Source organism: Amycolatopsis sp. NPDC102522 (assembly GCF_055584485.1).
On sequence record NZ_JBVJLY010000004.1, the window covers coordinates 230,274 to 287,944 of the forward strand.

The 57,671-nt window shown below is 69.6% G+C and carries 44 protein-coding genes (2 of these 44 cut by a window edge); 30 read left to right on the forward strand and 14 right to left on the reverse strand.

The genetic code is table 11. From position 1 onward, the window contains the following. On the forward strand, positions 1–222 hold the final stretch of the coding sequence (locus tag ACZ6YV_RS13905; protein ID WP_465510187.1) for an RrF2 family transcriptional regulator. The gene continues 252 nt to the left of window position 1, outside the view; 222 of the gene's 474 nt are visible here — the last part of the coding sequence; its start codon lies beyond the left edge, outside the window; the stop codon is at positions 220–222. Positions 223–410: 188 nt separating this feature from the next. Here ACZ6YV_RS13905 and ACZ6YV_RS13910 read toward each other — a convergent pair whose 3' ends face one another. Next, entirely contained in the window at positions 411–1,214 is an 804-nt protein-coding gene (locus tag ACZ6YV_RS13910) for an NmrA family NAD(P)-binding protein (RefSeq protein WP_465509920.1), read from the reverse strand. A 141-nt stretch (positions 1,215–1,355) separates the two neighbouring features. Here ACZ6YV_RS13910 and ACZ6YV_RS13915 point away from each other — a divergent pair, with 141 nt between their 5' ends. Together ACZ6YV_RS13915 and ACZ6YV_RS13920 are read left to right on the forward strand one after the other, a co-directional pair. Beyond that, a complete protein-coding gene (locus ACZ6YV_RS13915) occupies positions 1,356–1,571 on the forward strand; it encodes a hypothetical protein (protein ID WP_465509921.1) in 216 nt (71 codons plus the stop codon). A 167-nt stretch (positions 1,572–1,738) separates the two neighbouring features. Beyond that, positions 1,739–4,315 carry a glycoside hydrolase family 3 protein gene (locus ACZ6YV_RS13920; RefSeq protein WP_465510188.1) on the forward strand — a complete coding sequence of 859 codons (2,577 nt, stop codon included), beginning with the start codon at positions 1,739–1,741 and terminating at the stop codon, positions 4,313–4,315. Between the two features lie 78 nt (positions 4,316–4,393). Here ACZ6YV_RS13920 and ACZ6YV_RS13925 read toward each other — a convergent pair whose 3' ends face one another. Continuing rightward, positions 4,394–5,593 (reverse strand): oxygenase MpaB family protein, encoded by a 1,200-nt coding sequence (locus ACZ6YV_RS13925; protein WP_465509922.1) that lies wholly within the window; start codon positions 5,591–5,593, stop codon positions 4,394–4,396. Positions 5,594–5,708: 115 nt separating this feature from the next. On the opposite strand from ACZ6YV_RS13925, the gene ACZ6YV_RS13930 reads away from it, so the two are divergent. Next, positions 5,709–6,338, forward strand: coding sequence for a TetR/AcrR family transcriptional regulator (locus ACZ6YV_RS13930; protein ID WP_465509923.1), 630 nt, complete (start codon positions 5,709–5,711; stop codon positions 6,336–6,338). Here ACZ6YV_RS13930 and ACZ6YV_RS13935 read toward each other — a convergent pair. Continuing rightward, positions 6,238–6,957, reverse strand: a complete 720-nt coding sequence (locus tag ACZ6YV_RS13935; RefSeq protein WP_465509924.1) for a TetR family transcriptional regulator — start codon at positions 6,955–6,957, stop codon at positions 6,238–6,240. The two genes, ACZ6YV_RS13930 and ACZ6YV_RS13935, sit on opposite strands and share 101 nt — an antisense overlap. Positions 6,958–7,039: 82 nt before the next feature. Here ACZ6YV_RS13935 and ACZ6YV_RS13940 point away from each other — a divergent pair, with 82 nt between their 5' ends. The 3 genes from ACZ6YV_RS13940 (at position 7,040) to ACZ6YV_RS13950 (ending at position 10,203) form a co-directional block, all read left to right on the forward strand. Then, the gene (locus tag ACZ6YV_RS13940; RefSeq protein ID WP_465509925.1) at positions 7,040–8,419 is read left to right on the forward strand and encodes an FAD-dependent monooxygenase; all 1,380 of its coding nucleotides are present in this window, start codon (positions 7,040–7,042) and stop codon (positions 8,417–8,419) included. A 27-nt stretch (positions 8,420–8,446) separates the two neighbouring features. Next, complete coding sequence (locus ACZ6YV_RS13945) at positions 8,447–9,652, forward strand: MFS transporter (RefSeq protein WP_465509926.1); 1,206 nt, start codon at positions 8,447–8,449, stop codon at positions 9,650–9,652. A gap of 206 nt (positions 9,653–9,858) precedes the next feature. Next, entirely contained in the window at positions 9,859–10,203 is a 345-nt protein-coding gene (locus ACZ6YV_RS13950; RefSeq protein ID WP_465509927.1) for a TetR family transcriptional regulator C-terminal domain-containing protein, read from the forward strand. A 452-nt stretch (positions 10,204–10,655) separates the two neighbouring features. On the opposite strand, the gene ACZ6YV_RS13955 is transcribed toward ACZ6YV_RS13950, so the two are convergent. Continuing rightward, a complete protein-coding gene (locus ACZ6YV_RS13955; protein ID WP_465509928.1) occupies positions 10,656–11,621 on the reverse strand; it encodes an aldo/keto reductase in 966 nt (321 codons plus the stop codon). 2 nt (positions 11,622–11,623) lie between these two features. Beyond that, positions 11,624–12,424 (reverse strand): SDR family oxidoreductase, encoded by an 801-nt coding sequence (locus tag ACZ6YV_RS13960; protein ID WP_465509929.1) that lies wholly within the window; start codon positions 12,422–12,424, stop codon positions 11,624–11,626. A 300-nt stretch (positions 12,425–12,724) separates the two neighbouring features. On the opposite strand from ACZ6YV_RS13960, the gene ACZ6YV_RS13965 reads away from it, so the two are divergent. From ACZ6YV_RS13965 to ACZ6YV_RS13985, 5 genes are read left to right on the forward strand one after another with little or no spacing between them, the layout of a single operon-like run. Further along, positions 12,725–19,042 (forward strand): SDR family NAD(P)-dependent oxidoreductase, encoded by a 6,318-nt coding sequence (locus ACZ6YV_RS13965; RefSeq protein ID WP_465509930.1) that lies wholly within the window; start codon positions 12,725–12,727, stop codon positions 19,040–19,042. Then, positions 19,036–23,082 (forward strand): beta-ketoacyl synthase N-terminal-like domain-containing protein, encoded by a 4,047-nt coding sequence (locus ACZ6YV_RS13970; protein ID WP_465509931.1) that lies wholly within the window; start codon positions 19,036–19,038, stop codon positions 23,080–23,082. The genes ACZ6YV_RS13965 and ACZ6YV_RS13970 overlap by 7 nt, the downstream gene beginning before the upstream one ends. 15 nt (positions 23,083–23,097) lie before the next feature. Beyond that, the gene (locus ACZ6YV_RS13975; RefSeq protein ID WP_378241510.1) at positions 23,098–23,397 is read left to right on the forward strand and encodes an acyl carrier protein; all 300 of its coding nucleotides are present in this window, start codon (positions 23,098–23,100) and stop codon (positions 23,395–23,397) included. A gap of 4 nt (positions 23,398–23,401) precedes the next feature. After that, positions 23,402–24,187, forward strand: coding sequence for an alpha/beta fold hydrolase (locus ACZ6YV_RS13980; RefSeq protein ID WP_378241511.1), 786 nt, complete (start codon positions 23,402–23,404; stop codon positions 24,185–24,187). Beyond that, positions 24,184–25,317, forward strand: coding sequence for a glycosyltransferase (locus ACZ6YV_RS13985; protein WP_465509932.1), 1,134 nt, complete (start codon positions 24,184–24,186; stop codon positions 25,315–25,317). Before ACZ6YV_RS13980 ends, ACZ6YV_RS13985 begins: the two co-directional genes overlap by 4 nt. Positions 25,318–25,517: 200 nt before the next feature. On the opposite strand, the gene ACZ6YV_RS13990 is transcribed toward ACZ6YV_RS13985, so the two are convergent. Together ACZ6YV_RS13990 and ACZ6YV_RS13995 are read right to left on the reverse strand one after the other, a co-directional pair. Continuing rightward, positions 25,518–26,369 (reverse strand): ABC transporter permease, encoded by an 852-nt coding sequence (locus ACZ6YV_RS13990; protein ID WP_465509933.1) that lies wholly within the window; start codon positions 26,367–26,369, stop codon positions 25,518–25,520. Next, positions 26,369–27,310 carry an ATP-binding cassette domain-containing protein gene (locus ACZ6YV_RS13995; protein WP_465509934.1) on the reverse strand — a complete coding sequence of 314 codons (942 nt, stop codon included), beginning with the start codon at positions 27,308–27,310 and terminating at the stop codon, positions 26,369–26,371. Before ACZ6YV_RS13995 ends, ACZ6YV_RS13990 begins: the two co-directional genes overlap by 1 nt. A gap of 277 nt (positions 27,311–27,587) precedes the next feature. On the opposite strand from ACZ6YV_RS13995, the gene ACZ6YV_RS14000 reads away from it, so the two are divergent. From ACZ6YV_RS14000 to ACZ6YV_RS14055, 12 genes are all read left to right on the forward strand, one after another. Then, positions 27,588–29,177 carry a DUF6801 domain-containing protein gene (locus tag ACZ6YV_RS14000; protein WP_465509935.1) on the forward strand — a complete coding sequence of 530 codons (1,590 nt, stop codon included), beginning with the start codon at positions 27,588–27,590 and terminating at the stop codon, positions 29,175–29,177. 214 nt (positions 29,178–29,391) lie between these two features. Continuing rightward, positions 29,392–30,174 (forward strand): hypothetical protein, encoded by a 783-nt coding sequence (locus ACZ6YV_RS14005; RefSeq protein WP_465509936.1) that lies wholly within the window; start codon positions 29,392–29,394, stop codon positions 30,172–30,174. A gap of 2 nt (positions 30,175–30,176) precedes the next feature. Next, positions 30,177–30,980 (forward strand): MlaE family ABC transporter permease, encoded by an 804-nt coding sequence (locus ACZ6YV_RS14010; RefSeq protein ID WP_465509937.1) that lies wholly within the window; start codon positions 30,177–30,179, stop codon positions 30,978–30,980. 4 nt (positions 30,981–30,984) lie between these two features. Beyond that, positions 30,985–31,824 carry an MlaE family ABC transporter permease gene (locus ACZ6YV_RS14015; RefSeq protein ID WP_378241518.1) on the forward strand — a complete coding sequence of 280 codons (840 nt, stop codon included), beginning with the start codon at positions 30,985–30,987 and terminating at the stop codon, positions 31,822–31,824. Continuing rightward, positions 31,821–33,044, forward strand: coding sequence for an MCE family protein (locus ACZ6YV_RS14020; RefSeq protein WP_465509938.1), 1,224 nt, complete (start codon positions 31,821–31,823; stop codon positions 33,042–33,044). The genes ACZ6YV_RS14015 and ACZ6YV_RS14020 overlap by 4 nt, the downstream gene beginning before the upstream one ends. After that, on the forward strand, positions 33,041–34,054 hold the full coding sequence (locus ACZ6YV_RS14025) for an MCE family protein (protein ID WP_465509939.1): 1,014 nt from the start codon (positions 33,041–33,043) through the stop codon (positions 34,052–34,054). Before ACZ6YV_RS14020 ends, ACZ6YV_RS14025 begins: the two co-directional genes overlap by 4 nt. After that, positions 34,045–35,061, forward strand: a complete 1,017-nt coding sequence (locus tag ACZ6YV_RS14030) for an MCE family protein (protein ID WP_465509940.1) — start codon at positions 34,045–34,047, stop codon at positions 35,059–35,061. Before ACZ6YV_RS14025 ends, ACZ6YV_RS14030 begins: the two co-directional genes overlap by 10 nt. Next, on the forward strand, positions 35,061–36,065 hold the full coding sequence (locus ACZ6YV_RS14035; protein WP_465509941.1) for an MCE family protein: 1,005 nt from the start codon (positions 35,061–35,063) through the stop codon (positions 36,063–36,065). The genes ACZ6YV_RS14030 and ACZ6YV_RS14035 overlap by 1 nt, the downstream gene beginning before the upstream one ends. After that, the gene (locus tag ACZ6YV_RS14040; protein WP_465509942.1) at positions 36,062–37,045 is read left to right on the forward strand and encodes an MCE family protein; all 984 of its coding nucleotides are present in this window, start codon (positions 36,062–36,064) and stop codon (positions 37,043–37,045) included. The genes ACZ6YV_RS14035 and ACZ6YV_RS14040 overlap by 4 nt, the downstream gene beginning before the upstream one ends. Beyond that, positions 37,045–38,145, forward strand: coding sequence for an MCE family protein (locus tag ACZ6YV_RS14045; RefSeq protein WP_465509943.1), 1,101 nt, complete (start codon positions 37,045–37,047; stop codon positions 38,143–38,145). Before ACZ6YV_RS14040 ends, ACZ6YV_RS14045 begins: the two co-directional genes overlap by 1 nt. A 5-nt stretch (positions 38,146–38,150) precedes the next feature. Beyond that, positions 38,151–38,654 carry a hypothetical protein gene (locus ACZ6YV_RS14050; RefSeq protein ID WP_378241525.1) on the forward strand — a complete coding sequence of 168 codons (504 nt, stop codon included), beginning with the start codon at positions 38,151–38,153 and terminating at the stop codon, positions 38,652–38,654. Between the two features lie 12 nt (positions 38,655–38,666). Beyond that, complete coding sequence (locus ACZ6YV_RS14055) at positions 38,667–39,317, forward strand: hypothetical protein (RefSeq protein ID WP_465509944.1); 651 nt, start codon at positions 38,667–38,669, stop codon at positions 39,315–39,317. A gap of 205 nt (positions 39,318–39,522) precedes the next feature. Here the strand turns inward: ACZ6YV_RS14055 and ACZ6YV_RS14060 are convergent, their stop codons facing one another. From ACZ6YV_RS14060 to ACZ6YV_RS14075, 4 genes are all read right to left on the reverse strand, one after another. Continuing rightward, a complete protein-coding gene (locus ACZ6YV_RS14060) occupies positions 39,523–40,767 on the reverse strand; it encodes a PucR family transcriptional regulator (protein WP_465509945.1) in 1,245 nt (414 codons plus the stop codon). A gap of 32 nt (positions 40,768–40,799) precedes the next feature. Beyond that, positions 40,800–41,990 (reverse strand): PucR-like N-terminal domain-containing protein, encoded by a 1,191-nt coding sequence (locus ACZ6YV_RS14065; protein ID WP_465510189.1) that lies wholly within the window; start codon positions 41,988–41,990, stop codon positions 40,800–40,802. Positions 41,991–42,332: 342 nt separating this feature from the next. Beyond that, positions 42,333–43,322, reverse strand: a complete 990-nt coding sequence (locus tag ACZ6YV_RS14070; RefSeq protein ID WP_465509946.1) for an alpha/beta fold hydrolase — start codon at positions 43,320–43,322, stop codon at positions 42,333–42,335. A gap of 342 nt (positions 43,323–43,664) precedes the next feature. Continuing rightward, positions 43,665–44,885 carry a PucR-like N-terminal domain-containing protein gene (locus ACZ6YV_RS14075; protein ID WP_465509947.1) on the reverse strand — a complete coding sequence of 407 codons (1,221 nt, stop codon included), beginning with the start codon at positions 44,883–44,885 and terminating at the stop codon, positions 43,665–43,667. Positions 44,886–45,199: 314 nt separating this feature from the next. Here ACZ6YV_RS14075 and ACZ6YV_RS14080 point away from each other — a divergent pair, with 314 nt between their 5' ends. Then, positions 45,200–46,396 carry a PucR-like N-terminal domain-containing protein gene (locus ACZ6YV_RS14080; RefSeq protein WP_465509948.1) on the forward strand — a complete coding sequence of 399 codons (1,197 nt, stop codon included), beginning with the start codon at positions 45,200–45,202 and terminating at the stop codon, positions 46,394–46,396. On the opposite strand, the gene ACZ6YV_RS14085 is transcribed toward ACZ6YV_RS14080, so the two are convergent. The 3 genes from ACZ6YV_RS14085 to ACZ6YV_RS14095 form a co-directional block, all read right to left on the reverse strand. Next, on the reverse strand, positions 46,336–46,887 hold the full coding sequence (locus tag ACZ6YV_RS14085; RefSeq protein WP_465509949.1) for a GtrA family protein: 552 nt from the start codon (positions 46,885–46,887) through the stop codon (positions 46,336–46,338). The genes ACZ6YV_RS14080 and ACZ6YV_RS14085 overlap by 61 nt on opposite strands. 7 nt (positions 46,888–46,894) lie before the next feature. Continuing rightward, complete coding sequence (locus ACZ6YV_RS14090; RefSeq protein ID WP_465509950.1) at positions 46,895–48,109, reverse strand: lipase family protein; 1,215 nt, start codon at positions 48,107–48,109, stop codon at positions 46,895–46,897. Positions 48,110–48,581: 472 nt separating this feature from the next. Continuing rightward, positions 48,582–49,154: a hypothetical protein gene (locus tag ACZ6YV_RS14095; RefSeq protein WP_465509951.1), complete on the reverse strand. Its 573-nt coding sequence runs from the start codon at positions 49,152–49,154 to the stop codon at positions 48,582–48,584. A gap of 487 nt (positions 49,155–49,641) precedes the next feature. On the opposite strand from ACZ6YV_RS14095, the gene ACZ6YV_RS14100 reads away from it, so the two are divergent. The 5 genes from ACZ6YV_RS14100 to ACZ6YV_RS14120 form a co-directional block, all read left to right on the forward strand. Next, the gene (locus ACZ6YV_RS14100; protein WP_465509952.1) at positions 49,642–50,880 is read left to right on the forward strand and encodes a DUF6801 domain-containing protein; all 1,239 of its coding nucleotides are present in this window, start codon (positions 49,642–49,644) and stop codon (positions 50,878–50,880) included. A gap of 73 nt (positions 50,881–50,953) precedes the next feature. Beyond that, entirely contained in the window at positions 50,954–52,069 is a 1,116-nt protein-coding gene (locus ACZ6YV_RS14105; RefSeq protein ID WP_465509953.1) for a DUF6801 domain-containing protein, read from the forward strand. A gap of 156 nt (positions 52,070–52,225) precedes the next feature. Then, the gene (locus ACZ6YV_RS14110) at positions 52,226–54,472 is read left to right on the forward strand and encodes a heavy metal translocating P-type ATPase (RefSeq protein ID WP_465509954.1); all 2,247 of its coding nucleotides are present in this window, start codon (positions 52,226–52,228) and stop codon (positions 54,470–54,472) included. Positions 54,473–54,520: 48 nt separating this feature from the next. Continuing rightward, entirely contained in the window at positions 54,521–56,404 is a 1,884-nt protein-coding gene (locus ACZ6YV_RS14115) for a serine/threonine-protein kinase (protein ID WP_465509955.1), read from the forward strand. A 9-nt stretch (positions 56,405–56,413) separates the two neighbouring features. Beyond that, a protein-coding gene (locus ACZ6YV_RS14120; protein ID WP_465509956.1) for a serine/threonine-protein kinase crosses the window boundary here: on the forward strand, positions 56,414–57,671 show its 5' portion. The gene runs 590 nt beyond the window's last position; the window shows 1,258 of its 1,848 coding nt (coding positions 1–1,258); its start codon is at positions 56,414–56,416; the stop codon falls past the right edge of the window.

Here is a 57,671-nt window from a genome sequence, read left to right on the forward strand (position 1 = left end):
GCCTTCATCTGCACCGAGATCCGGCAGCGTGGGCCGATGGCGACACCGCCCGAGGCGTGCACCGCGCCGTGCGCGATCAGCCGTGCGATGGCCAACGCCGAAGTCCAGTGGCGGGCGGCGCTGCGCGCGGTCTCCATCGCGGATCTGGCCGACGACGTCAGGGGCGACTACGGTCCGGGCGCCCTGGCGGGGATCGGCGCCTGGTTCCGGGACGACTCGTGAGTGGCTAGGACGGTTAGAACCTTGGCGTCGGTGAAGCCCTCCCCAAGTACATGAAGGCCCCCTTCACAGCGCTAGGCGCAATGAAGGGGGCCTTCATGTACCGCGGGCGACCAGGACGCCGCACCGTGCTGGAGCCCAGGACCTCGTGAGTGGCTAGGCGAGTTATTAGTTAGAACCTGCCTGGCCACTCACGAGTCCTGGAACCGGTCCACGTGCTCGGCGACCCACTGCGCGAACGTCCGCGCCGGGCGCCCGAGCACCTGCTCGACGGTGTCGACCACGGTGCTCGCTTCCGCCGGCGGATCGCCGTGCCAGTCGACGACGTATTCGGCGTCCGCCACCGAGACTCCTTCGGTCAGCAGCCTGTCGATCGCCTGCTGCCTCGTGATCTGCTCCAGCACGATGTCGCGGCCGAGCGCGGCGCCGAGGATCGCGATCCGCTCGCGGGTGGTCAGCGCCTCCGGTCCGGTGAGGTTGTAGACCTTGCCCGAGTGCCCGTCCTCCACGAGCGCGGCGGCGGCGACGGCGCCGATGTCGGCCTCGTGCACCACAGCGCCCGGGAGGTCGAACGGCTCGCGGACCAGGTTTCCGGCGCGGACCGAATCAACCCAGGTCAGGGTGTTGGACATGAACTCCTGGGGCTCCAGCCGCGTCCATTCCACGCCGGACTCGGCCATGGCCTGTTCCGTCGGCCCGACGTAGCCGCCCCATACGATGGTCATCCGCCGGACGCCCGCGTCCACGGCGCGTTTGACCAGTTCGGCGCCGACGTCGGCGAGGCCCGCGGTCGCGGTGATGTGCAGCCGGGTGACTCCGTCGAAGGTCAGCGTTTCGGGTGCGGTGTGCGTGCCTTCCACCAGTTCGACACCCGCCGGAAGCCGGGCCTCGGCGGGGTTCCTGGTGAGTGCCCGGACGCGTTCCCCGCGGCGGACGAGTTCGGCCACCACGTGGCGGCCGGTGTTCCCGGTGGCCCCGGTTACCAAGACGGTCATGGGTGATTCCCTTCGTTCTCCGCGAAGATAAAAGCTCAAGTAATGTGGAGGTCAAGGGGACCGGTCAGGAATCGAGAAGCGCCGGTGCTCACGGAATCCCTAGCGTCTTCGCCACGGGCAAAACGACTCCAGGAGGTTCTCGTGAGCAAGCGGATCCGGACGTTCCACCGGTGGACGTCCCTCGTCTTCGTCGCCACCGTCATCGTCTGCTTCGTCGTCGTGGCGCTGGGCGGCTCGGCCCAATGGGTGCTCTACACGCCGCTGCCGCCGCTCTTCCTGCTGATGTTCAGCGGCCTCTACCTGTTCGCGCTGCCGTACACCGCCAAGCGGCGCAACCGGGGGCGCGTGGCCGGGTGACTCGCCGGGTCTTAGTTTATGGCAAAAATTAACACCCCTCGTACCGGCCGGAAACTCTTGACGCGGCCGTCCGGTCCGGTGAGGATCGGCCGGTCCCCGCCTCCCGCAGAATGGACCAGACCATGGCAAGACGTCCTCGCGCGCGCCGAAGTCCGCTCATCGCCTTGATGGGTCTCACGCTGCTCGGCGGCGCCCTGGTGGCCACGCCCGCCGCCGTCGCCGCCGAACAGCCGGTGATCGGGAAGCCGGCGCTCGACCGTGACGGCTGCGCCCGGATCGAGAAGAGCCTGCCGACGCTCGCCGACTGGCCGAAGGTCGAGAGCCGGTTCAAGGGCAAGGCCGGTGACGAGCAGCGGATCGCCGAGATCCTCAAGGGGATGACCCTGGAGGAGAAGGTCGGGCAGATGACGCAGCCCGAGATCGCCGCCATCACCCCCGACGAGGTCCGCCAGTACTCCATCGGCTCGGTCCTCAACGGCGGCGGTTCGTGGCCGAACCAGAACAAGCACGCGTCCCAGCAGGACTGGCTGAAGCTCGCAGACTCCTACTGGGACGCGGCCAAGACCAGCCGGACGAAGATCCCGGTGATCTGGGGCATCGACGCCGTGCACGGCAACAACAACGTGTACGGGGCCACCGTCTTCCCGCACAACATCGGTCTCGGCGCGGCACACGACCCGTGCCTGGTGCGCGACGTCTCCGCGGCGACGGCTCGCCAGATCCGCGCCACCGGCCAGGACTGGGCCTTCGCGCCGACGCTCGCCGTCGTGCAGGACGACCGCTGGGGCCGGACCTACGAAGGCTTCTCCGAGGACCCGCGGATCACCCGGGCCTACGGCTACGAGGCGATCAACGGCCTCCAGGACGGCTCGACCAAACGCATCGGCTACAACGGCGTGATCGGCACCGCCAAGCACTTCATCGGTGACGGCGGCACCCTCAAGGGGCAGGACCAGGGCGTCAACCCGTCGTCCGAGGCCGAGATGATCAACCTCCACGGCCAGGGCTACTACGGCGCGCTCGCGGCGGGCTCCCAGACCGTGATGGTGTCGTTCAACAGCTGGACCAACACCGAACTCGGGATCAACGAAGGCAAGCTGCACGGCAGCGACAAGGCGCTGAACCAGATCCTCAAGGGCAAGATGGGCTTCGACGGCCTCGTCGTGTCCGACTGGAACGGCATCGGCCAGGTTCCGGGCTGCACCAACGCCTCCTGCCCGCAGGCGATCAACGCCGGCATCGACATCGTGATGGTGCCGAACGACTGGAAGGCGTTCATCACCACCACCGTCGCCCAGGTCAACGGCGGCCAGATCCCGGTCTCGCGGATCGACGACGCGGTGACCCGCATCCTGCGCGTCAAGCTGCGCTCCGGTCTGTACGAGTCCCAGAAGCCGTCGGACCGTTCTTACGCGAACTCCGACGACGCGCTGAAGGAGACGTGGCTGGCGCGCGACGCGGCCCGTTCGTCGCAGACGCTGCTGAAGAACAACGGCAACGTGCTGCCTCTGAAGCCGAAGTCGAAGGTCCTGGTGGTCGGCAAGAGCGCGGACAGCATCCAGAACCAGACCGGCGGCTGGACGCTGAGCTGGCAGGGAACCGGCAACACCAACGCCGACTTCCCCAACGCCACGTCGATCCTGGCGGGGCTCAAACAGCAGCTCGGCGACGTCAACGTCACCTTCGACGAGAAGGGCGACGCCGACCCGAAGGGCTACGACGCCGTCATCGCCGTCATCGGTGAGACCCCGTACGCGGAAGGCGTCGGCGATCTGACCCGCAAGACGCTGGAAGCCTCGAAGCTCTACCCCGAGGACCTAGCCGTGCTGGACAAGGTCCGCGGCAAGGGCGCTCCCGTCGTCACGGTCTATGTCGGCGGCCGCCCGCTGTACATGAACAAGGAGATCAACCGCTCCGACGCGTTCGTGGCGGCCTGGCTGCCCGGCACCGAAGGCGGCGGCGTCGCCGACGTCCTCGTCAAGGGCGGTTTCAAGGGCACCCTGCCGTACTCGTGGCCGAAGAGCGCGTGCCAGACGCCGCTGAACCCGGGATCGGCCGGCTACGACCCGCTGTTCAAACTCGGCTACGGCCTCAAGACCGGTCAGCGTGTCACCATCGGGCAGCTGGACGAAACCGTCGGCCCGGTGGCCTGTGGTTCGACCGGTGGCGGCGGCACCGCGACCGAGGACCTCGAGGTGTTCAACCGCACCGATGTCGCGCCGTACAAGGGTTTCATCGGTTCCGCGCAGAACTGGGGCGGCACCGAGATCGGCCCGGACGGCACTGCCTCGCACGCCGAGATCAACGTCGTGCAGTCCGACGTCAATGTGCAGCAGGACGGCCTGAAGTCGACCTGGACCGGCACCGGCCCGGCGCAGCTCTACTTCCAGAACCCGGCCGGTACCAACGATCTGCGCGGGTACCTGAACGCCGACTCGGCACTGGAGTTCGACACGGTCGTGCACGAGGCGCCCGCCAACCGGACGGTGATCAGCATGCACTGCGTCTACCCGTGCTTCTCGGAGGTGAACGCGACCAAGCTGTTCACCGACCTCGCGGGTGCGCCGAAGTCGACGGTGAAGATCCCAGTGTCGTGCTTCGCGAACGGGCTCGATCTGGAGAACGTCAACACGCCGTTCCTGGTGTACACGGACGGCAAGTTCTCGGCTTCGTTCGCGAACGTGCGGTGGGTGCCCAAGGGGGCACAGGATCCCGATGCGAGGCCTTGCTCCAGTTTGGGCTGACCCCCTCGCGCGTGCTATGAAAGGTCCTTTCCTTGCAAATTTGGCAAGGAAAGGACCTTTCATGGCATCGGGGGAGGGTCAAGAGGGGCGGTTCATGTCCGGGATCTCGATGTTCACCGGCCTCCCCTCCGAAAGCCACAGCCGGATGTACTGCCGGATCGCCTCGTCCAGCACCCAGGCGGCCGCCGGCACCAGCGGCAGCGGGATGAGCTTTTCGTGGAACGCCACCAGCGCCGGGAAGGCGGTGCCGATCAGCGGGTCCCAGATCGGCTCGCGCGGGATCCCGTTCCACTCGGAGAACCGGTCGCCGATGATGTGGCGGGCCAGCGCGTTGACCATCGGCCGGTCGACGCGGCCGGGGCTGGTCTGCTCGGCGAGCATGTCGAGGAGGATGTCGGTGAGCTCGACGCCCTCGCGGGTCGGGCCCATCGCCGGGTCCAGCACCTGCTTGGACTGCGCGTAAGCGGCGTCCCAAGTGGACGGCAGGTACTCGTCGCGGATCCCGAGCATATGCCCGGTCACCTGCCAGATGTGCAGGTACGCGGCGGAATGGGCGGGGGAGACCCGGACGTGCCAGTCGGTCAGCTTGCGCATCGTGTACGTCGGCAGCGTGTGCCAGGTGACCAGCAAGTCGTTCTGGCTGATCGGGATTCCCTGCTGCCAGTGTGGCGATTGCGGCAGCAGATGCCGGACGGCGGCGTGCACCAGGCGGGTCTTCACCGCCGAGACGATCATCTGGCCGTCGGGCCGGTAGGCGTTGAGCGAGCCGACGTCGTAGCCGAGTTTGGCCGTCTTCGCGACGCGGTCCTTCATGTCCGCGCCGCCCTTGGAGTAGTAGACCGCCCTGGCCTCGTTCGGGATGGCGGTGCTCAGCATCCCGCCGCCGAGGCCGTTCAGCAGGTTGACGAACCGTCCGCTGACCTTCATGAAATCCGCCGCCGCGGCCAATTCGGACTGGTTCGCCCACGACGGGAGCTGTCGTGCTTGCTCGACGAACTCCCGCAGGTCCGGCGGGAGCCCGGACGGCGTCGGCTGGTCGTTCCTGGTCCAGGTCCGCAGCGCCTGGTTGACCTCCGCGACCTGTCCCCGGTCGAAGATCGCGGCGACCACCGGATCGGCTTCGGCGTCCCACACCCATTTCGGATCGGTGCCCGCCCCCACACCGGCCACCGAACCGCTCGGACTCCACGCCCAGGCGGGCTGGGCCATCCCCATGGCCCCCAAGAGGGTCGCTCCGCCACTGACGATCAGCATCTTGCGTCGATTGAGTTCGGTCATGCGCCAGTACTCCTCCTTGAGTCCCGGACCTGCGGGTTGGTACTGTGATACAAGTAGTGCAACCGCGTATCTCAAGGAGAGCACAATCATCGCGAAGACGCCAGACCCGGATTCTTTGCTGGAGCGCGCGCTCGCCGACGCGCTCGAACGCGCCGAGGAAAGCGACGAGATCGCGCTTCGGCTGCTCGACGCCGCCTACGAACAGTTCTGCCGGATGGGGATCCGGCGCTCCACCATGGAGGACGTCGCGCGCCGGGCCGGCGTCTCGCGGATCACCGCGTATCGTCGGTTCGCGACCAAGGATGCCCTGGTCGAGCAGGTGGTGCGCCGCGAGTTCCGGCGCTACTTCGACCAGTTCCTGCTCGACATCCAGCAGGCCGAAACCGCTGCGGACCGGGTCGTGCTGGGCTTCGCCAGCGCGCTGCGGGCGATCCGGTGCAACCCGCTGATCGGCGGGCTGATGGCCGTCGAGCCCGAGGTCCTCGTCCCGTCGATGGTCAGCGACGGCGGCAACACCCTGGCGGCGGTCCAGCGGTTCGTCGCGGGTCAGCTCCGTCGTGAGCAGCAGGCGGGCAACGTCTCGGAGGACGTCGACGTCGAACTCGTCGCCGAGCTGATGACCAGGGTCTCCGCTTCGTTCCTGATCACGCCGAGTCAGGTCGTCGATCTCGACGACGACGAGCAGGTCCGCGAGGTGGCCAGGCGGTTCCTGGCCCCGATGCTGCGGCCGCGACAAGGCCGCTGATCAGCAGTTCCAGCGCCCGGGTGAAGTCCGGTTCGGGGTCGTGCGCCTGCAACGCGGGGATCGCGCGGCTGAAGTTCGGCAGGACCGCCGGGTCGATGCGCCGGAGGAACTGCTCGTCCATCTCCCGTTCGGCTTCGCCCTTGCGAGCCTTGGTGAAGCCGACGGTCGTCAGTAGTAGCGAGCCGAAGACGAGGCTGTTCAGGGCGCCGAGCGTCTGACGGATCCCGTCGTCGTCGAAACCGGCTTCGTAGAGCGCGCCGACGAGGTCGTCGAGCGGCAGCAGGGCTTGCAGTGAGTTCGGATTGGCCTCGTCGGTGGCCAGCGCCATCGGCACGACCGGATGCGCGGCGAGCGCACGGTAGGTGTTGAGCACGGTGACCCGCACCCGTTCCGGCCATGGTGAGCCGGGGTCCGCGCGCTCGATGCCGCTGTAGACGCGCTCCGCGATGCCGTCGAGGATGTCGGTCTTGTTCTGGACGTGGTTGTAGAGCGCCATCGCTTCGACGTCGAGTGTCTTGGCGAGCTTGCGCATCGACAGGCCCTTGAGACCCTCTTCGGCGGCCAAGGCGAGCGCCGCGTCCAGGACCTTCTCCCGGTTCAACGGTTCTCTCCGCGTCATCTCCACGTCCTTCGCTTGACAGGTCTACGGTGTATCTATCATATTTACGGTGTAAATATACGCTGTAAATACGGGGGTTGCCGTGAACGACGTGATCATCGTGGGCGGGGGGCCGGTCGGCTTGCTGCTGGCGGGTGAGCTCCGGCTGGCCGGAGCCGATCCGCTCGTCCTGGAGTCGGCAGACGGGTCCGTCCGCCGGAACCGGAGTTTCGGGTTGCGCGGGATCAACGGCCGGACCGCGCAGTCGTTGCGGCTGCGCGGGCTGACGGAGGCGTTCTCGAAGGCGCAGGGTGAGATGCCCGAGCTCGTGCGGAGGCTGAAGGGAAGTCGCTTCAGGGGGCATTTCGCCGGGCTGCCGCTCGCCGAGGACGAGGCCGCGCCGGACGCGGTCGGTGGGTTCATTCTCAAGCAGCATGTGCTGGAACGGATCCTCGCCGAGTGGGCGACGGGGCTCGGCGTCCGGATCCGCACGGGTCATGAAGTGGTCGACATCGTGCAGGAGGATTCGGCGGTCCGCGCCGTGCTCGCCGACGGCCGTTCCGAGCGGGCCGCGTACCTGGTGGGTTGCGACGGCGGCCGCAGCACCGTGCGGAAGCGGACCGGGATCGCGTTCCCCGGGACGGGCCCGACGATGACCGGGCGTATCGCGCGGGCGGAACTCGCCGATCCCGGTGCCGTGACGTCGTCCATGCACGGTCCTGGCGGGATGGTGAACCACTCGTGGGTGCCGGGGGAGATCTCCACCATGGAGTTCGACGGCGGGCCAGGGGACCGGGACGCGCCGCTGACGGCCGAGGAGATGCAGGCGAGCATCGGTCGCGTCAGCGGAATCGAAGTGACGATCGCCCGGCTGGACGGTGGAATCCGGTTCAGTGACAACAGTCGTCAGGCGGCGACCTATCGACAGGGGCGCGTGCTCCTGGCGGGCGACGCCGCTCACGTGCATTCGCCGATCGGTGGCCAGGGACTGAACCTCGGCCTCCAGGACGCGATGAACCTCGGCTGGAAACTGGGCCTGGTGGCGCGGGGCGGGGCGCCGGAGTCCTTATTGGACACTTACGGCGCGGAACGGCGTCCGGTAGGGGAGCGTGTCCTGCGCAACAGCCGGGCCCAGGTCGCGCTGATGCGGCCCGGTCCGCAGGTCGCCGCGCTTCGGGAGGTGCTGGAGGAGGCCCTGGGGATCCCGGCGGCCAAACGGCATTTCATCGCGATGGGCAACGGGTCCGACATCGACTACGCGCCGGACTCCGTCCCTCCGCTCGTCGGCCGGTTCGCTCCGGTGCCGTTGGTGTCCGAAGACGGTCGCGCGCTTCTGGTGGCGGACGCCGGTTCGACCTTCCTCGTGAGGCCGGACGGCTACGTCGCCTGGGCCGCGTCGGACGGCGAGACGGCCGGATTGGACGAGGCGCTCGCGCTTGTCACGGGTCACGTGTATAAAGTGAAACGAGTGTTCAAAATGTAACGACTGTTCAAGTTGAAGGAGTGTGCTGTGGCAGGCCAGTACCGAGAGCTGTTCTCCGCGAAGGGCTCGTTCGCCTTCTCCGCCGCAGGGCTGGTCGCCAGGATCCCGGTCCCCATGATGGGGATCGGGATCATCACCATGCTGGCGCAGAGACGCGGCGACTACGGCCTCGCCGGACTGGTCTCGGCGGCGTTCACACTGTCCATGGCGCTGCTCGGACCGCAGGTCTCGCGTTTGGTGGATCGCCGGGGACAGGGCCGGATCCTGCTGCCGGTGACGGGGATCAGCGTGCTGGCGCTCGGCGCGCTCCTGCTGTGCGCCCGATTCGAGGCGCCGGCGTGGACGCTGTTCGTGTGCGCGATCCTCGCCGGGTTCATGCCCAGCATGGCGGCGATGGTCCGGGCGCGCTGGTCGGGGCTCTACCGCGACTCGCCGCGGCTGCACACGGCGTTCGCGCTGGAATCGGTGGTCGACGAACTGACCTTCGTCATCGGGCCCGCGCTGTCGGTGGCGTTGTGCACCACAATTTTCTCCGAAGCGGGACCGCTGGTCGCGCTGGTGCTCCTCGTCGTCGGGGTGCTGTCGTTCGTCTCGCAGCGCGCGACGGAACCACGCGTCCTGCCGTCGAGCGGATCGGCCGGGAGTTCGGCGATCCGCCTTGGCGCGGTGCGGGTGCTGGTGCTGACGCTGGTGGCGGGCGGTGTCATCGTCGGCACGGTCGACGTCGTCAGCGTGGCGTTCGCGGGGCAGGTGGGGGCGCCGTCGGCGGCGGGCATCGTCGTTTCGGTCTACGCGGTGGGTTCCGCGATCTCCGGACTGGTTTTCGGGACGCTCAAGCTGACCATGGCACCGCCTCGGCTGCTCCTGATCGGTACCGCGGGCACGGCCGCGAGCGCGGTACCGCTGCTGGTCGTGGACAGCGTCGCCGGCCTGTGCGCGGTGGTCTTCGTCGCCGGATTGTTCTTCTCTCCCACGATGATCGTCGTCATGGGGATGATCGAGAAGGTCGTCCCGGCGGAGAAGCTCACCGAAGGGATGACGTGGGCGATCACCGGACTCAGCATCGGAGTCGCCCTCGGCGCCGCGGTGTCGGGGGAGGCCGTCGACCGCTTCGGGCCGGACGGCGGATTCACCGTCGCTGTCGTCGCCGGTGGCTCGATCATCCTGATCGCGCTGCTCTCGTATCCTCTGCTGAACAGGAAGATCGCGATCCGCGAGGAGGCGGCACACTGAACGAGCCGATCGCCGACGGCCGTCTCGCCAAGGGTGAGCAACGCAAACGGGAGCTGATCGAGGCCACCCTGCGCATCGTCGCCAGGGACGGGGTTTCGGGGGTCAGTCACCGCACGGTCGCCCGTGAGGCGGGGCTGCCCGCGACGGCGGCCGCGTACCACTTCCAGGGGATCGAAGACCTGCTGACCGCCGCTCTCACCCGGTGCATGGACGAAGACACCGAGCGGATGCGCGTCCTCACCGCGGAAACCGGCGGAGACGCCCTGCCGAAATTCGCGGCCCTGATGGCCCGCGTGGTCAGAGAACCCGGACATCTGCTGGCGGAGTACGAGCTGTACCTGCTCGCCGCGCGGGAGCCGAGGCTCCGTGAGTCGACCGATCGCTGGATGGCGGCCCTGGCGGACTTCGCGCGACGGCACACCGACGATCCGGTGCGGGTCGAGATGCTGGTCGGGCTGGTGGACGGCTTGCTGCTGCAGGGGCTGCTGCGCGACGACCCGCCGACGGCGGACCGGTTCGAAGCCATCCTGCGGACCGCGCTGGGCTCGTGAGTGGCAAGGACGGTTCTAACCCCATGTCGTTAGAACGGCACTTACCACTCACGAGGTCCTGGGCCGGTCCCCTGCGGGAGTCGCCGCCCGGTCCGCTGCGGAGCACGGGCTGGCGGGTGTCGCGAAAGCCACTTTCGGGACGTCAGATGTCGCGAAAGTGGCTTTCGCGACGCCTGATGCGGTGGTGAGGCGTCGGGGCCGGTACCTACCGGATTCCGGCTGCGGTCGACCGCGGGTCCGGTCCGTGAAGGCCTCCGTGCCTACCCTGAAGGTAGGGAAGGAGGCCTTCCCCAAGTACGTGAAGGACCCCTTCATTGCGCCTAGCGCAATGAAGGGGTCCTTCACGTACTTGCAGGAGACCAGGGTGCCGCACCGTGCCGGAGCCCAGGACCTCGTGAGTGGCAAGAGCGGTTAGAACCTGCCGTACCACTCACGAGACCGGAAGCGGCAAGTCAGCCACTCGCGGGTGGCGACCAGGTCAGCCGCGGGTCCGTCTGCACGAAACTCCCCAGCAGCTGATCGATCCGCGTCAGCGCGTCGAGGTCCAGCACCACCCCGGACGCCTTCGCGTTCTCGGTGACCTGTGCGGCGGTGCTTGCCCCGGTCACCACCGAAGCGACGGTGTTGTGCTGCAACGTCCACGCGAGCGCCAGCTGCGCCATGGTCAGCCCCGCCTCGTCGGCGACACCGCGCAGCATGCTGACGCGTTCGAGGAGGTCCGGCAGGAGCAGCGGCCGGGCGTCGCCCGCCTTCGCGGCCCGCGAGTCCGGCGGGATCTCGCCCGGCCGGTACTTGCCGGTCAGGACGCCCTGCGCGAGCGGGACCGAGGCGAACTGGCCGATCCCGGCGCGTTCGCAGACCGGCATCACCTGGGCTTCGGCGACCCGCCACAGCATCGAGTAGTGCGGCTGGTTCGCGACGAGCGGGACGCCGTGCCGGTCGGCGATCGGCCGGGCCTCCAGCAACTGCTCCGCCGTCCATTCCGCGGTCCCCGCGTAGAGGATCTTCCCCTGTCGCACCAGATCCGACAGCGCGAGGAATGTCTCCTCCAGCGGGGTGCGGTAGTCGAACCGCAGCAACTGGTAGACGTCGATGTAGTCGGTGCGCAGGCGTCGCAGCGATCCGTGCAGGGACGTGGTCAGGTGCTTGCGGCTGAGGCCCGCGTCGTTGACACCGGGGCCTTCGGGCCAGAAGACGCCGGTGCACAGGACGAGATCGTCGCGGCGCGCGTGGCTCAGTGCCGAGGCGAGGTTCTCTTCGGCGGCGCCGCCGTCCCAGGCGGCGGCGGTGTGGAAGGTCGTGATGCCCGCGTCGAGCGCGGCCTGGACGCATTCCGCGCCGTCGGGATGCGTGAGCCAGTTGCCGTAGGAGATCTCGCTGACGGACAGCCCGCTCGCGCCGAGCCTGCGGTAGTCCATGCTCACCTCTTCCGCGCGCCGGTTTCGAGGATGGTGCGGTCGATCCATTCGTCGAGACCGGCGGCCTTCCGGGCATAGGTCTCCCGCACCGATTCGTGCGGCAGGATCAGGAACTCCTCCGACGCCAGGCCGTGGATGACGCATTCCGCGACGTCCTCCGGTTCCAGCAGGGGCGCCAGAGCCGCGATGGCGAGCGCGGCGGGATGGCCGGCGGCGATCCCCGGTTCCAGCAACGCGGTCCGCACGCCGAGCGGGCACAGCGCGCTGACCCGCACCCCGCGCGGGCGGTAGGTGATGGCCAGCCATTCGGCGAGCCCGACGGCCGCGTGTTTGGTCACCGAGTACGGCGCGTCGCCGGGGGTGCCCAGCAAGCCGGCGCCCGAGGCCGTGATCAGCAGATAGCCGTTTCCCCGGCTCAACATCTCGGGGAGCGCGACCTGCGCGGCGTGCACATGCTGCATGACGTTGATCGACCACGACCGTGACCATTGTTCGTCGGCGGCGTGCACGCCTGTCCCGAAAGCGGCACCGGCGTTGGAGCAGAACAGGTCCACCGGACCGAACTCCGCGCGCGCCTCGGCCACCAGCATCTTCAAGTCCTCTTTGGACGACGCGTCGGCGTGCCGCGCGATCGCTGCACCGCCCGAGGCCGTGATCCCGGCGACGACCTTCTCCGCGCCCTCGAGATCGAGGTCGGAGACCACCACTCCGGCGGCGCCCTCGGCGGCGAACCGCCGGGCCATGGCGGCGCCGATACCGTGTGCCGCGCCGGTCAGCACGACGACTCGTCCTGTCACTTCCACATGCGCTCCATGGTTATTCGTTCGGCTTTCGATGACAATTCTTCTGTTTTGTTACGCCGGTGAGCAGTGCTTTGTCGAAATCTGGAATGCGGATGATAAAAATGCAGGTCAGCGGCCCGTTCTGGCCATGTCGACATATTTGTTTCCGGCGCCGGACTTTAGCATGTGTTCCCTTGTTTTCCGAGTTTTCGCGCAAGAGTATTGCGCTCTCTGCGGCAAGTAGGTTATTTCTTGGGAATCCCGCTGAAGATCGCCGAACCCGGCGAGGTTCGATCAGCCCAGCCGACAGGAGGTCCGCCGGTGAGTCATGCGACGGCGCGCACGCGGGTACTCGGTGTCAACCCGCTCGGACGTCCGGATCCGGGGCTGGCGGCCGCCGTCGCCAGGGGCGGTGGCCTCGGCGTTCTGGACCTCGCGCGCACCGGGTCCATAGTGGACGGAGGATTCCCGTTCGGGATCCGGATCCCGGCGGGCCGCGACGTGCGGGCCGACGAGGTGCGGGAAAGCGGTGCGGGGCTCGTCCTGCTGGCCGAAGGGGCAGTTTGGCGGGGCAAGGACGATCTCCCCGTGCTGGCCGAGGTGACCGGCGTCGAGCAGGCCGTCCGGATGCTCGACGCCGGCGCCTCCGGTCTGATGGCGAAGGGCGCCGAGGCGGGCGGCTCCGACCTCACCACGTTCGTCCTGTTGCAGCGGCTGCTGGAGCGGTTCGGCGAAGACGTCCCGGTGTGGGCGTACGGAGGCATCGGGCCGCGGACGGCGGTGGCCGCGCTCGCCGGAGGCGCCGCGGGCGTGGTCCTCGACGGACTCGGCCTCTTTCCTGAGACTGACGTGCCCGAGGTGGCACGAAAAGAACTGCTCAGGGCCGACGACGGGCTCGCCGCACTGTTCGCGAACCGCTTCGAGGACGCGGAAAGCGCTGTCCGATCCGTCGTGCGCTCCCTCGCCGCGCCGCGGTCGGCGAACCCCTCGGACCAAGGCGTACGGCTGTGCCGCACGTTGGGGACTCGCCTGCCGGTCGTGCAGGGACCGATGACGCGGGTGAGCGACCAGCCCGGTTTCGCCGCCGCCGTCGCCGCGCACGACGGATTCCCGTTCGTCGCGGTGGCGACCGCGAACGGCGCCAAGACCGCCGAACTGCTCGGCCGTACCGCCGAAGCGCTCGGCGAACGGCCTTGGGGCGCGGGCATCCTCGGCTTCGTCCCGGAGGACCTGCGTGCCGAGCAGCTCGCTGCCGTCCGGGCGGCCCGCCCGCGCTGCGTGCTCATCGCGGGCGGGAAACCCGCGCAGGCCAAGGCGCTGGAAGCCGACGGGATCGCGACCTTCCTTCACGTGCCGTCGCCGATCCTCCTGCGGCAGTTCCTCGACGCCGGTGTCCGCCGGTTCGTCTTCGAGGGCGCCGAATGCGGCGGGCACATCGGCCCGCGGTCGAGTTTCGTGCTGTGGGAGCAGCAGCTGGACGTCCTGCGCGAGCATGGCGCCGAGGACGTCGAGGTGCTGTTCGCGGGCGGGATCCACGACGCCCGGTCCGCCGCGATGGTCTCGGCGATGGCGGAGCCGCTCACGGGAATCGGTGTCCTCATGGGCACCGCGTACCTGTTCACCGAGGAAGCCGTGGCCCACGGCGCCATCACCGAGGTCTTCCAGGACCGGGTGCTCGACGCCGGGGCCACGGTCACCCTGGAGACCGCGCCCGGGCACCTCACCCGCTGCCTGCCCAGCCCGTACACCGACGAGTTCGCCGCGCTGAAGGCCGGGCTCCGCGCGGACGGGGTCCCGCCGCAGGAGAGCTGGCAGCGGCTGGAGGAGCTCAACACCGGACGGCTGCGGATCGCGAGCAAGGGCATCCGGCGGGAAGGTGACGCACTCGTCGAGGTCGACACCCTCGGCCAGCTCGCCGAGGGGATGTACATGGCGGGCCAGGTGACGGTGCTGCGCGAGCGGCGCACCGACATCGCGGCCCTGCACCGGGAAGTCACCGACGGCGCGGCGGAACTGCTCGCCGCTCGCACGCCGCCCGAAGAGTCCGTTGTGGACGGTGAGGTCGCCATCGTCGGCATGGCGTGCGTGTTCCCCGGAGCGCCCGACCTCCCGGCCTTCTGGTCCAACGTCCTGCGCGGCGCGGACGCCGTCACCGAGGTGCCGGACCGACGCTGGGACAAGGAGGTCTACGCGGACCAGTCGACGTCCAAATGGGGCGGCTTCCTGCCCCCGGTGGACTTCGATCCGCTCGCGTACGGCATCCCGCCGAAGTCGATGGGCAGTATCGACCCGGCCCAGCTCGTGTCGCTGCAGACGGCGCGGCGCGCCCTGGAAGACGCGGGCTACGGCGATGGCGGCTTCGACCGCGAGCGCACCAGCGTCATCTTCGGCGCCGAAGCCGGGGGAGACCTGGCGAACGCCGGTGTCCTGCGGGCGCTGCTGCCCAGCTATCTCGAAGAAGTCCCGGAAGAGCTGCTCGCGCAGTTGCCGGAACTGACCGAAGACTCGTTCCCCGGCACGCTCGCCAACGTCATCTCCGGCCGGATCGCCAACCGGCTCGACCTCGGCGGCACGAACTACACGGTGGACGCCGCGTGTGGTTCCTCGCTGGCGGCACTGGACCTCGCGGTGAAGGAACTGCGGGCGGGCACGAGCTCGATGGTCCTGTGCGGCGCGGTCGACCTGCACAACGGCGTCAACGACTACCTCATGTTCACCTCCGCGGGTGCCTTGTCGCCGACCGGCCGGTGCCGCCCGTTCGACTCGGCGGCGGACGGGATCGCGCTCGGCGAGGGCGTCGCGTGTCTCGTGCTCAAGCGGCGGGCCGACGCCGAACGCGACGGCGACCGGGTCTACGCCGTGGTCAAGGGCGTCGGCGCCGCCAGTGACGGCAAGGCGCTCGGCCTCACCGCCCCGCGCCCCGAGGGCCAGCGGCGAGCGCTGGAGCGGGCCTACCGCGACGCGGGCGTGTCCCCGGCGGACGTCTCGCTGGTGGAGGCACACGGCACCGGCACGGTCGTCGGCGACGCCACCGAGCTGACCACGCTCACCGAGTTCTTCCTCGACGCGGGCGCCGACCCGGGCGCGTGCGCGCTGGGCTCGGTGAAAAGCCAGATCGGGCACACGAAATGCGCCGCGGGGCTCGCGGGCCTGATGAAGGCGGCGCTGGCGCTGTGGCACGAGGTCGTGCCGCCCACGCTGCATCTGAGCAGGCCGAACCCCGCCTGGGACGCCGAGAGCAGTCCCTTCACCTTCTCCGCCGGTGCCCGGCCGACGCCGGTTCCGCGCGGACGCGAGTTCGCCGGCGTGAGCGCGTTCGGGTTCGGTGGGACCAACTTCCACGCGGTGCTGGCCGCACCGGGAGTCCCGCCGGGGCGGCGGCACGGGCCGCGCGACTGGGACGCGGAGCTGATCCTGCTCCGTGGTCCCGATGTGGACGGCGCCCGCGCCGCGCTGCGTGACCTGCTGGCGGCGAACGAAGGCCGCCCGCTGCGGGAGATCGCCGCCCTCGCCGCCGAACGGGGTGGGTCCGGGCCGGTGCGGCTCGCCGTCGTCGCGAGTGACCTCGCGGAACTGCGGGACGCGGCCGAGGGCCGGAGCGGGCTCACCGCGAAGGACACCGAAGCCGGTGCGGTCGCGTTCCTGTTCCCCGGTCAGGGCAGCCAGCGAACCGGAATGCTGGCGGATCTGTTCGTGCACTTCCCCGAACTGGCCGACGTCCTGCGGCTCGCCCCCGACGTCGCCGCGACCACGTTCCCGCCGCACGCCTTCGCCGAGGAAACGCGGGTGGCGCAGGACGAGGCGCTCAAGGACACGCGGGTCGCGCAGCCCGCGCTCGGGCTCGTCGAGTCGGCCGTGTGCCGGTTGCTCGCCGACCTCGGTGTCCGGCCGGATCTACTGGCGGGGCACAGCTATGGCGAACTGTCCGCGCTGTCGGTCGCCGGCGCGTTCGACACCCCGACGCTGGTGGCGCTCAGCCGGGCCAGGGCCCGCTCGATCGCCGAAGTCGCGGGCGCCGACCCCGGCGCGATGGCCGCGGTGAAGGCGTCCCGTGAGGAACTGGCCGCCGCCCTCGACCGGCCGGACGTCGTGCTGGCCAACCACAACGCGCCGGGACAGACCGTCCTTTCCGGACCGACGGCCGCCGTGGAGGAGGCCGTCCGGGTCCTGCGGGGCCAGGGGATCGGGGCCAAACGGATCCCCGTCGCCTGCGCCTTCCACAGTCCGCTGGTGGCCGGGGCGAGCGACGTGTTCGCCGTCGATCTCGACAACGCCGAGGTCGGCGAACCCGGCCCGCCGGTGTGGTCGAACCGCACCGCCCGGCCGTACGAGCCGGGGAAGGTGCGTGCCGAACTGTCCGCGCAGATCGGCTCGCCGGTGCGCTTCGTCGAGCTGATCGAGGACATGTACGCGGCGGGCGCGCGCACGTTCGTCGAGGTCGGCCCGGGACAGGTGCTTTCCCGGCTGGCCAAGGACATCCTCGGCGACCGGCCGTACACCGCGATCGCCTGCGACCCCGGCGGCCCCGGGCTGCGCGGATTCCTCACGGCGCTCGCCCGCCTGGCGCTCACCGGCGTCGAGGTACGCACCGAACGGCTCTTCCGCGGCCGCGTCCACGTCGGCCCGCTTCCGAAGCCCGCCTGGACCGTGGACGGCCAGACCGTCCGCGCGCCCGGCGGCGAGGTCCCCGCCCATGGGCTCGTGCCCGCCCGACGAATCCCGAGGACGACCATGAACCAGCCCGCGCCCGGTCGTGACCAGGCCGTCGTCGAATTCCTCCGCACGAGCCGAGAACTGCTGGCGGCGCAACGGGACGTGATGCTCGGCTACCTCGGCACCGCGCCGCTCGCCCCGGCCCCGGTGGTGCGGGCTCCTGTCGTGCCGGCGCTGCTGCCGCCGATCGAGGTGCCTGTCGTACCAGCCGTCCAGCCGGAACCGGTCGCGGAGGCCGTCGTCACGGACGTGCTGGCCACCGTGATCGGCGCGATCAGCGAACGCACCGGCTATCCGGCCGAGATGATCGACGCCGATCTCGACCTCGAAGCGGATCTTTCCATCGACTCGATCAAACGCACCGAGATCGCGGGCTCGCTGCTCGCGAAGCTCGGGCTCTCCGGGCGGGTGCACGACGATGCCCAGGACCAGCTCAGCCGGGACCGGACGGCGAGCGCGCTGGCCGCCCGGCTGCGGAAGTGGCTCGAACCGGCGGCTCCGGTCGCCGTGACACCGGCCCCCGCCGAAGCGGCGGTGGGGATCGCGCCCGGTCGCTACCTGATCGGCCGGGTGCCCGCGCCGCTCGGAACGCCCGACCTCGCCAAGGTGGGCGGCAAAACGGTCGCGGTGAGCTTCGAACCCGGCCAGGAGGGGCTGGCCGAGTCGGTCCGCGCGGTGTTCACCGAGGCGGGCGCCGTCCCGGGGGAGCGCGATGACGCAGACATCGTCCTCGTGCTGAATCCGTTGTCGGACGCCGAAGAACCGGTCGCGGCGCAGGTGTTCGCCCTCATCAAAGCTGCCAAGGGCGCGGTGGTCGTGGTGGCGAAGCCGGGTTCCGGGCACGTCGCCGGGCTGCGCGGTCTAGTCCGCGCCGCGGCGCGGGAACGGGGCGAGCCGACCAGGCTGGTCGAACTGGAGTCCACAGTGGACCTCGCGCGGATAGTGCTGGAGGAAGTGATCGCCGACGGGCCCGCCGCCGTGCGGTACGACACCGCCGGTCGTGCGGCTTTCGAGCCGTCCGCGGGCTCTCTCGGCTCGATCGCCTACGCGGGCGCTGGTCCCGGCGGAGGCGAGGTCAAGGCACTCGGTCTCGACGCGGATTCGGTGCTGTTGCTGATCGGCGGCGCCCGCGGGATCACCGCGCGGGCGGCGGTCGCGCTGGCGGCGAGCGGATGCCGGATCGAACTGGCCGGGCGCACCCCGTGGCCCGCCGAACCCGGCGACGAGGACCTGCCCGGCGACGCGCCGGGGATGCGTTCGGTCCTGGCCGCGCGGGGCGGCTCGCTGGTGGACATCGAACGCCGGGTGCGCACCGTGCTGGCCCAGCGTGAGATCGCCAGGACGCTCGACCAGGTCGGCGCGGCCGGTGGTACCGCGGCGTACCGGTCGCTCGACGTGCGCGACGGCGCCGCCGTCCGGCAGCTGGTCAAGGACCTGCACACCCGCTACGGCCGGATCGACGGCGTCGTCCACGCGGCCGGGGTGATCGACGACAAACTCATGGCGGACAAGGACGAAAACTCGTTCCGCACGGTGTTTGGGACCAAAGTGGACGGTGCGCGGGCGTTGCTCGACGCCCTGGAGCATTTCGGTGTGCGGCCGGGGTTCGTGACCTTCTTCGGCAGCATCGCCGCCGTACTGGGCAACCGGGGCCAGACCGACTACGCGGCGGCGAACGACGCGCTGGAAACCCTCGGCGAGCAGTGGGCCGACCGCACCGGCTGCCGGGCGCTGACCGTCCATTGGGGACCGTGGGCGCCCTCGGACGACCACGCCGGAATGGTGTCGCCGGAACTGGCGCGCGAGTACGAACGCCGCGAGGTCGCGCTGATCGATCCGGACGAAGGCACGGCCGCGCTCCTGCGTGAGCTGGCCTACGGCCCGGCAGACGTCCGCTCGGTGCTGTACACGGCCTCGCTGTGGTGAGCCAAGAGGCCGTCGCGATCGTCGGCATGGGCGTGTTCCTGCCCGGAGCGTCCACTGTGGACGAATATTGGCAGAACATCGTTTCCGGTACCGACGCGATCACCGAGATCCCACCGCACCGCTGGGATCCGAGTTTCCACGACGGCGACGGCCGCACCCCCGACCGCACCTACGGGCGGCGCGGCGGGTTCGTCGCCGACAGCCTGGACTTCGACGCGACCGCGCTCGGCATCGCCCCGAGCACCATCGCCGGGATGGAGCCGGATCAGCTGGTCGCACTGGCTGTCGCCGCTTCCGCGGTCGACGACGCCGGTGGCCTGCGACGGCTGGGCGACCTCGAACGCGTGGGCGTGATCCTCGGCAGGGGCGGCTACCTCTCGCCCGGGCTCCAGCGGTTCGACCAGCGCGTCCGCTCGGTCCGCCAGATCACCGCCGCCGTCCGGGAACTCCTCCCGTCGGCACGTCCGGAGATGCTCGACAGGCTCCGGGAAGCGCTGCTGAAACCGCTCGGGGAGTTCCGGCCGGACACCGCGATCGGGCTGGTGCCGAACCTCGCCGCGTCACGCGTGGCCAACCGCCTGGACCTCGGCGGCCCCGCGTACACCGTGGACGCCGCCTGCGCGTCCTCGCTGCTCGCGGTGGACCAGGCGATCGGCGAACTCGCCCGTCGCCGCTGCGACGTCGTGCTGGCCGGCGGCGTGCACCACTGCCATGACGACACGCTCTGGTCGATGTTCACCCAGCTCGGCGCCCTGTCGCCGAGCCAGCGGATCAGCCCGTTCTCGCGGGACGCGGACGGCCTGCTGATCGGGGAGGGCACCGCGATCGTCGTGCTGAAACGGTTCTACGACGCGCGCCGCGACGGCGACCGGGTCTACGCGGTGCTGCGCGGGTCCGGGACGTCGAGCGACGGCAAGGGTGCGAGCCTGCTCAGCCCGGCCGTGGCGGGCCAGACCCTGGCGCTGCGCCGCGCGTGGGCGTCGGCGGGGCTCGATCCCACCGCGCCCGGAGCGCTCGGCCTGCTGGAGGCGCACGGGACCGCGACCCCGGCCGGGGACGCGGCCGAACTGGCCACCCTCGCCGAGGTGTTCGGCCCGCCGGACGGACCCCGCGCCGCGATCGGCGCGGTGAAGGCGATGATCGGGCACACCATGCCGACAGCCGGGGCCGCCGGGCTGGTCAAGGCGGCGCTCGCGCTGCACCACGCCGTCCTGCCGCCGGCCATGAACTGCGCCGATCCGAGCCCCCTACTGGACAAGACCCGGTTCCGGACCTTGAGTCACGCCGAGCCGTGGGCGGCAGGCGACGTGCCGCGCCGGGCCGCGGTCAACGCGTTCGGTTTCGGCGGTGTCAACGCGCACGTGGTGCTGGAGGAGGCCGACCCGGCGCCCGCACGGCCGCGCCGAGCCAAGGTGGCCGGGGAACCCGAGCGGATCCTGCGGCTCGCGGCGTCCACCCCGGACGAACTGCGCGTCCTGCTCGACCATCCGGACCCGGAATCCGGAGGACACGGACCGTGCCGGATCGGCATCGTCGGGCCGACCGGGAAGCGGCTGGAAGTCGCGCGGCGGGTGCTCGCCAAGGTCACGGCCGAGGGGAAGGCCTGGCACGGGCCCAACGACATCTGGTGCGGCACGGCGCCACTGCTGGCGCGGGGCGGGGCGAAGACCGCGTTCATCTACCCGGGGCTGGAGGCCGACGCGGAACCGCGCTGCGCCGACGTCGCCCGGCATTTCGGCCTGGAGCGGCCCGAGTGGTCGACGACGAGCGTGCTTTCACGCGCGTCTAGCGTGTCCCAGGTCGGGTTGCTGCTCGACACCGCGCTGCGGCGGCTCGCCATCGCGCCGGATCTGCTCGCTGGGCACAGCGTCGGCGAGTGGACCGCGATGCAGGCGGCCGGGATGTATCCGGGACAGTCCACAGAGGACATGCTGGACCGGTACTGGCCGCAGGGATTCACCTTGCCGGACGCCGAATTCCTGGTGCTCGGCTGCTCCGCCGAGCGTGCGGAGATACTGCTCGCCGCCGAACCGGAACTGATGATCTCCCACGAGAACGCGCCGCGGCAGACGATCGTGTGCGGCGACCCGGCGGCCGCGGCCCGGCTCGCCAAGCTGTGCACGCAGCACGGCGTCGTCGCCAGGACACTGCCGTTCCGGTCCGGGTTCCACACCCCGCTGATGCGCTCGCGGCTCGGCCCGTTCACGCGGCTCGCGGCGGAACTGGACCTGAAGGCGCCGCGGATCCCGGTCTGGTCGGCGACCACGGCGCGGCCGTATCCCGCGGATCCGGTGGAGGTCCGCGAGCTGTACCTGGCCCATCTCGTGCGCAAGGTCCGGTTCCGGGAACTCGTCGACGCGCTCTACGCCGACGGCGCCCGCGTCTTCGTACAGGCAGGCGCCGGTCAGGTCGGCTCGTTCGTGGCGGACACGCTGGGGGACCGGCCGCATCTGGTCATCCCGGCGTCCTCCGGTACGAGGCCCGGCCTCGCCCAGTTGCGCCGGGTGGCCACCGCCGTCTGGGTGGAGGGCGGACGGCCCGCGTTCGACGCGCTGGAGCCGCGCCGGACCCGGATCGACACGGCGGGCACGTTGCTCTCGGTCGACGGTGACGTCAAGGGCATGTTCGACGGCGCCGCCGCGGTTCCCGAACTGGCGGACGGGGTGCCGGACGCGATCGTCGCGGAGTTCACCGCGCTGCTCGCCGAGACCAGGCAGGCGGCGGCGAGCGTGGCCAACGCGGCGGCGCGGCGCACCGAGAAGCCCACAGCATCCACAGTGGACGTCTCGCTCGCCACGATGCCCTACCTGGTGGATCACCGGTTCTTCCGGCAGCGCGAGGATTGGCCGGACGATGCGGACTTCCGTCCCACCGTCCCCGCGACGACCCTGATCGACCTGGCCTGCCGGGCGGCGGAACGGACCTGGCCGGGCACGATCGCGACCGGGGTGAGCAACGCGGCGTTCTCCCGGTGGCTGATCGCCGCCCCGGCTGTGCGCGTGCCGCTTTCGATGACCCGCGAGGGCGACCGGATCAGCGTCCAAATAGGACCGCACGCCAGTATGGACGTCCACCTGGCACAGCGATATCCCACCGCTCCCAGGCCATCTCCGCCGCCTGGGCCGGAAACCGCGCCGCCGCTGAGCGCCGCCGAGATCTACTCGCGCCGCGAGATGTTCCACGGCCCCGCCTACCAAGGGCTCGCCAGGCTCATCGGGCTCGGCGAACGGCACATCCGCGGCGACCTCGTCGTGCCGTCGGCGCCCGGTGCGCTGCTGGACAACGTCGGCCAGTTGCTGGGCTGCTGGCTGATGGCCACCAAGGCGGACGCGCTGCTGGCGTTCCCCACCTCGATGGGCCGGATCACCTGGTACGGCCCGGAACCGGCGCCGGGAACCGTGCTCCGGTGCGTGGTGCGGGTCCGGCTGCCGCGGCCGGACGTGCTGGAGATGGACGCCGAACTGGTGCGGGACGGCGCGGTGCTGGCCCGGATCGAACAGTGGCGGGACATCCGGTTCCCGTGTGACCGGCCTACCCACCGGGTCTACGCCTTCCCGGACGGCCACCGGCTTGCCGAGGATCATCCCGGTGGCTGGACGGTGGTCACCGACCGGTGGCCGAGCCCTGCCGCGCGGGACATCTACGCCGGTGTCTACCTCGGTTCGGAGGAACGCGCCGAGTTCGCCGCGTGCGCGCCCCGGCGGCAGCGCGGGTGGCTGCTGGAACGGATCGCGATCAAGGACGCGGTCCGCGCGCGGCTCGCCGAGGACGGCGTCGAAGGGATTTACCCGGCGGAGCTCCGCGTGAGCGCCGACGGCACCAGGGTGACCGGACTCCACGGCCGGACGGTGCCGCCGCTGGCGGTCGCCGTGGCGACGGCCGGAGAGGTCGCGGTCGCCCTCGTCCGGGACGAGACCGCGACATCGCCCCGGATCGCGGTCCGTGCCGAAGGGGAGTCGGCGGGGCTGGGCGAAGAGATCGGCACCGGGGTGGAGTTCGCGGGAATCGCCGGGTACGTGGTGGCCTGGAATCGCGGGTAGGAACAGGAGCAGAGCATGACGATCGAACAGCAGAGCCCGGCGTCGGTCTTCGGGACGGTGGCCGAATTGCTGAGAGAACTGGTCGGGGACGTCGATGTCCTCGGCATCGAGATCACCCCGCAGACCACCTTCCACGAGGATCTCGGGCTGGAGAGCATCGACCTGGTGACCTTCGCGAGCATCCTCGCCGAGTTCTTCGGCGCGGACGTCAATCTCGCGGAGTTCCTGGCGGAGAAGGATCTCGACGACGTGATCGGGCTGCGGGTCGGCGACATCGCGGACTACGTGGCCGCCCGCATCGGCGAACGGGGCTGAGGCGGTGCCGACGATGACCGTCAACGGGCTGCGCACGAACGTGCAGCTCGTGCCCGGCGGGGGCACGGAGACCGTGGTGTTCCTGCACGGCATGGGCACTGACAGCCTGGCGAGTTTCTACCTCACGCTGGCCCCGCCGGTCGCCGCCGCCGGGGTGGACGTGATCAGCTACGACCTGCGCGGGCACGGCAAGACCGAACGACCCGAGCGCGGGTACACGATCGCGGACTTCGTCGCCGACCTCGACGACCTGCTGGACCAGCTCGACCTCGACCGGCCCGTTCACCTGGTGGGCAACAGTTTCGGCGGCACCCTCGCGTACAGCTACGCGGTGGCGAAACCGGAGCGGGTGCGCAGCATCGTGTGCATCGAGTCGGAGCCCGCGACCGAACTGTGGGCGGGCAAGATGGCGCAGATCCTCGAACACACCGTGCGCTTCCTGAAGGTCGAGGAGAGCTACGAGTGGATCGAGGCCAACTACAGCGCCCATCACCGGCGGCTCGCGAGAATGGCCGCCGAGCGGATCATGGCGACGTCGATGGCCGAGGAGGTCCCGCTCGGTCCGTTGCTGACCCTGGAGCAGGTGGCGGGGATCGACTGCCCCGTACTGTCCATTTTGGGCAGTCACGGCTATCAAGCCGACGATCTCGACGCGCTGACGTCCTTGTTGCCCCGCGGTGAGTTGCACGTGTTCGAGGGGCAGGGGCATTCGGTGCTCGTCGAGCAGCATCGTGAGGTGCGGCAGCTGCTGCTGAACTGGATCTCCCGGCACGGGAGGCCGCGCGGATGAGCCGGTTCCTGCTGGTCGTCCCGCCGCTCACCGGGCACGTGGCGCCGTTGCGCGCGGTGGCCGCCGAGCTGGTGGGGCGCGGTCACGACGTCGCCTGGTGCGGCCCGGAACCCACGACGTCGGAGCTGACGCGGGCGGGCCGGGTGTACGCGGCGGGGGACGCGCTGGAGTTCGCCGTGGAGCGCCGTCCCGAGGGGCTGCGCGGGTTCGCGGCGCTGAAGTTCCTGTGGGAGCAGTACCTGATCCCGCTCGCGGACGCGATGGTCCCCGGGGTCGAGAAAGCGGTGATGGCCTTCCGGCCCGACGTCGTGATCTCCGACCAGCAGGCCTTCGCGGGCGCCCTCGTGGCGAGCCGCCGGGGCCTGTCGTGGGCGACTTCGGCATCGACGTCGACTGAACTCGGCGATCCGCTGAGCGCCATGCCGAAGATCGCCGCCTGGGTGGGCAAACTGCAGGAAGACCTCCGTACGCGGCACAACGTGTCCGGTGGTGACCTGCGCTTCTCGCCGGAGCTGGTGCTGGCCTTCACCACCGTTTCCCTGACGGGGCCGATCGCCGACGCCGGCGCGGTCCGGTTCGTCGGCCCGGCGCTGGCCCCCGCGCCCCCTGTGGGGTTCTCGTGGGACAGGCTCGACGGGCGCCCGCTCGTCCTCGCCACCCTCGGCACCGCCAACGCCGCCCTCGGCCGCCGCTTCCTGTCCGAATGCGTCGACGCCCTCGCCGGGATGCCCGGGGTCCAAGGCCTGGTCGTCGACCCCACCGGCGAACTCTTCAGCGACGAAGTGCTGATCGCCAAAAGGATCCCGCAGGCGGAGGTGGTGCGGAAGGCGTCGGCGGTGATCTGCCACGGCGGGCACAACACCGTCAGCGAGACCCTCGCGTCCGGGCTGCCGCTGGTCATCGCGCCGATCCGGGACGACCAGTCGATGCTGGCCCAGCAGGTCGAGACGGCGGGCGCGGGGCTGCGGCTGCGCTTCGACCGCGTGAAGGCGCCGGACATCCGCGGCACGGTCACCGAAGTGCTCACCGAGCCCGCCTACGCCGCGGCGGCCGCGCGGGTGCGGGCCTCGTTCGCGGCGGCCGGGGGAGTCGTGGCCGCCGCGGACCACCTGGAGTCCTTGCCACGCTGAGCCTCCGTTCCGGCTTCGCCTCCCTCCGCACTCGCGTGATCAGGCACGTGACTCGCGTGATCAGAGCCGGAACTCGCGTGATTGAGCACGGAACTCGCGTGATCAGAGCCGTACATCCGAGTGCGGCGCCCAATCACGCGAGTCACGTGTCCAATCACGCGAGTCACGTGTCTGATCACGCGTGATCGTGGTTCGGGCACTCACCTCGGCGCGGCTTCCCGGGGTGACCGGAACGTCCGAGCCGCGATCCACCCGCCGGCCAGCGCCGCCACGGCCGCGATCGCGAGCGAGACGGGGATCGACCAGCCCGACGGCCGTCCCAACGCCAAAGCGCGGGTCGCGTCGATCGCGTAGGTCAGCGGGTTGAGCGCCGAAACCACCCGCAGCCAGGTCGGCATGGTTTCGAGCGGCATGTACGCGCTGGAGGAGAACATCAGCGGGAACATGACCACGAAGGACGCCATCTGCAGAGTCTCGGCTTTGCGCAGCCAAGTCGTGATCGCGACGAAGATCCAGCTCAGGCACCAACCGACGACGAGCGTGAGCAGAAGCGCCGCCGTGACCCCGAAAACGCCGCCGGTCGGCCGGAAACCGAGCAGCACCAAGCTGGCGAGCGTGGTCACCAGCAGTTGCACGCCGAGCCGGGCGGAGTCGGAGATGGTGCGGGCCACCAGGACGGCCGAAAGGCTGATGGGCATGCACCGGAGACGTCCGGTGAATCCACTGTAGATCTCCGCGAGCAGGCCGGCGCCCGAGCTCATCGCCGTGGTCATCGCGATGTTCACCAGCGTCGCCGGGACGAGGAAGTTCACGTATCCCTCGTAGGCCGCGACACCGGGCAGCGTGCTGACCCCGGTGAACACTTGACTGAACAGCAGAAGCAGCACGATCGGCTGCAGCAACCCGAAGAACACCAGCCCCCGGTCGCCGAACGCCGTCTTCAGCGACCGGACGGCGAGCACCCGGACCTGGGTGGTGAAGGTGCTCGGCGGCCAGGTCGCCGGATCGGTCAGCACCGGGGTGGACGGCGCGCGGTGCCGTGCCTCGGTCATCACGGCACCGCCGGATTCCGGTGCAGGGAAAGGTAGACGTCGTCGAGCGTCGGTTCCGCGACGGTGAGGTCCTTCATCGGCGCGCCCGCCGCGTCGAGCGCCCGGACCAGCACCGTGATGTCGGAGGGCCCGGACAGCGCGACGCCGATCACCAGCCCGGAGGCCGACGGCGTGCAGCTCATGCCGAGTCTGTGCACCGCGGCCAGCGCGCGGCGGGCGGCGAGGTCGGTGCCGAAGGTCAGGGTCGCGGTCCGTTCCCCGAGCCGGGCCTTCAGTTCCGACGGCCGCCCGGAAACCGTGACGTGCCCCAGTCCCAGCACGATGACGTGATCCGCCAGCCTGTCCGCCTCCTCGAGGTACTGCGTGGTAAGCACGACGGTGGTGCCGCGCGCGGCGAGCCGTTCGACGCCGTCCCAAAGGCCTGCGCGGCTCAGCGGGTCGAGGCCGGTCGTCGGTTCGTCGAGGAACAGGACGTCGGGGGAGCCGACGAGTCCGGCGGCGAGATCGAGCCGCCGCCGCATCCCGCCGGAGTACGTCCGCGCGGGCCTGTCCGCCGCGTCGTCGAGCCCGAACATGGCGAGCAGTTCGGCCGCGCGGGCCCTGGCCTGGCCCCGGTTCGCGCCCAGCAACCGGGCGACGAGTTCGAGGTTGCCGCGGCCGGAGAGCGCGTCGTCGACGGCCGCGAACTGGCCGGTGACCCCGATCCGCCGCCGGACGTGATGCCCGGCCCGGACGACGTCGAAACCACAGACCTTGGCGCTGCCGCCGCTCGGTTTGACGCGAGTACTGAGGATGTCGATCAGCGTCGTCTTGCCCGCGCCGTTGTGGCCCAGCACCGCGAGCACGGTGCCGCGGCCGACACGAAGACTGACGCCGGCGAGAGCCGTCACATCACCGTAGTGCTTGGCGAGGCCGGTCACCTCGATGGCAGCCTGCTCCATTCGCCGAACGTAGCGGGACTTTCGGTACGGCCGCAATGAACACACGGTGACTCCGGACGCGCGTGACAGTTTCGCGCCCACTGTTGTCGACGAGAGTGACAAAAGCGATTTCACGCGGAGCGTTCGTGCCAGTTAATCAGTCACCCGATCCCACCGGCATGACAAACGGATTCGGTGTCCTTGCCGGTGCGGAGAGGCGCAGGTAATTTACCGCTTCTGTGTCCGCGCTGTTTCAGCCGTGTCACGCAATTTCTCCGATTCCCCGGGAGTGACCGTTGTGAAGTTCCCACTGAAGAAACTGAAGTCGAAAAGATCCGTGCAGGCCTTGGCCGCCACCACGGTGGCCGCCGTCGCGGCCACCCTGGGCGTCGTCGGCGCGGGCTTGAGCGAAGCGGCGCCCGCGTCGCTGACGCTGAAATACACCTGTCCGTTCCCGCTGATCGGCGACCAGACCCTGGTCGTGAAGATCGACACCGTCCTGCCGGACGACGCCGTCGCCGGGAAGACCTCCACCCCGATCACGTTCGACGTCGACGTCACCGTCCCGGCCGACGCGACCTCGGGGCTTTCGCTCGTCGGCGCCACCACCGTCGAGGGCAGCGCCAAGGCGGGCGCGGTGCTGAAGTACCCGGTCGACAAGACGCTGAACCTCGGTCTTCCGCTGGTCATCCCGGTCACGCCGGTGCCGGAGTCGGGCGAGTTCCACGTCAAGACGAGCGGCAAGGCGCCCGCGGTCACGTTCCCCAGCCCGGGCACCGCTTCGGTGACTGTCGGGAACTTCAGCACCACCATGACGCCGAAGAACGCGCAGGGCCAGCCGACCGACCTCGGCACGTTCACTTCGGACTGCGTCGTCCAGCCGGGACAGAACCAGCAGCTGGGGACGTTCGAGGTCAAACCCGCCGGCGGTGGCACGACGACGCCGACCACTCCGACGACGACGCCCACCACCCCGACGACGCCGACCACACAGCCGACTCCCACGACGGAGCCGACGCCGACGACGGAGCCGACGCCGACGCCGACGACCCAGCCGACTCCGACCACGGAGCCGACGCCCACGACTCAGCCGACCCCGACGACGGAACCGACTCCCACCACGGAGCCGACTCCGACGACCGAGCCCACTCCGACGACCCAGCCGACGCCGACCACTGAGCCGACGCCGACAACGCAGCCGACGCCGACCACTGAGCCGACGCCCACGACTCAGCCGACGCCGACCACGGAACCGACTCCCACCACAGAGCCGTCTCCGACTCCGACCACCCAGCCGACTCCCACCACGGAGCCGACTCCGACGACCCGGCCGACGACCCCGACGACTGCGCCGACCACCACGACGACGCAGCCGCCGGGCGACACCCAGATCACCTACGGGGTCAAGGGCAAGACCACCATCGCGGGGCTGAACGCGAGGCTCCCGCTCGGTCCCGGTGAGTTCACCGCGAAGCTGAACGCGCAGTCCGGCAAGTTCACCGGCCAGCTTTCGCTGCCGCCGTCGAACGTGCAGTTCCGCTTCCTCGGGTTCTTCCCGGCCTCGGCGACGGTGAAGATCAACCAGGTCGGCGACGTGACGGGCACCGTCAACGCCGGCGCGGTGAAGGCCGACACGAAGGCAGACGTCAAACTCCTCGCGGTGCGGCTGTTCGGCTTCCCGATCGTGGCGAGTTCGACGTGCAAGACGGCACAGCCCTCCGACATCCCGCTGGTTTCGTCGCACGGCTTCAACCCGTTGAAGGGTGGCAAGCTGACGGCCGAATACAGGCTGCCGCAGTTCCGCGGCTGTGGCCTGCTGACGCCGTTGATCAGCGCGATGGCCTCCGGGGACGGGAACAGCCTGGAGATCAACCTCACCAAGAAGTAGACCCAGCCTGAAGTAGCGCAAGTCTCGTGAGTGGTAATGACGGTTAGAACCATCATTACCACTCACGAGACCCAAGGCGAAACAGTTACGTCCATAACAACATTTCCGCGTCTCAGACCCGCCATTCCCGAGTTACTTGTCTCTCGGTACCTCCGCAAGTAGCGTGCTCACGAGTTGGCCGTTCGGCCGGAGAAGTCGAAGTGAGGAAGCCCGAATGTCAGTGATGACCGGGCGCGTTCCGCGCGCCTTCCTGCTCCCGGCGGTGCTGGGGCTGGGGGCGCTTTCCTTGGCTTCCGCCTCCGCCGAGCCCGCGCCCACGAACGCCTCCACGCAGCAGGCCGAAGCCGCACCGGTGGCCGCCGCCGCGGCCGGTCTGCCGTTCGGTTTCCACGTCGGCGACGAGAAGCAGGCCACGACGAGCCACGTCGCCAAACTCGGCTCGGACATCACGTTCCCGCAGGGCCGGTTCGACGGCTCGCTCCTCGGCCTGTCGGGCAAGGTGCCGATCACCGGCAAGCTCGTCATCCCGTCGACGGAGAGCTACTTCGTGTCCTTCCGGTTCATGCCCGCCACCGGCACGGTCGAGCTGATCCCGGACGGCGACGCCACCGGGACGGTCGAGGTGAAGACCGGCGCCACCACCAACTGCAAGGCCGTCGGCACCAACCTGTGCGGCGATTCCGACGTCACCAACAAGGTTTTCATCAAGCTCTCGAACGTCAAAGTGGACGGCAAGGTCCTCGACGTCGGCCCGAACTGCCGGACGGCGGAGTCGGTCGCGGTGAACATCAAAGCGTTGATGCCGCTCGGATTCCCCGCCCCGTCGGTCAAGGCGACCAGCACCTTCTCGACACCGGGCTTCACCGGATGCGGTGTGCGTGAGGACCTGAGCCCGTTGCTCACCGGCCTGGTTTCCGGCCCTGGAAACACCTTGGTCACCAACCTCAAGCTGCGGTGCGTCGGCTCGGGCCCGCCCCCCAACGGATGCGGAGCCTGACGATGACCAATCCTGTCGCCCTGCTCGCCCGCGCGCCGGAGAGGGCCGCCGCGGGGCTGCGCGAATTCGGCCGCATGTGCGCCATGGGGCTCGACGTCATCCTCGCGATGTTCCGCCGCCCGGTGCAGATCCGCGAGTTCGTCCAGCAGTTCTGGTTCATCGCCAGCGTTTCGATCACGCCGGCGATCCTCGTGTCGATCCCGTTCGGCGCGGTCATCTCGCTGCAACTCGGTTCGCTCACGAGCCAGATCGGCGCGCAGCAGTTCAACGGCGCCGCGAGCGTTCTGGCTGTCGTGCAGCAGGCCAGCCCGATCGTGACGACGCTGATCATCGCGGGCGCGGGCGGTTCGGCGATCTGCGCGGACCTCGGCGCCCGCTCCATCCGCGAGGAGATCGACGCGATGGAGGTGCTCGGCGTCTCGCCGATCCACCGGCTGATCGTCCCCCGGGTGCAAGCCGCCATCGGGGTTTCGTTACTGCTCAACGGTTTGGTCAGCGTCGTCGGCGTGCTCGGCGGTTACTTCTTCAACGTCATCGTGCAGGGCGGCACACCCGGCGCGTATCTCGCGAGCTTCAACGCGCTGGCCCAGCTGCCCGACCTCGTCGTCAGCTCGATCAAGGCGTTCATCTTCGGTTTCCTCGCCGGTGTCGTCGCGGCCTACCGCGGGCTGAACCCCAGAGGCGGCCCCAAAGGCGTCGGCGACGTCGTCAACCAGTCGGTGGTGATCACGTTCCTGCTCCTGTTCTTCGTCAACACGATCCTGACCGCGCTGTACCTGCAGCTCGTCCCCGCGAAGGGAACCTGATCCCGTGACCAGCGTCCCCGAACGGGCCCGCGAGGCGTTCAAACGCCCCGGCAACAGTCTTTTCGAGCTGGGCGACCAGTTGCTGTTCTACGTCCGCGCGCTCGCGGCGATCCCGATGACCGTCACCCGCTACTTCCGCGAAGTGGTGCGCCTGCTCGCCGAGGTGACCTTCGGCAGCGGGGCGCTCGCGGTGATCGGCGGCACCGTCGGCGTGATGGTCGGCCTGTGCGTGTTCACCGGGATCACGGTGGGGCTGCAGGGTTTCAGCGCGCTGAACCAGATCAACATCTCCGCGATGACCGGTTTCCTCACCGCGTACTTCAACACCCGGGAGATCGCGCCGCTCTCGGCGGGGCTCGCGTTGTCCGCGACGGTCGGCGCCGGCTTCACCGCACAACTGGGTGCCATGCGGATCTCCGAGGAGATCGACGCGCTCGAAGTGATGGCCGTGCGCAGCATGCCGTACCTCGTCACCACCCGGATCGTGGCCGGGTTCATCGCGATCATCCCGCTCTACGTGATCGGCCTGCTGATCTCCTACCTCGGTTCGCGGGTGACCACGGTCGTCTTCTTCGGGCAGTCCGGTGGAACCTACGACCACTACTTCTCGCTGTTCTTGCCTCCGGAAGACGTTCTGTGGTCGTTCGGCAAGGTGCTCGTGTTCAGCGTCGGCGTCATCCTCACGCACTGCTTCTACGGCTACCGGGCCGCCGGCGGCCCGGCGGGCGTCGGGGTCGCGGTCGGCCGCGCCGTGCGGACGTCGATCGTGCTGATCAGCGTGCTCGACCTGTTCCTCAGCCTGGCGATCTGGGGCGCCACCACGACGGTGAAGGTCTCCGGATGACCGCGCGGGCGCGGACGCAGGCCGCCGGGGTGATCTTCCTCGTCATCCTGGTGCTGCTCGGCTGGGTCGCCGTCGCCATCTTCAACAAGGACTTCGACCGCGCGGAACTGGTCACGCTCAAGGCCGACCGGGTCGGCAACCAGCTGGCCCCGCCCGCCGAGGTCAAGGTCCGCGGTGTCCCGTTCGGCGAGGTCCGGGCGGTCCGGGGCAGCGCGGACGGCGCGGAGATCGACCTCGCGATCGACCCGGCGAAGATCGATCAGCTGCCGCGCAATGTTTCGGCCCGGCTCCTGCCGAAGACCGTGTTCGGCGAGCGCTACGTCAACCTCGTGCTCCCTGATCGGCCCGCCGGTGGCTCGCTTCGAGACGGTGACGTCATCGGCCAGGACCGGTCGGCCAACGCGATCGAACTGGAACGCGTCCTCGGCGATCTGCTGCCCCTGCTGCGGGCGGTGCAGCCGCAGAAGCTCAACAGTTCGCTCGGCGCGATCTCGCTCGCGCTCGACAATCGCGGGAAATCCCTGGGGGACAGCATCGTTCAGCTCAACGACCTCCTCGGCCAGGTGAATCCGCTGATGCCGCAGTTCAAGGCGGACATCAGCGGTCTCGCCGACGTGGCCGATCTCTACACCGGCGCGGCGCCGGACATCCTCAAGGCCCTCTCGGATCTCTCCACGACGGCGAAGACCATTGTGGACACTCGTGCGGACCTCGACAAGCTGTACGCCAGCGTCACCACAGCGAGCGGCGATCTGAACAAGTTCCTGGTGCAGAACAAGGACAACATCATCGGTGTCAGCGTGAAGAGCAGGCCGACGCTGGAACTGCTTTCGCGCTACTCGCCCGAGTTCCCGTGTCTGTTCGACGCGGTGAACCGGCTCAAACCGGTGATGGAGAAGGCCTTGGGCAAGGGCACCGGTGAACCGGGGCTGCACGTGACGTTGTCCGTCCACGACCCGCGCGACAAGTACGTGCCGGGCCGGGACGATCCGCGGTTCGACCAGAAGGGCGGTCCGCGGTGCTACGGCGGGGGTAACACTTCGGCGGCGGTCTCCTTCGCCCCCGATGGGGACCTCGGCCCGGCCAATTCGAAGGGGGAGCGGGGGCTGGTCGCCGAGCTGCTGGCGCCGTCGCTCGGGATGAAACCGGCCGAGGTCCCGGACTGGAGCAGCGTGCTCGTGGGCCCGGCCTTGCGCGGAACGGAGGTGACCGTCCGATGAGGAGTGTGCTGGGCCCGGCGATCAAGGGCCTGATCTTCTTCGTGATCACCGCGGTGGCGACCGGGATCCTGGCGATCACCATCGCCAACTCCGGGGTGGGCACGACGGTCGGCTACACCGCCAGATTCACCGACGCGACCTCGGTCAACCCCGGGGACGAGGTCCGGATGTCCGGTGTCCGGATCGGCCAGGTGGACTCCATCGGCGTGGTCGAGCGGCGCCTGGCGGACGTGCGGTTCTCGATCGAGAACAAGCGCCGTCTCACTTCCGGGGCCACGGTCACCATCAGGTACCGCAACCTCGTGGGCCAGCGGTATCTCTCCATCGACCCCGGTCCCGACGGCCCGGCGGCGCTGACCGAGGGCGCGCTGATCCCGCCGGAGCGCACGACCCCGGCACTGGATCTCACCGCCTTGTTCAACGGGTTCAAACCGCTGTTCCAGGCGCTGTCGCCGAACGACGTCAACCAGCTGTCGTTCGAGATCGTCCAGGTGCTGCAAGGGGAGGGGAGCACCATCGACAGCCTGCTGGAGCACACCGCGTCGCTCACGAAAACCTTGGCGGGCAAGGACGAGGTGATCGGCCAGGTGGTCGGGAACCTCAACACGGTGCTCGACACACTGAACTCCCAGGGCGATCAGTTCGACAAGCTCGTCGACGTCACCGCGCGGCTGGTCTCCGGGCTCGCCGGCGACGCGAAGCCCATCGGGCAGGCGATCGGCGGGCTCGGCGAGCTCACCACGTCCACCGCGGACCTGCTCCAGGACGGCCGGGCGCCGCTGAAGGCGAGCATCAACACCCTCGGGGACCTGTCGAAGAACCTCGCCGACAACACCCCGGTGTTCGAACAGTTCCTCACGAACCTCCCCAAGAAGCTGGACCGCATGGGCGCGATGGTCTCCTACGGTTCCTGGTTCAACTTCTACCTGTGCTCGGTCAAATCGGACGCGCCGCCCGCCCCGGGCGGCCCGCCGGTCGGCATCCCGCTGACCCAGGGACGGTGCCGGTGAAAGCGCCAAGGATCAAACCCTTCCGCAGCCGCAACCCGATCGTGGTGGGCACCATCACGGCCGTGCTGATGGCGGCGGGCGGTTCGGCGGTGTTCTTCTCCGACGATCTCCCGCTGGTCGGCGGCACCACCACCTACGCGGCGGAGTTCACCGAGGCCGCCGGGCTCAAACGCAACGACGAGGTCCGGGTCGCCGGGGTGAAGGTCGGCGAGGTCTCCGACGTCCTGCTGGACGGCGCCCGCGTCAAGGTCCTGTTCCGGGTCAAGGACACCTGGATCGGCAACCGCACCACCGCCGCGATCAAGATCAAAACCCTGCTGGGGCAGAAGAACCTGGTCATCGACCCGGTCGGCAACGCCGAACTGGATCCGGACCAGCCGATCCCGGTGGAGCGCACGAGCTCGCCCTACGACGTCACCGCGGTGTTCAACGACCTCGCGAACACGGTGGGCGCGATCGACACCGATCAGCTGGCGAAGGCGTTCGGAACGATGTCCGAAACGCTCGGTGCTTCCACACCGCAGGACGTCCGGACCGCCTTCGACGGCATCACCGCGCTGTCCAAGACGCTCGCCTCACGCGACGAGGAACTGGTGAAGCTCTTCCAGAACACGAACAAGGTGTCCCAGACGCTCGGTGACCGGTCGCAGCAGATCGAGGCGTTGATCCGCGACGGCAACACCCTGCTCACGGAGCTGAATGCGCGCAAGGACGCCATCGCGAAGCTGTTCAGTGGTGTGAAGAACCTGTCGGTGCAGCTCAAGGGACTCGTCGCGGACAACCAGAAGACACTCGGTCCCGCGCTCGACCAGCTCGATCGCGTCGCCACCGTGCTGCAGCGCAACCAGGACAAGCTCAACGAGAGCCTGCGGCTGGCGGGGCCCTTCTACCGGCTGCTCGGCAACGCTGTCGGCAACGGCCGCTGGATCGACACCTACATCTGCGGGCTCGTCCCGACCGGCGGCACGCCGGGCAGCTGCATGCCGTCGAGGAACGGGGGACGCTGATGGGGCGCCACTTCACGCTGTCCGATCTCGGTGCCACCGCACGGCGGCGGGCCTGGATACGGCGGCTCGCGCTCGCCGTCGTCGCGGGACTGCTCGTGACGGCGGCCTGGCCGCTGGTGACCAAGCAGGCCGACCGCGTCTTGACCGGGTATTTCACCGCGACCGTCGGGGTGTACCCGAACACCGAGGTCCGCGTGCTCGGGGTCCCGATCGGTTCGGTGACCAAGGTCGAGCCGAAGGCCACGAACGTCGAGGTGACCATGTCGGTGCGTCCGGACGTCAAACTGCCTGCCGACGTCGGCGCCGTCGTGATCACGCCGAGCCTGGTCGCCGACAGGTACGTGCAGCTCACCCCGGTGTACCTCGGCGGGCCGGAACTGGGGGGCGACGCCCGGATCCCGCCCGAGCGCACCGTCACCCCGGTCGAGGTCGACGAACTCCTCGGCAGCCTCAACCAGCTGATGACCGCGCTGGGACCGAAGGGCGCCAACAGGGACGGCGCTGTCAGCGACGTCCTGACCAAGGCCGCGGCCTACCTCGACGGCAACGGCGGCAAACTCGGCGACGCGATCAAGAACCTCGGCGAGTTCGCCAGGACGGCCAGTGATTCCAAGGACGACCTGTTCAACTCGGTCGACAACATCAGCAAGTTCACCGCGATGCTCGCCTCGAACGACGGCAAGGTGAAGGAGGCGATCCGGCAGATCTCCTCGATCAGCAAGATCCTGGCCGATCAGCGGGACCAGTTCTCCAGCGCGATGACCGAACTCACCGAGGCGCTCAGTGTGGTCCAGGGCTTCATCAAGGACAACCGGGGCAAGGTGAAGTCCGATGTGGACAAACTCGCCGAGATCACCAAGACGCTCAGTCAGCAGAAGGCGTCGCTGGGCGAGGCACTGGACGCCGCGCCGAACGCGCTGGCGAACGTCCTCGGCGCGTACAACCAGGGCGCCGGAACGCTGGACGGACGAGGGAACCTCACCGAATTCTCGGGGGCGAAATGAAGTCCCGGCTCAACTGCGCGGCCGTCCTGGTCCTCACGCTGGCCGTGACAGGCTGCGGCAACGGTGTCGACGTCTACGACATCCCGCTGCCCGGCGGTGCCGCGCTCGGTGAACGCCCGATCCATGTCACGGCGAGTTTCAGCAACGTGCTGGATCTCGTGCCGCAGTCCGGGGTGAAGGTCAACGACGTCCCGGTCGGCCAGGTGCGGACGGTCGAACTGGCGCCGGACGGCCGCAGCGCGGTGGTCGGGCTGCTGATCAACGGGGACGTGAACCTGCCGGCCAACGCGATCGCGCGGCTGCGGCAGGCGAGCATCCTCGGCGAGAAGTTCGTCGAGCTCGCGCCGCCCGCCGACGGGACCCCGAGCGGGCGGTTGGCCGACGGCGCGGTGATCCCACTGGCCAGTTCGTCGCTGACCCCGGAGATCGAGGAGGTCTTCGGCGCGCTTTCCTTGCTGCTCAATGGTGGAGGCGTCGCGCAGGTGCAGAACATCACCCGCGAACTGAACGACGCGCTCGGCGGCAAGGAAAGCGCGGCCCGCAGCCTGCTGTCCAATTTGGACACCTTCGTGCGCGGGCTCGACGAGCACAAGGCGGAGATCACCCGTGCCATCGAGAGCGTCAACAAGCTCGCGGCGACGCTGAACGCGAACACCGAGGAGATCAAGGCGACGCTGAACGGCCTCACCCCCGGGATCGAGGTGCTGAACGACCAGCGTCAGGCGCTGGTCGGGATGCTGAAGTCGCTGGACGGGCTCACCTCGGTCGCGGTCGACACGGTGAACCGCAGCAAGGACGACCTCGTCGCCGATCTCAAGGCGCTCGAACCGTTGCTGCGGCGGCTGGCCGACTCCGGGGACAAACTGCCGAAGGCGATGGAGATGATCTTCACCTTCCCGTTCCCCGACGCCGCTCTCGAGGCCATCCGCGGTGACTACCTGAACACGTTCCTGACCTTCAAGAACAGTGGTGGCCGCTGATGCTGACCAAGTTCGTCCGCGTCCAACTGGTGGTCTTCGTGGTCATCGCCGTCCTCGGCACCGCGTACGTCGGCGCGACGTACGCGGGGCTGGACAAGCTGGTACTCGATCGCGGGTACACCGTCAAAGTGCGGCTCGCCACCGGCGGCGGCATCTTCAGCAACGCCGAGGTCACCTACCGGGGCGTGCCGATCGGCCGCGTCGGCGAACTGCGGCTGACCGCCTCCGGGATGGAGGTGGACCTCGACATCGACCCGGGCGGGCCGGAAGTGCCCGCGGACACCGAAGCCGTCGTGGCCAACCGATCGGCCGTCGGCGAGCAGTACGTCGACCTGCGGCCGCGTCGCGGCGACGGTGCCATGTTGCGGGACGGCTCGGTGATCAGCGAGGCGGACACGAAGATCCCACTGCCGGTGGACGTCGTCCTGTCCAGTGTGGACTCTTTCGCCAACTCGGTACCGAAGCCCGCCCTGCGGACCGTGGTCGACGAGCTGTACAACGCGACTTCCGACGCCGGCCCGGCGCTGGACCAGCTCGTCGGGCGAGGGATCGAGTTCGTACGAGAGGCGAGCGCGCACGTCGGCCCGCTGACCAGGTTCGTGACCGATGCGCAGACCGTGCTCGACACGCAGGTTTCGCAGGCGGACGCGATCCGCTCGTTCGGCGCCAACGCGAAACTGCTCGCCGCGACGCTGAAGAGCTCCGACGGCGATCTGCGCCGCCTGATCCCGGCCGTCCCGGCGGCCGCGAACGAGGTCAGCACGCTCTTGCGGGAGACCGGCCCGAGCCTCGGCATCCTGCTGGCGAACCTGCTGACCACCGCGGACGTCATGGAATCGCGGCAGGACGGCATCGAGCAACTGCTGGTCACCGCGCCGAAAGCGGTCGCGGCGGGCCACGCGATCATGGGGCCGGACGGCGCGCACGTCGGCCTGTCGCTGACGTTCTTCGATCCGCCGCCGTGCGTCACCGGCTACGGCACCGGCTATCGCGACGGACTCGACACGTCGTCGCGTCCGTTGAACACCTCGGCGCGCTGTGCCCTGCCCAAGGGCGACCCGACGAACGTGCGCGGCTCACAGAACGTACCGAAGAGGTGAAGACGATGACTCGACTCGCGGTCCTGCTCGCGGTGGTGGCCACCGCGTTCGCGGCCTGGTTCGGCTACTCGTGGTGGGACGCGAGCCGGGACGACGGCGTCGCGCGGGCCACGGTCCGCGAGGAGGCGCTGCAGGCGGGAAGACAGTCCGTGGCCGCACTGACCACTTTGGACTATCGGCAGGCCGAGCAGGGTTACCAGAGCTGGCTGAACCTGTCCGGCGGCGCGCTGCACGACGAGCTCGCGCGGGACCGGGAAGGCGGGCTCGGCCGGATCGGCCAGGCGAAGACCGTCACCACCGGCCGGGTCGTCGACGCCGCGGTGACCGCGGTGGACAGCGGCGGCGGGACCGCCGAGGTGATCGCTTCGGTCGAACTCGAAGTCCGGCCCGACGGCGGGGAAGCCGTGACCAAGCACAACCGGTTCCGCGCCGGCCTGAACCGGACACCGGACGGGTGGCGCGTCACGTCGCTCGGCCAGGTGCCGGTGACCGACACCGGAAAGCCCTGAGGTGAGGACGGGATGACCACAAAACGGAAACCGGTGCGGCGCACCGTGAAGGTGGCCGGGAAAATGGGCGGGAGCACCCGGGTCCTCGAACGTCCCGAAAAGGTCTCAGAGGTCTCCGAGGACTTGGAGGACTCGCCGGTTCCCGAGGTCTCGGTCGTTGCTCCTGTCCGACGGCGGGGCGCCGTGGTGTTCGGCGCGGTCGCGGTGGTGATGGCGGGCCTCGCGGGGTGGTTCGCCATCGAAGCGCGGGACGCCACGGCGGTCCTGGCGCACAACACCGCGCTGACCGACGTCGCCACCACCGCGGAGGTGAGCGACCAGATCGGCAAGGCGCTCGGCACGGTCTTCTCCTACCGCTACGACGACCCCGACAAGAGCGAAAAGGCCGCGAAAGAGGTCCTGACCGGGCCCGCACTCGGGCAGTACGACCAACTGTTCGCGCAGGTCCGGGGGCTGGCCGCGGAACAGAAGCTGGTCGTGACGTCGACTCCGGTGGTCTCGGGCGTCAAGCTCCTCGACGGGGATCGGGCGTCGCTGCTGGTGTTCCTGGACCAGACCGGCGTACGCGGGGACGGGCAGCGCAGCTCCGGTGCGGCTCAACTGAGCGTCACCGCCGAACGTTCCGACGGTCACTGGCGCGTCACCGCCCTCGCCGCCGCCTGACCTCCTCCGCATTTCGTCCTCTGAATGCGGGGCGGGGCACCGAACGCGCGTGATTGAAGGCGGATCTCGCGTGATTGGAGGCGGAACTCGCGTGATTGGAGGCGGAACACCGAGTTCGGCGTCCAGACACGTGAGTTCCGCCTTCAATCACGCGAGTTCGCCGTCTGATCACGCGAGTCACGTCGGTGATCACGCGAGTTCGCCGTCAGGAGGGGGCGGCCCGCAGGGCCAGGATCATCTCGAACCGCCGCTCGGGATCCCGCAGCCCGTCCGAGAACAGCGCCTCCAGCTCCTGAGCGCGAGAACGCACAGTCTGCGGATGGACCGCTAGCCGTTCCGCCACCTCGCGGACGTTCCCGCAGGTCTCCAGCCACGCCAGCAGCGTCCCGGCCAGTCGCGAGTGCTGCTTCCCGGTCAGCCCGGCCAGCGGACCGAGCCGCTCCCGGCCCAGTTCGGCCGCCAGGAACGGTTCCTTGAGCAGCCACAGGCGCGAAAGATGGTCGACGCACCACGTGACGGGCTCGTCGGCGAGCGCGCCGGAATCGACGAGCCGCAGGGCCTCTCGTGCCGCCCGCAGGGAACGTGCCGCGAAAGCGGGCGGGACGGCGGGGCCGATCGCGGCCCGGCAGCCCGCCAGTTCTTCGGCGAACTGCTCCCGTTCCTCCGGTCGCGGAGCGGGGAGCAGCAGACAGGGGGACGGGCTTTCGAAGTCGGCCAGCGCGGTCGGAGAGGCCGCCGGAGCCTCGTCCGACGGCCTGTCGAGAGCGACTGCGACGAGCAAGTCCGGTAGCTGCCAGCGCGCCAGTTCGGCGGCGTGTTTGACGACCTCGGGCGGCGACGGAGGCTCGGCGAGCAGGAGCTCCATCAGCCGGTGACGCCGTCGCTCCAGCGCGCCGGCGGCCTTTTCACGCGCTTCCGCGTGCCCCTCGACGGACAACGCCGACAGCTCGTCGATGTAGGCGAAGATCGCCTCCGCGAGCAGGCACAGCGTCGCCGAGGGCACGCCCGCGCGGCGTCCGGCCTCGGCCACCCGGCGCCAGGTCACCCTGGCGCCGACCCGGTACGCCGCCTGCAGGACATCGACGTTGCGGCCCTGGTGGAACTCCTGGACACCCAGGCTCAGGAACACGGTCCGGCGGTCTTCCGACGGCGCTTCCGGGTTCCCGATCCGCTCCACGAACTGCAGGAACGCCATCTGGACACCAGTCTTGAGCGCTTTCCCGAACGCGCCGTTCAACGGCCGCGCGTAGTCGGGGATGGTCCGCTGGATCTCGCGGACCACCTCCCCGGCCACGTCGGCCAGCACCGGCCGGAACACGGTCGCCAGCTCTCTCGGCAGCAGCGCCCAGAGCTGGACGGGACGCCCGCTCGCCCCGCCCGGCCGAGCGGGCGTGAGGAGTGGGCCGTACGTCGCCTCGACCCCGCTGCGGCCATCCTGCGGTCGGGTCACCTCGTCACCTCGTTGTGAGTGGGAAACGCTGGTCAGTCCTCGGCGAGCAGGGCCTCCGCACGCAGGGCGATCTCCATGTCGAGCCGGTCGTCGGCGTTGTTCAGCCGGTCGCCGAAGAGATCGATGAGCTGGTGCATGCGGTACCGGACGGTCTGCGGGTGGACCTTGAGCTTCTTCGCGATCTCCGGAGCGCTGCCCCTCGACTGCAGCCAGATCAGCAGCGTCTCCCCGAGCCGCGCCCGCTGTTTGGGGGTGAGGTCTTCGAACGGGGCGAGGCTGCGTGTGCACAGCTCACGGACCAGGAACTCGTCGGCGAGCAGCCACAGGGTGGACAGGTGATCGCTGTACCGCGTGACCCGGCTGTCCGGCAGGATCCCGCGCTGGACCAGCCGCAGCGTGCGGCGCGCCCACAGCAGGGAGCGCGGCGCCTCGGTGAGCCGCACGGCGGGGCCGATCACCGCACGCCAGCCGGGAAGCCGTTCGGCGAGGTCCTTCAGGTGCTTGTCGGGGTCTCCGGTGACCAGGCAGGGCTTGGGACCCTCGAAGTCGACCAGGACGTCGGCGTCCAGGTCGGCGCTGTCGGGGTCCGACGGGCCGAGCCGCCGCTCCAGCGCGACGACCGTGACCTCGGCGGGCAGCGCCCACTGGGCGTTGGCGGCGTGGGACGCGATCGACTGCGGTGAGGACGGCGGATCGGAGAGCATCAGTTCGAGCAGCCTGCGCCTGCGTCTCGCCCTTGTGCCCGCGGCCCGTTCCTGCGCGGCCGTGTAGCCCTCGATGGACAGTGCGGAAATCTCGTCCACGTAAGCGAAGATCGCCTCGGCCGCGGTGCACAGGAGATCGGCGTCCGCTCCGATCGCCTGCCCGAACTCCGAAACGTGCCGCCACGCGACGCGACCGCCGACGCGGTAGGCCGTCTGCAGGCAGTCGAGACTGCGGCCCTCATTGAACTCGACCTTCCCGAGGTTGCGGAACACCGCGGACCACTTGTCGAGCGGGGCTGTCCCCTGACCGACGGTATCGAGGCAGTGCAGGATCGCCTGCCGGATACCCTGCGTGATGATCTGTCCGAACGCGCCTTCCAGTGGCTGCGCGTACTCGGGGACGGCTCGTTGTACCTCCTGAAGGATGGCTCGTGCCAAGGGGTCGGCCCGCGGCCGGAACCGCTCGCCCAGGTCTCTGGGCAGTGACGCCCACAGTCCATTCGCGCCGGTGCTGCGCACAGGTCGGTTCTCCACTGGGGTTCTCGGTGCCGGTGTGAAGGCGCGCGGTCGCTGGACCGGACCCGGTGGCTGGCGGTGCGGGGTGGCGGGATGGCGCACGTCAGGGTCAGGCCGTGCGGTCCGCAGATCGTGCCGCGAGAACCCGGTATCCAAGTCGGTCATAGTTTTTTTATCCTTGCTGGCAACAAAATCAGCCTCTTCGACGATGAAGCCGATCCAGATTTTGTGGCTCACGCAACATAAAATCCGGCCGAGAGGACTGTCAACGGCTGGCGGGGCCTTGATCGGCCACCTGTATGGACTACACCCGAACGGGTGGTCCGATCCGGTGGCGAGTGACACTTAGGCAGGCCTCAGATGGCGCTCGGGTGACAACTTTTCCGGGGCCTTCTCGAGCGCCTCCGCCGCCTCGCCGGCGCGGATGAGCACCTCGACGACCTCGTCCAGGCTCAACCTGGCGGGCTCGGTCTCGGCGAGGAAGCGTTCGAGCTCGCCGCCGAACCGGGCCGGGTCGGCCACATGTGGAAAGTGTTTCGCATTTTCGAACACCGTCAAGCGGCTGTCCGGCAGCAGTTCGGCCGTCTTCCGGCCGTGCGCGACCGGGATGAGCGGGTCGTGCGCGCCCCAGACGACGAGCGTCGGCACCTCCCTGGCGAGGTAGAGCTTGTCCACAGCGCTCGCCCGCTGGCCCCGGAGGTCGATCAGGCTGCGCGCGATGAACAGGAACGCCCGCCGCCTGCCCGAGTCGGCCAGTGACGAAAGGTGCCGGGTCAGCTCCCGGGTCTCGGGGGAGAGCGTCCCGCCGAGGGAGCGGCCTGCCGCGGCGAGCCCGCGGGCGATCGCGACGGTGACCGGGTTGACCGCGAGGGAGAGTGTCACGGCGGCGCCCGGCAGCGCCGTCGCGCGCAGTACCGGGGTCACCTGCGGGCCGAGTCCGGCGCTGCCCACGAGCACCAGCCGGGCGCACATCTCGGGGAACTGGTAGGCGAACTGCATCGCGATCCCGCCGCCGAGGGAGTGCCCGGCGATGGTCGCGTGCCGGTTGCCGGTGAGCGCGAGGACGTCGCGGACCACGCTGGCCATCGCGCCGAGGCCGTAGTCGGCCCGGGGTGCTCCCGACTCGCCGTGGCCGGGAAGATCGGGGACGAGGACGCGGCGTCCGAACCCGGTCCGCTCGAAGTGGTCCAGCAATGGGGCCCAGGTCTCGCCGCTGCCCGAGATCCCGTGCAGCAGCACGAGCGGCTCACCCGCGACGTCCTTTGTGGACGGACGGTATTCCCGTAGCCGGATTTCCCGCCCGTGCAGGGTCAGTGTGCGCGCTTCGAGGGCCATGTCCCGCCTTTCGGTTGTCAGGCGTCAAAATAACGTGGAGAACGCCGGGTTCGTCAGCGTGTCGCCGGACACGTCCGTCAATTACGGCTCCGGGTGACAAGAATTCCGGGGCGGACCCCGATTCGGATGCTAAAGCCGCGAAGGCCGGGCAATTCCGCATCGACATTTTCCCACCGTCCCGGTATTCAGGAAAGCGTCGGTAAACACCTGTCACCAAGGGGAGGAAAGCGATGGCCTGCCGGGCGGACTTCCACGTCGACCAGCCGAGGGCGAAGCGCACCCGGCGCGGTCTTCGCTGGGTGCTTCCCACCGTACGGCCACCGGAGCGACGGGTCCGGCGCGTCAGTTCCCTGGCGTCTCTTCGTCGCGGCGGTGGGCGCGCATAAGCCGCTGCGCGCGCAGCGCGAGCTGCATGCCCAGCCGGTCGTCGGCGTCCCTGAGGCGGTCGCCGAACAGTTCTTCCAGCTGCCGGAGGCGGTTTCGCACGGTCTGGGGGTGCACTCCCAGCCGTTGCGCGATCTCGGGTGCTCCACCGCGGGTTTCCAGCCAGGCCAGCAGGGTTTCGCTGAGCCTCTCCTGTTGTTTCTCGCTCAGCGAGGTGAACGGGTCGAGGCTTCGCTTGGCCATCTCGGCACCGAGGAAGTCCTCGGCAAGCAGCCACAGCGTGGCGAGGTGGTCCTGGCACCAGATGATCGGGCCGGGTGCGTCCTCGCTGGTCAGCAGCAATGCGCGGCGGGCGGTGCGGAGGGCGGCCGGGGCGTCGGTGAGCGGCACGACGGGGGAGACGGCCACGCGCCAGCCGTCCAGCGCGCCCTTCAGTGGCGCGAGATCGGCATCGGGATCCGCGGTGAGCAGGTACGGCTCGGCGGTGTCGAGGTCGGCCAGCACGGTGTCGTCCAGGAGATGGGCGGGGAAACCGGGCGCTCCCGGAGCGCGCTGGAGGGCGACCATGGCGGCGGTCCCCGGGACCCGCCAACCGGCGCCGTCGGCCAGGCTGGCGATACTGCAGGCGGACCCTTCCGGCGCCTGAGCGATCAGTTCGAGCAGGCGCCGGCGCCGGAGCGGGATCGCGCCCGCCGCCTTGGCCTCCGCCTCCTGGTACCCCTCGATCGCCGTGGCGCACAGTTCGTCGACGTAGACGAAGACGGACTCCGCCGCGTGCGCGATCACGCCGGGTCCGACGCCGAGCCCACGCACGATGGGCCGCATCGCCCGCCACGCCGTCCGCGCGCCGATGGTCGCGCTGTCGTGCAACGGTTCCAGGCTCCGGCCCTCGGTGAACTCGATCCGGCCGCGCATGCGGTAGAAGTCGATCCAGCGGTCGTGGAGCACGTTCGGATCTCCGATGCAGTCGACGTAGTGCCGCACGGCCCGCTCGCAGGAGACGACCAGGACGCGGCCGAAGACCCCGCGCAACGGCTGCGAGTACGCGCCGACCGACCGCTGCACCTGCTTGATCATGGCGGCCGCGGCGTGCCCGGTATACGGACGCAGTTCTTCGCCGAGCGAACGCGGCAGCGTCGCCAGCATGCCGAAACTGCGGTACTGGACCACGAAGACCACCTTTGATTTTCTTCGAAGCGGAGACGGGAAACATGAATCCCTTTGCACAACCGCGTCGGATCGACGGAACGGGTGCGGGAGTGTTTCTACTCGATCGGCCGACGGTGCGTACCGCGAATGTGACGTTGAATTGGCGACGGAAAGTCGCGATACTCGGCGCCGGCGACACGGACGGGCGTTTCGGCGTGGCGGCTTTTGACACGGATGTGGCACCGGTTCTACGCTCCGTGCATTCGAGTGCGCCGGTGGCGCGCGGACGAAAGGGAATGGGTGCCCGTAATCGTCGGCCTACTTCACAGCGGGAGAACGCACACGTGAGCTGGCAGCCCGTCGGCGTGTTGTGGGCACGCCTGCCGAGGGAACTCGGCGACGCCGTCCGGCCGCGGATCCCGGTGATCGCCCGGCACTGCGTCGAAGGTGTGGTGTCCGAAATCGCCGAATGTGCCGACGTGTTCGGCGACGGCGAGGCCCGTGCCGCGGCCGTCGAGCTGACCAGGCGCAGCATCGAACGCGCCATCGACAGGGTCGGCGTCCCCGAACTATTGCAGAACGATCTGCTGGCGGACTTCCGCGCGCAGGGCCGGACGGCGTTCCACCAAGGACTCAGCCGCGAGGCCGCGCAGGCCGCGTTCCGGGTCTCGAGCCGGGTGCTGTGGCGTTCGATCGCCGCGGCGGGGCGTCAGCTCCAGCTGTCGGGCGACGTCCTCTACGGCGCGGCGGAGTGCCTGTTCGGTGACGTCGTCGAGGTGACGATGGCACTGACCGACGGATACAACGCCGCGCAGGCCGAGTCGACGGGCCCGGCGGAACAGCGGGCCCGGTTGTTCCGGCTGCTGGCAGGCGGCGCCGGGTACACCCAGGCCGACGCCGGCGCGCTCGCCGTCGCCATCGGCTGGCGGATCCCGCAGCGCATCACCGCCGTCGTCTTCACCGCGGAGCCAGGCGCGCCCGCGTTCCCGTCGGGACTGCTGCCCGCGGCGGTGCCCGCGGATCTCGTCTCCGACGCGCCAGGGGCGCTGGTGGCCTGTCCCGAAGCCGACCTCGACGGCCTGCGGGAGCTGCCTTCCGGCTGGTCGGCGACGGTCGGGGTGGCCGTCCCGACGGAGCAGGCCGCCGAGTCGTTCCGGATCGCGCGCCGCGCGTCCGAGCTGGCCCGGCGCGGGATGATCACCACGGTCGGGCCGGTGCTGTGGTGCGAGGAGCACCTCACCACGCTGCTGTTGCTCGCCGACGAGTTCCTGCTGGACCAGCTGGCCGGAGAGGCGCTGGAACCGTTGTCCGGGCTGGCGCCGCGGCAGCACGACGAGCTGTCGGCGACCCTGCTCACGCAGGTGCAGACGCGGGGGAGCGCGCCCGAGATCGCCCGGCACCTCGCCGTGCACCCACAGACGGTGCGGGCTCGCCTGCGGCGGCTCACGGAGTTGTTCGGCGAACGGCTGGACGATCCGGATCAGCGGCTGCGGATCGAGCTGGCGCTGCGTGCGGAACGGCTGCGCCCCGCGGACGTCTGACGGGCTCCGGCGACGGGGAACACCCAGCGCCGGTAGCCCCACCAGCGGAACGCCGAACCGGCCGCGGTGCCCAGCAGTATCCCGCTGACGAAGTCGGCGATCTCCTGTGCCAGGAAGCTGACCTCGGGGACTTCGAGCCGCAGGACGTAGCGCGAGATCAGCGGTGGGCACAGGTTGATCGTCACGGCGATCGCGTTGACGGCGAAGAAGAGTGTCGCCTCGTGGAGACGGCGCCTGCCGCCGCGCGTGTGGAACGCCCAGCGCCGGGAAAGCAGGTACGAGAAGGCTGTCGCCACGACTGTCGCGATGGCCAGCGCCGTGACCGGTTTCTCCTGCAGGACAGTGAGTTTCAGCCCGTAGTTGGTCCCGAGGGTGAGGCCGAACGCGGCGAGGCCGACGGTGGCGAACCGGAGCAGCTCACGCCGCTTCCCGGTCCGCGCACCGCCGGATGCCGCTTCGTCCACAAAGGACTCGGGGGCGGTTCTGAGCACCGCGGGCTCAGCAGTTCGACGTCGCCGGGACGCCCGCGACCCGGTCCTTGAGGAAGGCCAGGACGTCGGCGTTGCCGGTGTAGACCGCCGTGATGTGGTCCGTGTCGAAGGTCTTCCAGGTGGTCTTGACCCCGGCGGCGCAGTAGGCCTTGTGCAGCGCGTCGGCCTGGGCGAACTGCACGAGCTGGTCCTGGGTGGCGTGGTAGAGGAACACCGGGACCTTGGGGGGTGTACCGCCGAGCTTGTTCTCGTTGAGCCGCTTCACCCATTCCGGCCGCACATAGCCGGCGCTGGTCGTGTAGTCGGCGATCTTCTGGTTCGCGTAGGTGGTGAGCAGTTCGAACGTGCACGCGCTCTTCCGCATCTCCGCCAGCTTCACGCGGCCGTTGTCGCTGAGGAAGGAGTCCAGCTTCAGCTCGGGGTAGGCGTTGTCCAGGCCGACGAGGGCGTAGGCGAAGACGCCGAAACCCGCTTTCCCGTCGAGTTGCAGGGTGACCTGGACGAGGTCGGCGGGTACACCGCCGGCGGCGACGCCGACGAGATTCAGCTCCGGCGCGTAGGTGGGCTGCAGTTCACCGGCCCAGGCGGCGGCCCCGCCACCCTGGGAGTAGCCGCGGAAGGCCACCTTGGCGTCGGCGGACAGTTTCGCTTCCGGCAGGCGTTGCGCGGCGCGGACCGCGTCGATCACCGCGGGGCCTTCCGAACGCCCGACCACGTACGTCGTCTTCGGATCCTGCAGGTAGCCCTCGTAGTCGGTGAGCGCGACGGCGAATCCGGCGTCGAGCGCGTCGTCGAGGCCGGACTGCTCGTAGAACGCGCCGATGTCGATCATCTTCGACGGCGTGCAGTCGAACGCCGGGCCATGCGTGCCCGCCGCGAACGAGACGATGGGCGCCTTCGCCGGATCGGCGTTCTTCGGCACCAGCACGGTCCCGGTCACCGCGTCCGGCCGCCCGAGGGCGTCGGTCGACAGGTACATCACCTGCCAGGCGTTGACGGAATCCTTACGCGGCCCGGCTTTCGAGACACGGGAGCGGATGATGTCGCCCGGCTTGCCCGCCGGGAGCGGGGACGGCGGGGTGTAGAACGAGTCGTCGGAAGCCGCCTGGGTGGCGGAGTTCGCCGGGCTTCCGCTCAGCGCGGTCAGCAGACCGGCGGACAGGACGACGGCCACCGCCGCGGCGAGCAGCCGGCGGGACGGTCGGGGGAACGAGATCGGCACGGCCGGGCCTCCAGAGAGCGGGATGGGATGACGTACCCCGAGGGGACGGTCGAGGAAGGTGTGCGTGGTCGGCGGCGGTGAGACGGTGCTCAGGTGAGTCGTGAGTGGCGTTTCGGGTTATTTGGGCGTAGGGCAAAGGTGTCGTGTGGCGGGTGTCCCTGGTGCGGCGTTGGGGAGGCTCACTGTCGGTGCCCGACACTGGTCGTGATCCTGTCGGGTGAGGTGGTGACCTGGGTGGCGTGACACCGCACTCGCGTGTTCAGGCACGGATTTCGTGTGTTTGGAGACGTGACTCGCGTGATCGGACGCCGCACACGCGAGTCACGTGCCCAATCACGCGAGTCACGTGCCTGATCACGCGAGTCACGCCTTCACCCACCGCCGGCCCGCCCACGACCACGCCACGTTTGCCTTACCCCTCAATAGAACCGTCCGTACCATTCACGACGCTTCGCCTCACTGCTGTCGGCAATCAGGCGTTGCCGCCGTAGACCTGACGGCAGGTCGTGGATTCGGCGAACGCGAGGTTCAGTTCCGGGTTGGCGCGCAGGGGCTTGATCGGGCCTTCCGGCTCGCTCAGCCCGCTCATCGTGCTGTCGGCGTCGGCGACCACCTTCTGCAGGCTCGCCTGGTCGGTGACCTTCGAGTCCTGCATCTTCGTCAGGGTGGCGGACACCTTCGACTTGGTCTCGCCGAGCGTGGTGGTGGCCTTGTCCACAGCGGACTGTCCATCCGGGACGGGCGGCACGCCTGCGTTCCGGATCCCGCCGGCCATGTCGTCGAGTGCGGCGGTGAGCGAATTCAGGAAGCCCACCATGGCGGTCTTCGTCCCCTGGGGGTTGGCGGGGTCGAAGGCAGGCGGCTGGGACAGCTTCGCCGAGCCTGTCGCGACACCGGAGCACACCTTGTCCACCCAGGCGAGCGCGGCCGGGTCGGCGTGCCGTCCGGTGTCGGCGGGCTTGTCGGACCCGCAGGCGCCCAGCAGGACCGCGGCGGCGGTCGCGGAGACGGTGGCGAACGCGATTCGCGCTGCCGTGCGGCGCATTCTTTTCATGGTTTCCCCGTCGAATTCGGCGAAAGAAGGCCGGCCGTGGCACGAGGAGCGGAATTTCGCGGTGGTCGGCGGTGACCGGCTTGCTGAACCGCGAGGTTACTCACGAAAGATTCCGGCAGGCAAGGCGGGCGCGGGCCGGAAAAAGGCGATTGGCATGCGCGAGATAGTTTCGCGCACGGCGATTGTCACCTGCGTCAGCGGTTCCGCTGAGGGTCTCAAGTGGCTCTGTGCTGGGGAAACCCATGTGCCGCTACTAGGAACAGGGTGGACGTACCGCGCCAGGGTGACAATTTACCGGGACCACGTCAACTTTTCCGGGTAAGCACTTGATAGCGGTACGGACGCGTCGTTAGTTTACTGTTCGGTTGCGATCCGTCAGACATCGTCGCTACCCGGAGAATTCTCTCGAGCCGATATTCATTGCTCTGGGGAATCGTACGCCGTTTCGTATCATCGTTGATACCACGGAAGGACGATAGTGAGTCACCGTAGAGGAACCAAGAAGGCGGTCGCCGCCGCCGCTGCCGGTGCCGTGGGGCTTGCCACCGCGGTACTCGTGGTCGGGGCACAGAACAGTGTCGCCGATCCGATTTCGCTCTCGCTCAACTACCACTGCAACCTCCCGCTCGTGGGGTCGCAGTCGCTGAAGGTGGTGATCAACACCGATCTTCCGCTGTCGGTCAAGACCGGTCAGCCGACCGGGACGTTCGACATCAAGGCCATCTCCACGATCAACGCGGACACGGTCAGCGGGCTCAACCTGATCGGTGCGACCACGCTGGAAGGCCAGGCCATCGCGGCGGCGACCGTGGCGGCACCGGGGCTCAACCTCCCGGTCAAGGTCCCCAACGACATCGCCAAGCAGAACATCCCCACCTCGGGCGAGATGACGGTCAACGCGGCGGGCAAGACCCCCTCGCTGACCTTCAACCAGCCCGGCGAGGCGAAGATCACCGTGGGTGACCTGCAGCTGAAGGTCACTCCGCGCAAGGCCGACGGTTCGGTCACCGGCATCACGCCGGACGGCACGATCGACGCGCCGTGCACGCAGGATCCGGGCCAGAGCAACACCCTGGCCACGATCAAGATCGGTGACGGCGGGGGCGGCACCACCACGCCGACCACACCCACCACCCCGACCACGCCGACGACCCCCACGACCCCGACCACGCCGACGACTCCGACCACGCCCACCACCACCCCCGGTGGCGGCGGGATCAAGTACTCGTTCGGCATCAAGGGTCAGACCGCGCTGAAGTCGCTCGGCAGCACCGCGGCGATCAACGGTGGCTTCGACGCGGACGTCGACCTGGCGTCCAAGACGTTCACCGGCGACCTGAAGCTCGACCCGTCGTCCACCCAGTTCAAGCTGTTCGGGTTCGTCGACGGTCGTTCGGAGATCAAGGTCGAACAGGTCGGCAAGCAGACCGGTGAGCTCGTCGGCACCGGTTTCAAGGCGCACATCAAGTTCAACGTGCTCCTGCCGAGCGTGCAGGTCTTCGGGATCCCGATCAGCAGTGACCCGAAGTGCGGCACGGTCAGCCCGTCCACCAGCGAGATGACCACCGGTCCGGACTTCGACCTGCTCAAGGGCGGGAAGCTGTCGGGTACCTACTCGCTGTCGGCGCTGCAGAACTGCGGTCAGCTGAACGATTTCATCAGTGCGTTCGCCAAGAGCGACGGCAACACGCTCGATCTGAACCTCACCAAGAAGTAGTCGGCAAGCCGGTCCCCGTCGCAAGCTCGCGGCGGGGACCGGTGCCGTTTCAGTGCCGACCAGGAAGGCGACCATGCCCCTTCGCATCAACGTCCGGATGCTGCTCGCGGCGGGCCTCATCGTCCTGCTCACCGCCGGCAGCCTGCTGTTCGTCGCCGTCCGCAGCGCGGCGGCGGGGACCCCCGTGGACAAGAAACTGTCGTTCACCTGCCCGTTTCCCCTGATCGGGTTGCAGAAACTCGACGTGAACATCAAGGCCGACTTCGCGGTCCCGACCGCGCCCGGTGGCACGCTCAGCACCTCCGGGCTGACGATCACGGTGACCGTGCCGGACAAGGCGGCGCGCGGGCTCAACCTCGTCGGCGCCAGCACCATCGAAGGCACCGCGGCGGCGGGCGTGACGCTGGTCAACGGTGACGCGAAGCCCTTCCCTGTGCGCATCCCGCTGGACGTCGCCAAAACCGATCTTCCGCCGTCCGGCCCGTTCAGCACGGTGGCCAAGGGCGCCGTGCCGACGGTGACGCTGGCGAAGCCGGGCAAGACCACCCTGACCGTCGGCGATTTCACCACGCGGCTGACCCCGAAAAAGGCCGACGGCTCGTTCACGGGAATCGGCTCGTTCACCTCGGACTGCACGCTCGACCCCGGTCAAGACGCGGTCCTGCTCTCCTTCGACCTCGGTGACAAGCCGGCGGGACACCGGTACGCCGTCGCCGGGAAGACCGGCGTCAAGGCGCTCGGTGCCACCGCGCCGCTGACCGGCGCTTTCGACCTGAGCCCCACCGCGGCCACGGTGTTCAGCGGCGGCCCGGTGTTCGACAAGGCGCACGCCGAGTTCCGGCTGTTCGGCTTCGTGCCGGGCGCGGCCGATCTGGAGTTCGTCGCCGACGGACCGCAGGGCGGTGACCTCGCCGGGACGGGTTTCGTCGCGCGGCCCCGGTTCACCACCGTCCTCCCGCTTGTCACGCTCGTCGGCATGCCCGTCAGCAGCGGGCCGGGCTGCAAGACCTCGGCCCCGTCGACGGCGGAACTGCGCACCGGCGACGGCTTCACGATGGCTTCCGGCGGCGCGCTCACCGGCACCTACGCGCTGGCACCGTTGACCGGCTGTGGCGCGTTCACGCCGTATCTGAGCACTTTCGTGCAGGGCGACGGCAACACCTTCGATCTCACCCTGACGCCACGCTAGTGCTCCGACTCGTGTGACACCTGTTCTCACCACCGAAGCAGTAGTCGGGCCGCCGAAGGGTTCGGTTCCCGGCGGCGGTAATCTGCCTCGCGACACCACTCGGGACACCTGTTCCACCACCAAGGAACCACTGGTGAATCCTGGGAGTGCCACGAAATGACGATTTCCGCGCCGGAGGCCGCCGTCCGCACGGTGGAACTGACCGTGTCGGGGATGACCTGCGCCGCTTGTTCGGCGCGGGTGGAACGCACACTGAACAAACTGGACGGTGTCCGCGCGTCGGTGAACTACGCGACCGAGCGCGCCACCGTGCAGGTGCCCGAAGCGCTGGCCGACGACGTGCTCATCGAGCGGGTCCGCAAATCCGGCTACACGGCGGAGATCCGCGGGGAAGAGGATCCGGACACCGGTTTCGAGCGGGTCCGCGATCTCCGCCGGCGACTGGTGGTCGCCGCTCTGCTGGCGATCCCGCTGGGGAACCTCTCGATCACCCTCGCCCTGGTGCCGCGGCTGCGGTTCCCCGGCTGGGAGCTGCTGTGCCTGGTCTTGGCCGTGCCGGTGGTGTTCTGGTCGGCGCTGCCGTTCCACCGGGCCACGCTGCGGAATCTCCGCCACCGTTCGTCCAGTATGGACACGCTGGTATCGCTGGGAGTGCTCTCGTCCTTCGCGTGGTCGGCGTGGTCCGCCATCGCGGGCGGCGCCGAACCCGGGTACTGGATCGGCTTCGGTCCGACTGCGGCCGGAGCGGACGCGATCTACCTCGACGTCGCCGCCGGGGTGACCACCTTCCTGCTGGCGGGCCGGTACTTCGAAAGCCGGTCCCGGCGCGGCGCCGCTGGACTCCTGGCGGCGCTGGACGCCTTGGCCGCCAAGGACGTCCGGGTGCTGCGGGACGGAACCGAGCGGATGGTCCCGATCGGTGAGCTCGCCGTCGGCGACCTGTTCGTGGTGAAGCCGGGGGAGTCGATCGCCGCGGACGGGGTCGTCGACAGTGGACTGTCCACTGTGGATGTCAGCGCGGTGACCGGCGAGCCGGTGCCCTCGGAAGCCGGTGCGGGCGACCGGGTCATCGGTGCTTCGGTGAACCGCGACGGCAGGCTGGTCGTCCGCGCGACCGCGGTCGGCGCGCATACGCAGCTGGCCCAGATGACCGCGCTGGCGGAACGCGCGCAGGCCCGCAAGGCCGCCGTGCAACGGCTGGTCGACCGGATCTGCGCGGTGTTCGTCCCCGCCGTCCTCGGGGTGGCCGTGCTGACGCTCGTGGTGTGGCTGCTCGGCGGCGCGCCCGTTCGTGACGGTTTCGCGGCGGCTGTCGCCGTCCTCATCATCGCCTGTCCGTGCGCGCTCGGGCTGGCGACGCCGACAGCGCTGATGGCCGGGGTCGGCCGCGGCGCTCAGCTGGGCATCCTCATCAAGGGACCCGACGCGCTCGAGGCGAGCCGCACGGTGGACACCGTGGTGCTGGACAAGACCGGCACCGTGACCACTGGGAAGATGACGGTGACCGGGTGCCGCCCCGCCTACGGATTCGTCGCCGCGGAGGTGCTGCGCTTCGCCGGGGCCGTCGAGGCCGGTTCCGAACACGCGATCGCGGCCGCCGTCGTGACCGCGGCCCGCGCCGAACTCCCGGAGCTGCCGCCGGTCGAGGACTTCGCCGCGCTGCCGGGACTCGGCGCGCGCGGCAGGGTCGACGACCACGAGGTCCTCGTCGGGAACATCCGCCTGCTGACCGGGCAGCAGGTCGCCGTCCCCGCCGACGTCGTGGACGCGCTGGCGGAGGCCGAGCACGAGGGCGCGACGGTGATCCTGGCCGCGATCGACGGCCGGGTCGCCGGGCACCTGGTGATCCGGGACGTCGTGAAGCCGTCGGCACGGGCCGCCGTCGACGCCCTGCACGCGCTCGGACTGCGGACCGTGCTGCTGACCGGTGACAACGGGGCCGCCGCCCGGGCTGTCGCGGACGAGATCGGCGTCTCCGACGTGCGCGCGGGCGTCCTTCCCGCGGAGAAAGCCCAGGTCATCGAGGAACTGCGGGCCGGGGGAGCGCGGGTCGCGATGGTCGGCGACGGGATCAACGACGGTCCGGCGCTGGCCACCGCGGATCTCGGCATGGCGATGGCCCAGGGCAGCGACATCGCGCTGCGCTCGGCCGACATCGTGCTGGTCCGCGAAGACCTGCGCGTGGTCCCCGACGCCATCCGGCTCGCCGATCGCACCCTGCGGATCATCCGGGGGAACCTGGCCTGGGCGTTCGGCTACAACGTCGCCGCGATCCCGCTGGCCGCGTTCGGCCTGCTGAACCCGTTGATCGCCGGGGCCGCGATGTCGCTGTCCTCCGTGCTCGTCGTGTCCAACAGCCTCCGCCTGAAGGACTTCGGCCGGTCGGACCGACGCACTGGGTGACACTTCCGGGTGGTTTTGTACCATCGGCCCCGGACAAGGGGGCCTTTCGTGAAGCCGTTGAACACCGGCGAACCCACCGGCGTGGGGCGCTACCGGGTGTTCGCCGCGCTCGGCGAGGGCGGGATGGGCCGCGTGCTGCTCGGGATCTCGTCCGACGGGCGCCTGGTCGCGATCAAGCAGGTCCACCCGGGTTTCGCGCACGACCCCGGCTTCCGCGAGCGGTTCCGCCGCGAGGTCGAGACGTCACGCCTGGTGTCCGGCGCCTACACCGCGCCGGTCATGGACGCCGATCCGAACGCGCCGACACCGTGGTTGGCCTCGGTGTTCGTGCCGGGACCGGCGCTGTCCGAGGCGGTCTCGGCGGGCGGGCCACTGCCTCCGATGGCGGTCTGGCATCTCGCCGCGGGACTCGCGCTGGCGCTGGGCGACATCCACCGCGCCGGGCTGATCCACCGGGACCTGAAGCCGAGCAACGTCATCCTCGCCGGTGACGGCCCCCGCGTGATCGACTTCGGGATCGCCCGAGCCGTCGAAGGCGACTCCGAACTCACGCACACCGGCGCTGTGATCGGTTCGCCCGGGTTCATGTCGCCGGAGCAGGCCGAGGGCAAGCCGCTGACCCCGGCGAGCGACATGTTCTCGTTCGGCGCGCTGCTGGTGATGGCAGCGACCGGGTCGAACCCCTTCACCGGGACGTCCACTCCGCACACTCTCTACAACGTCGTGCACGTCCAGCCCGACCTGCGGCAGCTGGCACCGGAACTCCGGCAGATCGTCGAGCCCTGCCTGGCGAAGAACCCGGCGGAGCGGCCGTCCCCGGCCTGGGTGCTGGAGCGGCTGGGCCCGATCCCGCCGATGACCAGTCCGTGGCCGCCGGTGGTCTCGCACCTCATCGAGGCGCAGCAGGCCGAGGTCGGGCGGCTGTTGAACCCGCCTCCGCCGAAGCGATCCCGTCGTGGCCTGTACGCGGGACTCGCCGCGGCCGCCGTGGTGCTGCTCGTCGGCGGCGTCGTCGCCGCTGTGTCGCTGACCGGGGACGACCCGCCTCCGGCTGTCGCCGCGCCGAGCGCGCCGGCGGTACCGGACGTGCCGGTGACCACCCCGGTCAACCCGGATCCGCTCGGCCCGGACAGCCTGCGCAAGGTCGACCTGTGCAAGGTGCTCGAAGGGCGTGACGTGCCCGGCTTCGGCAAGCTGAGCACGGAGATCGACATGCATTTCGATTCGTGCACGTACTCCTCACCTGCGGGCAAGTGGCTGGAGCTGGAGGTCGGTGGCGACCTGGTCGAAGGTGAAGCGGGAGGTGAGCTGGAAGGGCTTCCGCTGCGGATCAAGGGCTCCGGCGACTCGTGCGCGGTCGCCGTCCCGGTCACCGGCCTGCCGACTACGAAACTCAGCGCCGACGTGAACTCGATGTCCACAAAGGACGAGGCGTGCTCGGTGGTGAAGGCGGCGCTCGCCGACGCCGTCAAGCGGATCCGGGCCGGTGGCCACGATCGCGAGCTCACGGCGGGCACGCTGGCCCCATTGGACCCATGCGCGCTGGTCGGCCCCGCGACCGCGGACCGGCTGATCGGCCCGGTCGTCGAAACGATCCGCGAACATCTGCATCAATGCCGGTACGACGCGGCGGGCAGTGTCCGGCTGAGTCTCGTGCGGGCCTACCCGCCGGTCCAGTCGAAGGACTCGTACTACACGGGGACGGCCACCCTGGAACTCGGCGGGGCCAAGGTGTACCTGGCGAAGAAGGACGACGGCGTCGCCCGCTCCAGCTGCTCCCTGACCTGGCAGCACCGGTCCGTCAGCGACCGCGACGGGGAGAACGTCGAGCTGACCATCGGCACCAGTGGTACGAAGATGACCGCCGACGAAGCCTGCGAGAAGGCGAAGGGCTTCGCTGGGGAACTGCTGCAGAAACTTCCGAAACCCTAGGGCTGATCAGTGAAACCGTTGAACCCCGGCGAACCCCGGCAGATCGGCCCGTACCGGATCATCGCCGAAATCGGTGAAGGCGGCATGGGCCGGGTCGTGCTCGGCCTGGCCCCGGACGGCAGGCTCGTCGCGGTCAAGCAGCTGCACGCCCAGTTCGCCCACGACCCGCGCTTCCGCGAGCGGTTCCGCCGCGAGGTCGCCACCTCGCGGCTGGTCTCCGGCGCCTACACCGCGGCGGTCATGGACGCCGACGCGGAAGCGGAAACCCCGTGGCTCGCCTCGGTCTTCGTCACCGGACCGTCCCTGAAGGAGGCGGTGGACGGTGCCGGCCCCCTGCCCGTCGAGTCGGTGCGCCTGCTGGCGTCCGGGCTCGCCGCCGCGTTGACCGAGATCCACCGTGCCGGGCTGATCCACCGGGATCTCAAGCCCAGCAACATCATCCTGACGAGTGACGGACCCAGGGTGATCGACTTCGGCATCGCGCGGGTGGCGGAGGAGGCGCAGGAACTCACCGGGACGGGCGCGATCATCGGTTCGCCCGCGTTCATGTCCCCCGAACAGGCGGGCAGCGGGCAGGTCACCGGCGCGAGTGACGTGTTCTCCCTCGGCGCGATCCTGGTCATGGCGGCGACCGGCCGCGGCCCGTTCACCGGGCCGACCGCACCCCAGACGCTGTATAACGTCGTGCACGCCGCCGCGGACTTGAGCGGCGTCCCGGACGAGATCCGGCGGCTCGCCGAACCCTGCCTGGCCAAGGACCCCGCGCGGAGGCCGACCCCGGAACAGATCCTGGACTTCCTCGGCCCGGTGCCGCCGGGCGTGGCGCCCTGGCCACCCGCCGTGCACGCCCGGATCCAGCGGCAGGACGCCGAGGTGCGCTCGGTACTGGCCCTGCCGCTGCCGATCTGGCGGCCGCCGCCCAAGAAGATGGCGCCGCGGACGAAGAAGATCCTGTTCGGTTCGCTCGCCGCCGTCGTCCTGCTCGTGGTCTCCGGGATCGTCGCGCTCGGCCTCTCCATCGCCGACTACGCCAAACCCGAAAGCCCGGGAACGACGTCGCTGGCGGCGACCGAGGCGCTCAGCCCGGAACGCCTGCGCCTGGTGGACCCGTGCAAGGTGCTCGCCGGCCGGTTCGTGCCGGAGTTCGGCACCCTGAAGGCGGACGTGGACTCGAGCTACTACCCGGCCCGCTGTAAATACACCGGCCTCAAGGGTGTCACCTTCGAACTCCGGCTCGGCGAAGGCGTGACCGCCAGCAGTCTCGAAC

Bases quoted from the DNA above. Each gene is read 5' to 3' on its own strand.
- ACZ6YV_RS14070 (WP_465509946.1), bottom strand. From the start codon at position 43,322: ATGGCCCTCGAAGCGCGCACACTGACCCTGCACGGGCGGGAAATCCGG.
- ACZ6YV_RS14095 (WP_465509951.1), bottom strand. From the start codon at position 49,154: ATGCGCCGCACGGCAGCGCGAATCGCGTTCGCCACCGTCTCCGCGACC.
- ACZ6YV_RS14105 (WP_465509953.1), top strand. From the start codon at position 50,954: ATGCCCCTTCGCATCAACGTCCGGATGCTGCTCGCGGCGGGCCTCATC.
- ACZ6YV_RS13990 (WP_465509933.1), bottom strand. From the start codon at position 26,369: ATGACCGAGGCACGGCACCGCGCGCCGTCCACCCCGGTGCTGACCGAT.
- ACZ6YV_RS13950 (WP_465509927.1), top strand. From the start codon at position 9,859: ATGGACGAAGACACCGAGCGGATGCGCGTCCTCACCGCGGAAACCGGC.
- ACZ6YV_RS14025 (WP_465509939.1), top strand. From the start codon at position 33,041: ATGAGGAGTGTGCTGGGCCCGGCGATCAAGGGCCTGATCTTCTTCGTG.
- ACZ6YV_RS14020 (WP_465509938.1), top strand. From the start codon at position 31,821: ATGACCGCGCGGGCGCGGACGCAGGCCGCCGGGGTGATCTTCCTCGTC.
- ACZ6YV_RS14005 (WP_465509936.1), top strand. From the start codon at position 29,392: ATGTCAGTGATGACCGGGCGCGTTCCGCGCGCCTTCCTGCTCCCGGCG.
- ACZ6YV_RS14050 (WP_378241525.1), top strand. From the start codon at position 38,151: ATGACTCGACTCGCGGTCCTGCTCGCGGTGGTGGCCACCGCGTTCGCG.
- ACZ6YV_RS14055 (WP_465509944.1), top strand. From the start codon at position 38,667: ATGACCACAAAACGGAAACCGGTGCGGCGCACCGTGAAGGTGGCCGGG.
- ACZ6YV_RS14035 (WP_465509941.1), top strand. From the start codon at position 35,061: ATGGGGCGCCACTTCACGCTGTCCGATCTCGGTGCCACCGCACGGCGG.
- ACZ6YV_RS14110 (WP_465509954.1), top strand. From the start codon at position 52,226: ATGACGATTTCCGCGCCGGAGGCCGCCGTCCGCACGGTGGAACTGACC.
- ACZ6YV_RS13935 (WP_465509924.1), bottom strand. From the start codon at position 6,957: ATGACGCGGAGAGAACCGTTGAACCGGGAGAAGGTCCTGGACGCGGCG.
- ACZ6YV_RS14040 (WP_465509942.1), top strand. From the start codon at position 36,062: ATGAAGTCCCGGCTCAACTGCGCGGCCGTCCTGGTCCTCACGCTGGCC.
- ACZ6YV_RS13925 (WP_465509922.1), bottom strand. From the start codon at position 5,593: ATGACCGAACTCAATCGACGCAAGATGCTGATCGTCAGTGGCGGAGCG.
- ACZ6YV_RS13955 (WP_465509928.1), bottom strand. From the start codon at position 11,621: ATGGACTACCGCAGGCTCGGCGCGAGCGGGCTGTCCGTCAGCGAGATC.
- ACZ6YV_RS13920 (WP_465510188.1), top strand. From the start codon at position 1,739: ATGGGTCTCACGCTGCTCGGCGGCGCCCTGGTGGCCACGCCCGCCGCC.
- ACZ6YV_RS14010 (WP_465509937.1), top strand. From the start codon at position 30,177: ATGACCAATCCTGTCGCCCTGCTCGCCCGCGCGCCGGAGAGGGCCGCC.
- ACZ6YV_RS14045 (WP_465509943.1), top strand. From the start codon at position 37,045: ATGCTGACCAAGTTCGTCCGCGTCCAACTGGTGGTCTTCGTGGTCATC.
- ACZ6YV_RS13985 (WP_465509932.1), top strand. From the start codon at position 24,184: ATGAGCCGGTTCCTGCTGGTCGTCCCGCCGCTCACCGGGCACGTGGCG.
- ACZ6YV_RS13975 (WP_378241510.1), top strand. From the start codon at position 23,098: ATGACGATCGAACAGCAGAGCCCGGCGTCGGTCTTCGGGACGGTGGCC.
- ACZ6YV_RS13910 (WP_465509920.1), bottom strand. From the start codon at position 1,214: ATGACCGTCTTGGTAACCGGGGCCACCGGGAACACCGGCCGCCACGTG.
- ACZ6YV_RS13995 (WP_465509934.1), bottom strand. From the start codon at position 27,310: ATGGAGCAGGCTGCCATCGAGGTGACCGGCCTCGCCAAGCACTACGGT.